This is a genomic window from Flavobacterium luteum, from assembly GCF_008806775.1.
GTDB lineage: Bacteria > Bacteroidota > Bacteroidia > Flavobacteriales > Flavobacteriaceae > Flavobacterium > Flavobacterium luteum.
In genome coordinates this window covers 57,672-115,342 of the sequence record NZ_WAEM01000003.1, presented here as the reverse complement: position 1 = coordinate 115,342, position 57,671 = coordinate 57,672, and the positions used below count along the sequence as shown (strand labels likewise).

Sequence of the window (57,671 nt, the reverse complement as noted above, 5' to 3'; positions counted from 1 at the left end):
ATTTTCAAAAGATGAGGTTTTCAAAGCAACCCAAAATTATTTGATTACTGGTACAAACATTTGTTGGTTTAACTCAACTGTATTTTGGCAAATAAATGACAAAGAAAAAATACACGCTGGTAAAATAATGCAATACGATAGGTTTACAGGTAAAAGAGTAAAAGAACCTTACAATCACATTAACTGGTTACATAAAGCCATTAAAGAGCCTGATTTTATTCTTAATCAATGTTTGTTTGGATTGCACCGAGTTAATGAAGACTATCAAAAAACGATTGCAATAGTTGAAAGCGAAAAAACCGCAATAGTTATGAGTATTATATTACCGCATTACATTTGGATTGCCACAGGGAGCAAAGGAAACTTTAAATTTGAGATGCTGAAACCTATCAAAAAAAGAAATATTGTTTCATTTCCTGACAAAGGCGAGTACAACAACTGGTTAAACAAAGCCACCGAGTTAAACGCAATAGGGTTTAAGATTTCAGTTAGTGAGATACTGGAGCAGACCGATTTTGAAAACGGTTTTGATTTAGCAGACTATTATTTGAGTTTATAAAAAAAACAATAGTTTGCAACAAACCGTAATTTTAATTCATTTGGATTTATTAGATTTGGTTATTATTAATTTAAAAATATTAGAGATGAAAAAATTACTAATAGTGTTTTGTCTTTTTAGTCTAATAGCAAATAGTCAAGTCAGTAGTTACAATAAAGGACTTACAAAAAACTCTATTGAATTAGGAGAGTGGTATTTGAATAAGGGTATAGAAACTTATTGTACAAAACAAAATCCAGTTGGTTATAAAGCAAGTTATGATGAATTAAAACAAATTTTGAGTTTTTATAATTTGGATATAACGGAAGCTGAAATTGATAAGTCATTAATTGACAAATCTGTTGAAAGTTTAAACGATTTTAAAAATATGAGTGACTCTTTATTAATTGAATGGTCACAAATTAAAATGGTTTGGAGGGCAACTAATGGGTATCAAGTTAATTGGGACTGTACAGATATATTAAATTTGATTACCATACGAAAAATTAAATAATGGTAATCATAGTATTACTATAATAAACAAAGGCGAACCAATAAAGGAACGCCTTTTTTTTGTTCAAATAGTATCACACAGGCAATGCGTAAAACCTCAACAAATATAACTATAATAAATAACTATTAAAATAATTTATTATATTTGTTTTATCTATAATAGACAAATTTAGACAAATGGCAACAGGCATAAAAACAGGAGGTCGAACCGCTGGAGCAGTAAACAAAACCACCGCTGAAATAAGAGAACACTATCAAAATTTAGTTTCAAATAATTTGGAGCAGTTAGACAATGACCTCAAAGGTTTAGAACCTTTACAACGATTAAAAATGATAATTGAATTATCAAAGTTTGTTGTTCCTACATTAAAGGCTACTGAATTAACCACCACAGGAACAGAAAACGGATTTAATCCTATTGTTATAAATTTAGGTAGTGGACTTTCGCCCGATGAGATAAAGAGAATAGATGCAGAACTTGAAGCAAAATATTAATGACTATTAAAATAAATAATCATATTGAATTGCTGGAGTTTATCAAAAGAGATGACATAAACAAACACGATGCGTTAACTATATTTGAAAAAGCATTAAAAGTGATTTGTATTGTTTTTACCGATGCTATAACAAAAGAAGTTTTAATCGAAAAAAGCGAAATGATAAAAGAACTCGAAAACATAATAGCAAACCCCGATTACGAACCTAAACCAATTATCTTTTTTGGCAAAAATCCACTTGACGAAATATAAAATTATTTTAAAATGATTAATACTTTATCGAAGTGCAAAAAGTGTAAATAATGCACCTGAAAAAACAAAGTTTTTTTTACTGCAATAGAGTAATAATAAGCATATTTTTAGTCAACAATACAAAAATCGTACAAATATTAAAATAATAAATCCTTAAACTACTGATTAACAGTACATTTAAGGATTTTCTATGTGGTCCCACTTGGAATCGAACCAAGCACCTACTGATTATGAGTCAGTTGCTCTAACCGAATGAGCTATAGGACCAATTATACTTCACTGATTTTTATTTTATATTGGTGTTCAGTGAATAAAGCTACAGCTTTATTTGAGGTTGCAATATTACTACTATTTTTATTTTTCTGCAACTATTTCTTGGCTGGATTTTTAGATTTCTAAATTATTTGATTATTAGATTCTCAAAATCATTGATTTTTATGGTTTTGGGATATTTTAGCCTACTTAAAATGAATTAAATAATCTCTTGACACAACTCTATCAAAACTCCATTTGTAGTTTTTGGGTGCAAGAAAGCAACTAATTTATTATCGGCTCCTTTTTTTGGAGTTTCATTAAGCACAACAAATCCCTCTTTTTTTAATCTTTCTATTTCTGAAAAAATATCTTCTACATCAAAAGCAATATGATGAATTCCTTCCCCTTTCTTTTCAATGAATTTAGCTATCGTACTTTCTGGATTTATTGCTTCTAACAATTCAATTTTATTAGGTCCGTTCCTGAAAAAAGAGGTTCTTACGCCTTCACTAGCCACTTCTTCTTGTTTATAAGCAGATACTCCAAAAAGTTTTTCGAAAAGCAAATTCGAAACTTCTAAATCTTTTACGGCAATTCCTATATGTTCTATTTTTTTCATCTTTTAACTAATTTGAAATAAATCTAATAAGGCATTTGTAAAAATACAAATTTTAAAGCTCTTTAAATTGAAAAGCGCATTAAATTAAGCTACAATAATATCCTAAATTCAAACTTTGGGCCTTTGTAGCATTGTGGCTATAAAAAAATTGTACTTTTGCAAGATGGAAACAAATAGACAGAAAAAAATAGGCGGAGTTATTCAAAAAGATTTAGTAGATATTCTGCAAGGTGAAGTGAGAAAAAACGGAATTTCAAATTTGATAATTTCAGTATCCAAAGTTAGTGTTACGACAGATTTATCGGTTGCAACAGTACATTTAAGTATATTTCCTCAAGAAAAAGCAAAAGAAACATTAGCTGCCATCAAGTCGAATGCTATTTTAATAAAACACGATTTATCGCAACGTGTTCGGTTGCAATTGCGAAAAGTGCCCAACTTAACTTTTTTTATTGACGACTCGTTAGACTATATCGAAAAAATCAATAACGCTTTGAGCAACAGAGAGAACCCTATAGAAAATCGTGAACTTTTAGAAAAACGAAAAAAAATCTAACTTGAATTTTTCGTTATACATCGCTAAGCGTTACATTTTTAGCAAAAGCAAGAATAATGCAATTAACATTATTAACAGAATTGCGTCTGCTGGAATTGTAATTGGTGCTATGGCGTTGTTTGTGGTTTTATCGGTTTTTAGTGGCTTGAAAGATTTTAGTTTATCCTTTAGCAATAATTTTGATCCAGATTTGAAAATTTTGGCTACCAAAGGCAAATCTTTTGTGATTTCTAAAGAACAAGAACTAAAAATATTGAAATTAGAAGGGATTGCCTCTCAAAGCAAAGTTATTGAAGAGCGTGTGCTATTTATGTTCAATGGCAAAGAAGAAGTTGCTGTTCTTAAAGGTGTTGATAGCGTTTACAGTCAAGTAAATGATGTAAAAAAAACACTTTTTAACGGGCAATGGCTCAAACCAGAAACCTATCAGGTCGTAGTTGGTTACGGGATTTCTGAAAAATTATCATTAGGATTATTCGATTTTAACAGCCAATTGGAAGTTTTTGTGCCTAAATCTGGAAAAGGCACGATAGAAAATCCTGCTGAAGCATTTAATAAATCGACTATCTTTCCAGTTGGGATTTATGCTATTAATGAGGATTTGGACTCTAAATATGTTTTTGCTGATATTGGTTTAGCACAAGAATTGTTAGAATACAAACCCAATCAAGTTTCAGGAATTGAACTCAAACTAAAACCTAATGCAGATGAGGCTACGTTAAAAACACAACTCGAAGCCATTTTTAATAATAAAGTCTTTGTAAAAAACAGAGCGCAACTTAATGATAGTTTGTATAAAATGCTCAATACCGAGAATGCTGCGGTATATTTAATTTTTACACTCGTTATTATTTTAACCTTATTTACACTTGCTGGTGCTATAATCATGATGATTCTAGACAAAAAAGAAAATCTAAAAACACTATACAATCTTGGAACAGAAGTGAAAGATTTACAGAAAATTTTCTTGCTTCAGGGAACACTTTTAACGACTTTTGGAGGACTAATTGGACTTTTCATAGGAGTTATCATTGTGGTAATTCAACAACAGTATCAATTGATAATGATAACCCCAACACTTGCCTATCCTGTAATTTTTAATCTTCAGAATGTAGTTGTGGTTTTAGCAACTATTTTCAGTTTAGGCCTTATTGCTTCTTGGATTGCAAGTAGTAGAGTAAGCAAGAAATTGTTGGATTAAGATTAAAACTGAAACAAATAAATTTATAAAAGAATAACCAAAGTTTACTATAAAACGAAAACAAAAAAGCAACTATTATAAAAATTAGCTTTGCATTTGTTTTTTTATCAATGACTTTTTCTTAAAAAGTGCATGCGTCTAAAAATAGTAGGGTTTGACTTTTGGACTCTTCTTTTACTTAGTAATTTACGCTACCTCATACCCAATATAAGTCTCTTCTATCTCATTCAAAACAGCGAATAATTCTTCTGGATGATCCAGTGTAACCAATTGTTGTTTAAACGGTTTAAAAGAATGAATGCCTTTGAAATAATTGGTATAATGCGGTCGTGTTTCTACAATCCCCAATCGTTCTCCTTTCCATTGCATGGCCCAAGTAAGATGATTGCGTACTGCCTCTACTCTATTTACAACAGTTGGTTTCGGCAAATGTTCTCCTGTTTTGAAAAAATGTTTAATTTCATCAAAAATCCAAGGATAACCAATGGCAGCGCGACCTATCATTATGCCATCTATGCCGTATTTATTTTTATATTCTAATGCTTTTTCGGGAGAATCGATATCGCCATTTCCAAAAATGGGCATTGTGATTCTAGGGTTGTTTTTTACCCTAGCAATATGTGACCAATCAGAATGACCTTTATACATTTGTGCACGAGTTCTGGCGTGTATACTCAATGCTGCTACTCCAATATCCTGCAAACGCTCTGCAACCTCATCAATATTGATAGAATTATCATCCCAGCCCAAACGCGTTTTTACTGTAACTGGCAAATGCGTACTATCGATAACGGCTTGGGTTAACCGTATCATTAAATCGACATCTTTCAAAACTCCAGCGCCTGCGCCTTTACAAACGACTTTCTTGACAGGACAGCCAAAATTAATATCGATTATATCCGGATTTACTGTAGAAACAATTTTAGAGGAAAGTGACATTGCTTCTTCATCTCCTCCAAAAATCTGAATTCCAACTGGTCTTTCGTAATCGAAAATATCCAATTTCATTCGGCTTTTTATCGCGTCACGAATTAATCCTTCAGAAGAAATAAATTCGGAATACATTAAATCGGCTCCGTGTTGTTTGCACAATCTACGAAATGGCGGATCACTCACGTCTTCCATAGGTGCAAGAAGTAACGGAAAATCAGGAAGTTCTATGTTGCCAATTTTTATCAATGTTAATTTTTTTGCAAAGATAGAAAATTAGAGTGCGAAATTTAAACTAATAAGAAATTAAGCGTATTAAGTGTTAGATTTTCTTAATTCCTTAATGGTTTAAAAAGAACCACTTTCAAAAGTTTTAGCTTATATTTGCGGATTAAATGCGGAAGCATTTCGAAAAAAATGATAGATTAGGAACATGAAAAACATACGAAATTTTTGCATTATTGCACACATTGATCACGGTAAAAGTACGCTTGCTGACCGATTATTGGGTGCGACTCAAACCGTTACGGCACGTGAAGAAAAAGCGCAATTGCTTGATAATATGGATTTGGAGCGCGAACGTGGCATAACCATAAAAAGCCACGCCATTCAAATGGTGTATAAATATAAAGGAGAAGATTATATACTGAATTTGATTGACACTCCTGGACATGTGGATTTTTCGTACGAAGTTTCTCGTTCTATTGCCGCATGCGAAGGCGCACTTTTGATTGTGGATGCAGCACAAAGCATTCAAGCACAGACAATTTCTAATTTGTATTTGGCTTTAGAAAATGATTTAGAAATTATTCCAGTTTTAAATAAAGTCGATTTACCGAGTGCCAATCCAGAGGAAGTTAGTGATGATATTGTTGATTTATTGGGTTGCAAATTAGAAGAAATTATTCATGCTTCTGGTAAAACGGGTTTTGGCGTCGAAAATATTTTAGCAGCCATTATTGAAAGAATTCCTCCCCCAAAAGGCAATGTTGACGAACCTTTACAAGCCTTAATTTTTGACTCCCATTACAATCCGTTTCGTGGCATTGAAGTTATTTTTCGTGTAAAAAATGGGCAGATTAAGAAAGGGCAAAAGATAAAATTCATGGCGACTGGCAATGAATATTTTGCGGACGAAATTGGCACTTTGAAACTGAACCAAGTTCCCAAACAAGTCATTTCTGCAGGTGATGTTGGGTATTTGATTTCTGGTATTAAAGAAGCTAAAGAGGTAAAAGTGGGTGATACACTAACCGATGCTAAAAATCCAACTACCAATATGATTACCGGTTTTGAAGATGTAAAACCTATGGTTTTTGCTGGAATTTACCCTGTAGATACTGAAGATTATGAGGAGTTAAGAAACTCGATGGAAAAACTACAGTTGAACGATGCTTCATTAGTGTTTTTACCAGAAAGTTCGGCCGCATTAGGTTTTGGTTTCCGATGCGGCTTTTTAGGAATGTTGCATATGGAAATCATTCAGGAACGATTGGAGCGCGAGTTCAATATGACTGTGATTACTACGGTTCCTAACGTTTCGTATTTGGCATACACCAAGAAAGACCCTATGGTTGGAATGATAGTAAACAACCCATCCGATTTACCAGAACCGTCACGATTAGATCATGTTGAAGAACCATATATAAAAGCAACTATCATTACAAAATCAGATTTTGTGGGCAATGTAATGAGTTTATGTATCGAAAAACGTGGCTTAATCACGAACCAAACCTATTTGACTACGGAGCGTGTAGAGTTGACTTTTGATATGCCACTAGCCGAAATTGTGTTTGATTTTTATGATCGCTTAAAAACAGTTTCAAAAGGATATGCTTCATTTGATTATTCGCCAATAGGAATGCGAACTTCTAACTTGGTTAAAGTTGATATTTTATTAAATGCTACCATCGTAGATGCTCTATCTTCATTAATTCACGCGGATAACGCTTACCATATTGGTAAAAAAATGTGCGAAAAACTGAAAGAATTAATTCCGCGTCAGCAATTTGATATTCCGATTCAAGCGGCTATTGGAGTTAAAGTAATTTCTCGTGAAACTATAAAAGCCTTACGAAAAGACGTTACCGCCAAATGTTATGGTGGTGATATTTCTAGAAAAAGAAAATTACTCGAAAAACAGAAAAAAGGAAAAAAACGTATGCGCCAAGTAGGAAATGTAGAAATTCCTCAAGAAGCATTTATGGCGGTTTTGAAATTGAATGATTAGATTTTAGATTTTTAGATAAAAGAGGAGCCCGATAATGAAAGTTATTGGGTTTCTTGTTATTTCTTCCCTAACCACTCAAACAACCGCTTCGCATCTTCCGCTTTAAACAATTGTGTTCCTTCATTCATGGTTGCTGCCGACCCGCAGGCAACACCCCATTGTACGACTTCTTTTAAACTTTTGTTTTGTGATAATGCCCAAGTCATAGCGCCGACCATGCTATCGCCAGCGCCTACGGTACTTCTCTTAACTACATTAGGAGCAGCCACAAATTCGGTTTGATCTTTTGTAACTAAAACAGCACCTTGTGGTCCTAAAGAAACGACAACAATTTCCGCACTTCCTTTTTCAATTAATTTTTTTGCAGCAGCTTCTACTTCTTCCATTTCTAGTTTTTCGACACCAATAAGTTTGGCTAATTCTCCAACATTAGGTTTTACTAAATAAACACCTGTTTCTAGTGCTTTTTGTAAAGCTTCTCCTGAAGTATCTACTATTATTTTTGTTTCAAATGACTTTACCGTATCAATAATCATTTTATAAAAATCGGTTGACAATCCTTCGTTTAGACTGCCACTTAAAACTAAATATTTAGGTTTTAAATCCATAATGGTTTTAAAAACTGTTTCTTTTTCTGCATCGGAAATTGAATCTCCCGAAAACCCAAAACGATATTGCGCATTAGTATTATCATCAACAGCCACAAAGCTTTCTCTAGTCCAGTTTTGGGTTGCTATGGTTTTATATTCAATAGATTCCTTTTCAATTAATTTTTCAAGCATTTCGCCTGTAGCACCTCCAGAGGTAAAAACACATAATGATTCACCTCCCAAACGTGAAATTGCTTTGGAAACATTAATTCCGCCCCCACCAGCATCATATCGTGGCGATTCGCATCGAATTTTTTGTTCAGGAACCAATCCTTTAAAGTGAGTACTTTTATCAAGTGCTGGATTAACAGTCAATGTTACGATGTCGAATGATTTCATTTAAAATGTGTTTTTTGAGTTACTAAAAATACTAAAAAATTTGTTGACCAGAGTATCAATAATTTAAACTTTGAAGCTTAAATTTCTTTGTACCTTTGCCACTCTAAATGTTACAAAAAAAAATTAATAAAAAACGAACGAAGATCGCTTCGTCTCACGCAATGACTATGATTGAAGATAAATCCCCACAACGCACCAGCATAGCACAACTAGGAGAATTTGGACTTATAGACCATTTAACTTCCAACTTTACTATTAGCCAGCCTTCCACTGTAAAAGGAATAGGAGATGATGCAGCTGTTTTAGATTTCAAAGATAAAAAAGTAGTGATTTCTACTGATTTATTGATTGAAGGTGTGCATTTTGATTTGGCTTATATGCCTTTGAAACACTTAGGATATAAAGCCGTGGTTGTTAATATTTCGGACATTTGTGCCATGAATGCAAAGGCAACGCAAATTACGGTTTCTATAGCAGTTTCCAATCGTTTTCCTTTAGAAGCTTTAGACGAATTGTTTGCAGGAATTTCGCTTGCTGCTAATGAATATAAAGTAGATGTTATAGGTGGCGACACAACTTCGTCTCAAAAAGGATTAATTATTAGCATTACTGCTATTGGTGAAGCCGATGAAAACGAAATCGTATATCGAAATGGTGCAAAACAAACTGATTTATTAGTAGTATCAGGTGATATTGGTTCAGCTTATATGGGATTACAAGTTTTAGAACGGGAGAAACAAGTTTTTCAGGTAAACCCGAATTCTCAACCTGATTTAGATGCTTATACTTATATCATAGAGCGCCAACTAAAACCAGAAGCCCGAAAAGACGTTCGCACTTTACTGCATGCTTTAGAAATAAAACCAACATCAATGATTGATATTTCTGACGGATTATCATCAGAAATTATGCATTTGTGTAAACAATCGGGTGTGGGTTGTAACTTATATGAAGACAAATTACCTCTAGATCCGCAATTAATAAATGTTTGTGAAGAATTTAATATTGATTCTACAACTGTTGCTATTAATGGTGGCGAAGATTATGAATTGCTTTTTACAATTGCCATTGACGATTTTGATAAAATAAAAGGGAATCCGAATTTTACGATTATTGGTCACATGACAAAAGAAAGCGAAGGAATTCATTTAATTACTCGAGCTGATACTAAAATTCCTTTGAAAGCTCGAGGTTGGAACGCTATCAGCGAATAATAACACTAAAAAAGCGACTAAATATAGTCGCTTTTTTTGTTTCTATTTGGTTAAAGATGACTTAATAAATTATATCAATCCTTTATTTTTTGATTCTCTGACAAGATCTAAATCTGTTCCTTCAACAATTTCTAACATTTCTTTAAGACTCAATTTTCTTTTTTCAATTGCGCTTAACGATAATGGAACATATTGAGGAATATCTTTGGTTTTAGTTCCTTTCGATAAATGGAATAAAATTTGTTTGTCAAAAGAATCTATTTCTAAATTATCGAATTGCATTTGACTCACTATTTGAACTACTGTTTGGCTGTAATAATTTTCGTCTTTCAATATTTTGTCAAAAGCCAAAAGCAATTCATCAAAAGTTAAATCGTTTTTAATCACCAATCCATTTGGATTAATGTTTTTGATAATTTGATTAATTTTCAATAGCTCAGTATGCATTGTTAACAGAATAATTTTACATTCTGGCATTTCGTTTTTAATTAGAAACGCTAAATCTTCGCCAGAAAAAATTCCTTTTTCCTCATAAACAGGCATGCTCAAATCAAAAAAAGCGACACCATATGAACCAATTCCTTGTTCCATTATGGCTTCATATCCTGTTTTACAATCTTTTGCTTGTGTAATTACAAATTCATAAATTCCTTTAGAATTGTATGCTTTAATCGCATTTTTATAGGCTTCTATAATAAAAGGGTGGTCGTCTACTATAAGAATATTTATCTTAATTGCCATATTTTTAAATTGTTACTTTATTCTTAATCATTGGAACTGAAATCGAAATTGTTGCTCCTTTTCCTTTTTTAGATAGTACTTCAAAAATGCCTTCACATTCTTTTGCTCGTGCTTCCATGTTTTGCAAACCTATGCCTTTTTTTCTTCCAATTGTATCAAATCCTATTCCATCATCAACAATTTTCAATACGATATTGTCAATATCTTTTTTAAATGTTACTTTAATATTTTTAGCTTGAGCATATTTATTTACATTTTGAAGCGATTCCTGAACGATTCTATATAAATTTATTTTTGTAGTATTGTCTATCAATTCCCATTTAATTGAATCATCTAGTGAAAATTTAATATTAGGTTGATAGGAAGTCTTTTGTTCTTCAATTAAATTGTTTACAATGGCTACAAAATTATTAACTAAAACGCTTTTTTCTCTACTCAAATCATGTGATATTTCTCTAATATCCTGCTCAATGTTTTTGAGCTCATTCAAATAATTAAATCTGGATTTAATAGATTCTTCATCAGTAAACGAATTCAAACTATCTAGTGTTAACCTAGCTCCAAACATTCTTCCTAGAACTCCGTCATGCAATTCCTGTGCAATTCTCTTTTTTTCCTTAACACGATTTTCTTCTATAGTAGCTTGTTGCGAAATCATTAAGTTGTATATTTCTTCATTTACTTTTTGTTGTTGTTGTTTCAATAAAAGTTCACGATTTTTCGCTCTTTGGGTTCTAATGACAAATAATAACAATCCTACAGCAAATGTGCCTATAAAAAAGTATAATAAAGTTCTGTTTTTTTCTTCAAGTTTGTCATTTTGACCAATGATTTCATCGGTTTCATAAGCAATTCTAGCAAAACGTTCTTTTGTTTTTCGCTCTTCTTGCTGAATACTATCGTTAATTTTGATGTACTCTTTAGAATATTTCGAAGAATTTTTATGTTCAACAATAGATAATTGTTTTAAAGAGGCTAAAATATCCGAAGGTAATTTTATTTTTCTTGAGTTATCTAGCGCTTCTTTCGCATACAATTGTGCTTTTATAGAATCTTTTTTAGCAGCATATAATTCTGATAAATGAATTTTTGTCCAGTTACGACCTGATTCATCGATGTTAAGACTGTCTCTAATTTTTAAAGATTTATAAAATAAATCTGGTAATTGGCTAAAATCTCTTAATTTAAACTTTGAGTAAGCCAAATTATCTAATAGCATGGCATAAAGACTAGGGTTGTCAATACTGAGTGACTTGCTTTGTAGTGCAAGATTAAAATTTTTAATTGCTTCTTTATGCTTGTCTAAATTTTGATAGACATATCCAATGTTATTTAATGAATTAGCATCTAAATGATACTTGTTATTTAAATTATTATCTCTTAAGTAATTAAGCGCCTTGTTATGGTATTCTAAAGATTTTTCGTAATTTTTTAACTGATTTGAATTAATCCCAACTATATTGTATGCATCATAAATTTTAAACCTATTTTTGGAAAGATTTAAAAACTTCAAAGCTTTTAGTGCTGACGATTGGCTCCCATAAAAATCGTCCTCATACATCTGAATAAAAGCTTTATCTATATAAATTTCACCTAAACTTAAGGTGTCTTTAAGATATGAGGCGAATTTTTCAGCCTTTAAATAATAATAGTATGAACTATCATTTTGATACATGTCGATATGATACTTCCCTAAATTTTTATAGGCTCTTTCAATATTAAGACTGTCTTTTGCATCAACAGCATTTTTTAGCAGTAACAGTGAAGTGTTTCTAAATTTTAGATTGTCTTTTAATTTGTCAAAATTAATACCAACATTAAACAAGTCTTCTCTGTTTAAAACAGTATTTGATTCTTTCGAAATAATACTATATGCATTATTATTATATTTTAATTTTTCTTTTGTACTTAATTTTTCCTCATCTATTAAAGAAAAATAAATAGAAATACTATCCGAAGATTTTTCGGATTTATTATTTTTATTGCTTTTTGAACAACTCAAAAAAAACAAAAGAACACAACTAAATAATAAATGTTTTTTTTTCAACGATTTTTAATTGAATTTTTCAAAAATAACAAAAAAAGGCTATCATATTAATGATAGCCCTAAAATAAATAAAAATTTTATTTTAATATTTTACTTGTTTCTCGGTGCACCTTGATTACCTATTGCTGAATAATTTCTTGGTGCCCCTTGATTACCTATTTCGAAAGCATTTCTTGGTGCGCCTTGGTTTCCAATTTCATAAGCATTTCTTGGCGCTCCTTGATTACCTATTTCAAATGCATTTCTTGGTGCACCTTGGTTTCCAATTTCAGGAGAAGTAAATGATGTTAAGATCATCATTAAAGAGAATAAACCGATTGTTAAGATTGACTTTTTCATAATTTGAGACTTTATAAGTTAATATGTTTTTACGTAATTAGTGTATAAATCTTTCTGATTCACGATGTAAAACTACACAGGAAGTCTTTGTTAAGCACCGTGTTTTCAGGTGTTTTTGGTAGAATGCATCCGTTTGATAGTGGATGAATATCAAATCTATGTGGATGGTTTTTTTAAATTTCTAAATAATTGCCATTTGTGATGCTATTAATAATAGAATCGACATTTTCTTTATAGGATTTAGAAAATGGAAGCTTGGTTGTCGTGTTCTTAATATAACAAACGGCATTGCCAGTATGTATTCTAGAAACATAATCAATGTTTACAATATAGCTATTGTGTATACGAACAAAAGGAGAGGAAAGCACGCCTTCAAAATGTTTTAAGGTTTTAAAAGCAGTAATCATTTCGCCATTATACAAATGAATGTCTGTCGAATTGTTGTCTGCCTGGAGGTAACAAATGTCTTTGGCTTCTATAAAACGGTAATCCCCATATGATTTAACACAAATAATTAATGGCTTGTTTTCTTTACGAAATTGTTCAAAATTAGGAATTGAAGGTGACTCTTGTGTAACAATAGATAACGATTCGTCGGGTTTGTTTTCAATCTCTGAATTCTGATCAACTCTTTCGATTAAAGCTTTTTCTTCTTCATTATCAAGATTATTGATAACAGCTTCAACAACTGGATTTTCTATATTTTCTGTTTGTACAATTGGAAATTCAGACTCCGTGCGAACCGCTGATGAACTAAAAATTTGAGGAGAATCTATAATCGTTTTTTCAAACTTTAAAATGGTTTTCCTTACTTCATTTTTTGCTATAGGCTTAATTAAATAGTCTAAAACCTCATATTTAATAGCCTCGAATGCTTGTGAAGTTGAACTTGTTGTTACAATAATTTTAGGAATAACCTTTAAATAACGATGCAATTCATCAATTAATCTCAAGGACAAATTACTTGTTGTGTCTGTAGGATTTATTTCTAGAAAAACAATGGTAGGATTATGCTCTAAGATTAAATTAATCCCATCGTCATAATTTGAAGCAGACGCAACAAAATGCAGATTCTGAAAACCCGCAACCGCAGCGCGGGTTTTCAGAATACTGTCATGATCATCGTCTAAAATGATGTATGAATGCTTCATTAATTGCTTTTCCTAAATAATGTCTGGCAAAGCACAAAGCGGTAAAGTATTTATAAATGTAGGTTTGGGGTTTCTGATTTAACAATTAAAGTGAAACAAATCAGGAAAACATATAAATCAGATGGCTAATTTACAGCATTTGTTAATTGCTGAAAATTATTGTTAATAGAATTGCATCGATTGTTAATAATATAATATGAACGGCAAAAAAATTCGTTAAACTGCATTTTCTATTGATTAGAAGATAAGTTTTGTTGAAGGAATTTAATTATTATATATTTTAATACACAATTTTTATTATTTTTGTGTACATATATTAAATAACAATTTTCAGAATGATTAATGCCGATTTTAAAAGTATTTCAGAAATTATATATGCATTCCCCAATGAGAAAGTGTGCCTAAATCATTTAGAAACATTAAAATGGAATGGTATTGTTGTTAGCCCATTTGATGAAAATTCAAAAGTATATGTTTGTAAAAAAAACCGATACCGCTGCAGAACTACAGGCAAATACTTTAATGCAAAAAATGATACTATTTTTTACAATTCTAAAATTGAATTACAAAAATGGTTCATTGCAATTTGGCTCATCTCTGTTAAGAAAAAATCAATTTCCTCAATAGAACTAGGAAAAACCTTAGCTATTACTCAAAAATCAGCTTGGTATATGATTAAAAAAATAAAAGAGTCTCTTGAATTAGATCGTCCAAACAAAAAAATAAAAAACGTTGAACAAATCACTAAAAAAGAAAAGTTATTAAAAATTAATGCTTTTGAAGTCGTTGTCGAAGAAAAAAAACTTGCATTAACAGGATGGCTACAACAATTAAAAAAATAATCATTTTATGTTGTCAATAGAATTTGGTTCTAGAAGTAAGCCTTTAAAAATTACAAATATTCATTTGTATTGTTATATCCTAGAAAACAAACAAAAAGTTATTACAAGAGACTCTGTCCAAAAAGTCTTAGGATATGAAGGGAAATCTGAAAACTGGCTCCTCGAATTATTAACTACAATAAACCAGTTTACTCCAATACATTCTGAGTTGTTATTTGAGCTTAAAACTCCTTTATCTGCAAGAATGATAGTTAGTGACAGCGAAAAAGTGGTTTATGACTTGTTAGAAGCTCCAATTTTAGTACAATCATGCTTAGCAATTTTAAAAGCAAAAGAAGAAGGGTTTTTAAATGTAAATCAATTAAAATTTGCAAAATCAGCATCCATAGTACTAGAGAAAATTCAAAATACCACTATAGAAAATTTAATTGATGAAGCGACGGGATTAATTCGGCATAGAGAAAAATCAATTGAAAAAGTAATTCAAACTTTTTTAAACCAGCAAAATGACAATGCCTATAATTGGATACGAACAATTTCAATAGATTTTATAGAAAGAATTCTCGATTTGCATCATTTAGATTGGAAAACCATATTTCACAACCCTTATTCATTAGCTGAAATCATAAATGAAATCATTTTTTCAAGAATTAGTATCGAAATTTTAGACGATTTAAGAAAATTAAACCCTAAACGTGTTTATAAAAGAAAAAACAATAAAAAACAAGATAACGAACATATTGAACTAAAAAAATACATTATTGTATTAGAATCGCTTCTAATGGCGTCTGAAAACAACTGGAGTATTTTTTTACAATTATTAAATAAGGCATTTCCTGTACAAAAAAATAGAATTACACTAAATTTTAATATAGAAAAAGTCACAACAAAAAATATATTATCTGTTTTTAATGAGACATTAATAAAAAGTAGCACTATAAAGAGTTTTGGTAACAATAAAAAAACACAAAACTGAAGAGCCAATTAATCTTTTATTCTTAAATTTGAAATAAAAATGAAGAAAACATTCCTATTTTATATTTTGATTCTAAACTGTTTCTGTTATGGACAAGATACTGCAAACAAGAAATCGCTTTTAAATAGAAAAAACGAAGTAAAAATTGGAGGCATTAAACTGTTAGCCGGGCCAATATTTGAAGGTACTTATGAATATATTTATTCAAAGGATTTTACGTTTGGAGGCTCTGCATTATTAAATCTAAATACTGGCAATGATTATTCAGAAGATTTTTCATTAACCCCGTTTGCTCGTTTCTATTTTCAAGAATCGAAAGAATATGGTGCATATGGATTTTTTGTAGAAGGTTTTGCAAAATATTTTTCGGGAAAATATGGTGCAATTTATATTTATGAAGAAGAAAATAAGAAAAAATTTAGTGCCGCTGCTTTAGGTTTGTCTTTAGGGAAGAAATGGGTAAATAATTCGGGTTTTGTCTTTGAAATACTTGTAGGTTTAGGACGAACACTTGGGAGTTCTAATAATGCTCCAGATGCAGTTTTTAGAGGCGATTTAAATATTGGATACCGATTTTAAATAAATGCTCCCAATTGTTGAGGAAGCATTTATTTAACATATCGTTTCAGATTTAAACTTTAGCCTTCATCAACCAATTTTTCATAGAAACTTCATTTTCTATAATCGATTTCAAATCAGCTGTTGCAACTCGATCTTGTTTCATTGTGTCTCTATGGCGAATTGTTACTGTACTGTCTTCTAAAGTTTGATGATCGACTGTAATACAAAACGGTGTACCCAATGCGTCTTGTCTTCTGTAACGTCTACCTACTGCATCTTTTTCGTCATAAGTTACGTTAAAATCCCATTTAAGATCTTCAATAATGGTTTTGGCAACTTCTGGCAAACCATCTTTTTTAACCAAAGGTAAAACAGCAGCTTTTGTTGGTGCTAAAACACTAGGCAATTTTAAAACCGTTCTGGATGATCCATCTTCCAACGTTTCTTCTTTTAATGAATTAGAAAAAACAGCTAAAAACATTCTATCCAATCCTACAGAAGTTTCAACTACATAAGGCGTATAGTTTGCATTCGTCTCTGTATCAAAATATTGCATTTTTTTACCTGAAAATTGTTCATGTGCTTTTAAATCAAAGTCCGTTCTAGAGTGAATTCCTTCTAATTCTTTGAAACCAAAAGGAAAATTAAACTCGATATCGGCAGCAGCATTAGCATAATGTGCTAATTTTTCGTGATCGTGAAAACGGTAATTTTCTTTTCCCAATCCTAACGATAAATGCCAGTTTAAACGGGTGCTTTTCCAGTATTCGTACCATTTCATTTCTTCTCCAGGCTTTACAAAAAATTGCATTTCCATTTGTTCAAACTCACGCATACGGAAAATAAATTGTCTTGCAACAATCTCATTTCTAAAGGCTTTACCAGTTTGAGCGATTCCGAAAGGAATTTTCATACGTCCCGATTTTTGAACGTTTAAGAAATTTACAAAAATTCCTTGAGCTGTTTCAGGTCGTAAATACAAATCCATTGCTGAATCGGCAGAGGCTCCTAATTTTGTTCCGAACATCAAATTAAATTGACGCACTTCAGTCCAATTTTTAGAACCTGTTTCAGGATCCGTAATTTCTAATTCTTCAATTAAGGCTTTTACATCACCAAGGTTTTCATCACCAAGTGATTTAGCCATACGAGCTAGAATTTCATTCTTTTTAGATAAGTATTCAACTACGCGAACATTTGTAGAGACGAATTCTTCTCTATTGAAAGCATCCCCAAAACGAACACTCGCTTTTTCGATTTCCTTTTCGGCTTTTTGATTCAATTTCTCTGCATAATCTTCAATCAAGACGTCGGCTCTGTATCTTTTTTTAGAATCTTTGTTATCGATTAATGGATCGTTAAAAGCGTCAACGTGACCCGAAGCCTTCCAAGTAGTCGGATGCATCAAAATTGCAGCATCTAAGCCAACAATATTTTCATGCATCTGAACCATGGCTTTCCACCAATATTCTCTTATATTTTTCTTTAACTCTACTCCGTTTTGTGCATAATCATAAACAGCACTCAAACCATCGTAAATTTCGCTTGACGGAAATATATATCCGTACTCCTTTGCATGCGAAACTACATTCTTAAATAAATCTTCTTGTTTTGCCATAGTGGTGCAAAAATATAAAAAGTGTGATTAAATTAACATTGTAAAGACTGATTTTCTTATTTTTATCCATAAAAAAGTAATGCAACTATTAAAAAACTTGATAAATGTGCTTTTTCCAAAGGTTTGCGCAGGTTGCAATGCCTTTTTATTATCCAATGAAAATGTCATTTGTACGGTTTGCCGGCATGAAATTCCGCTGACAAATCATTATTTGAATCCCGAAAACGAAGCTTTTAAGAAATTTTACGGTAAAGTTGCTATTGAATTTGCTTCAACATTGGTTTATTATCATAAAAAAGGAATCGTTCAGGAAATGATTCACAGTCTTAAATATCGTGGTCATGAAGAAATTGGAACTGTTTTAGGACAATGGCATGCGGAAGATTTAAAAAAAATACCCATTACTAGTACATTCGACACAATTATTCCTGTGCCACTTCACAAAAAAAGGTTTAGAGAGAGAGGTTACAATCAAGTAACTCGCTTTGGGCAAGCTTTATCAGAAAATTTAAAAATCGATTATAATCCAACTATCTTAAAAAGAACTGTGTATTCAAAAACGCAAGTAAAAAAGAATTTATTGAACCGTACTGAAATAATTGATAGTATATTTGAAGCAGATTTTACCGAGAAAGAACATAACAAACACTTTCTATTAATTGATGATGTTATTACTACTGGATCGACTCTTGAAGCTTGTAGTAGAGCTTTGTTAAAAATTCCTGGTTCGAAAATTAGTATTGTATGTATGGCTATGTCACATTCTTAAATTAGTGTAAATAACTACTAATTATATATTAAAATGCTGATTTTTAAACTTTTAGCATAAAAAAATAAAGTATAATTTATTTAACTTAAAAAAATTATTTTAAAATAAAACCTTTAAATTGATTACCAAAACATTTCATTTCCATAAAATATAATTGTTATTTTGTGACCTAAAATATTTGATTCATTATGTTGAAAAACAAATTTAAATATATTCTAATTCTATTGCTCGTTTTCATAATTAGTTGTGCAAAAAGAGGCTCGATAGACGGTGGTTTAAAAGACACAATTGCGCCTATATTGAAAATGAGTTTCCCGAAAAATTACTCTACCGCATTTAAAGGAAAGACTATTAGACTTAGTTTTGATGAATATGTGGTGGTTAAAGATGTCAATAAACAATTAATCATTTCACCACCTGTTGAAAAAGCTCCGCAAATTTCTCCGCAATCAGCCAGTAAGTCGATTACGGTTACATTTAATGATTCGTTGCAAGCTAATACTACCTACAGTCTTAATTTTGGTAAAAGCATTGAGGATTACAACGAAGGCAATCCGTATCAACAATTTAAATACGTTTTCTCGACAGGCACTTATATTGATTCATTGTCACTCAGCGGCTCAATAAAGGATTCTTACGAAAAGAAAACAGATTCGTTTGTTTCGGTAATGCTTTACGAAATGAATTCTAAATACACCGATTCTACTGTTTATAAAGAAAACCCAAGATATATAACCAATACGCTTGATAGTGCTTCAACTTTTAAACTTGAGAATTTAAAAGCTGGAAAATACCTTTTGGTTGCTTTGAAAGACGAAAACAACAACAATAAATACAATTCAAAAACTGAAAAGATTGCTTTTAGAAAAGAAATAATTACACTACCTAATGATACTTTATTTGAATTGGCTTTGTTTAAAGAACAACCAGCATTTAAAGCTTATAAACCTACTCAGGCTTCAGGGAATAGAATTCTTATGGGCTATGAAGGGAATGCAAAAGATATAAAAGTAGTGTTGAAAAATAAAGAGGAAATTATCCCAACCATTATCACAAAATTTCAAGAAAAAGATTCCATACAAATTTGGTGTAAAAACATTAAAGCAGATTCTTTAAACATCACTATAAATAAAGATAAATACTTAAAGGATTTTGTGTTTAAAATCAAAAATCAAAAAAATGACACCTTAGTTATAAGCCCAAGACAAAATAATACCCTTTCTTTAAAAGAAAATTTTAAAATTAAAAGCTCGATTCCTTTAGTAAAATTTGACATTACTAAAATGAAATTGCTAAATAAAGACTCAACAGCAATTGCTTTTAAAACTAAGTATGATGAATGGAATCAAGAATTAGAATTCGATTTTAAGAAAGAACCATTAGAAAAGTATAAAATAATGCTTCTTCCTGGTGCATTAATCGATATGTTAGACCAAGAAAATGATACATTAACAGTAAATTTTGAAACTAAAAACGTTTCCGATTATGGAAACCTTCGATTAAAATTAGAAAACGTAAAGCAATTTCCTATCATAATTGAACTTACGAATGCAAAAGGCGAAATTATAGCATCAGAATATTCAGAATCCAGCACAAACATTGAATTTAACTTAATTGACCCTAACTTATTTACTCTTCGTGTTATTTACGATGAAAATAAAAATAAAGTAAGGGATGCAGGTAATTTTTTAGAAAAAAAACAATCAGAGGAAGTTATTTATTTTCCAAAAGAAATAGATGTTAGAGCCAATTGGGATGTAGAACAAACCTTTAATCTGAAACAGTAAAAAAATCCTTATCGTGTAAAAATCCAAATTTATTTCTAAATACAAGTAAATTTTTTTTGTGTAATGTTGTAATATATGCATCCTCATTTTCCTGAATATCAATAAGATGATTTCCTGAAAAATCAATTATTTGCGAATGTCCGTTGTATTCCAAATTATTAGTATCACTGCCAATTCTATTCATACCTATTGTATAAGACATATTTTCTATTGCACGTGCTTTTAATAATGCATCCCAAGCGTTAATTCTTGTTTTTGGCCAATTGGCAACATAAACTAATAAATCATAATTTTCTACGTTTCTTGAAAAAACAGGAAATCGCAAATCATAACAGATTAAAGGACAAATTTTCCAACCTAAATAATCGATAATTAATTTTTTTTTGCCTGGAGAATATACTTTTTCTTCTCCGGCTAAAGTAAACAAATGCCGTTTATCATAAAATTGAATTTCTCCAGATGGAAAAACAAAAAGCAACCGATTATAGAAATTATTGTTTTCGGTTATAATTACACTTCCTGTAATTGCAGCTACCTTAGTTTTTGCCAAATTCTGAAGCCAAATTACCGTCTCTCCATGCATTTTTTCAGCAACTTTATAAGGATTCATAGTAAAACCCGTTGTAAACATTTCAGGAAGAACAATCAAATCTACTTGTTCAGTAATAGCATTGATTTTTTTTTCAAAATAGTTTCGATTGGCAGTTGGGTTTTCCCAAACTAATGGAGATTGGATTAATGCTACTTTCATTTTTTGTGAAATAATATCAAATTTACACAAAATAGAATTAGCCACAACAGCGTATCATATTTATCGGGGAAAACCCTTAGTTTCAAAAATCAATAAATACCCTGATAATTAAATAATTATGTGTGAGTAACTTGCGATAATAATCATTTAAAAACTGAAAAACTCCATTTATTATGAAGAAATTTACACTACTACTTTTATTTATGAGTGCTTTTACACAAGCACAACGGTTTGATTGGGTTTCTACTGCAGGATATTCCGCCGTTGCCAACAGTATTCAAGGAGCAATTGCCATTGCACGAGATTCACAAGGAAATATATACACTTTGAATAGTGCTAATGAGCAACAAATCTGTCAAGGTATAACTGCAGACGCAATTGGAAGTTCAACTTTCTTATATAAATTCAATGCTGCTGGAGTGCGGCAATACACCAAAGTTATAGGATTTAGTTTTGCTCCTTTGAATATCCAAATAGGAGAAAATGATAATTTGTATGTCTTAGGTTCGTTACTGGGAACCAATTCTTTAATAATTGGAACGGAAACATTTGTGGGAGTTCAAGACCGCAATTATATTATCAAGTTTGATCCGACTGGCGCATTGATGTGGAAAAATTTTAACAATGGTCCACTTTCGCAATCGCCGCTATTGCAATTTGCCAACAATCATGTTTATTTTCAATCGGGTAATTTGTCTGTAGGCAAAATGAATACTGATGGTCAAGTTGTAGCGAATTTGACAGCAACTTCATTTGCTTCTGCGACATCTGCGAACTCAATTTTCTTTAAAGGTTCAGGAGTTTTATCTAATGGCGATTTGGTTTTTTCAGCGGAGTCAAGAGGAACCCTTACTTATGGCACGACAACATTAACGCAAATTGGCAACCCCTTTCTTGTAAGTGCGGTTTTAACAATTAGAGCAACTGAAAATTTGAATTTTGTGTGGGCAAATTACACTGATGGGTTACGCTCACCAGACCAAACACATATTCCAACGGCAGTAGGCAATGACAACGGGATTTATATTGGAGTTCAGGTAATAAATCCATTAACAGTTGGTTTGGATATGGTTACAAATTCTGATAGCACCAGTGGCCTAGGAACAGGCGGTATCTTAAAAATGGACGCTAACGGAAATAAAATTTGGTTAAAATCGACAACGGGTAGCGCGCATCCTTGGACTATGTTGAACAATCCTGATGGTAGTGGCATTTTATGTGCTGGTCAAATTTTTGGGTTTTCAGCTTTGTCTTTTGGCAGTACAACTGTAAACCCTATAAACGGAAATTCTTTTATCACTAAAATAGATTACAATGGTGTTTTTCAAAATTCGTTTGCTTTTGGGAGTGGACCTGGATCTTTTGCAAAATCATTAACAACAAACAATCAAGGGGTATTTTATGTGGGTGGAAGAACGTCTAGTGCTACTCCTGCAACATTTGCCTGCATTATTCCTGACGCCCGAGCGGGATTATATTTAGGAAGATTTACTGAACAGCCAGATACAAGAGCTCCAAAACCATCTATAACCGTTAGCGGAAATACATTAACAGCAATACCAGATTTTTCTGGAACCAAACAATGGTTTTTGAATGGAAATGCAATTTCTGATGCCAATTCTCAAACTTTAACTATTCCTCAAAATGGAAATTATACCGTGACGTATGTTTTGCCTGATTATACAGCTTGTGTTTCAACTTCGCCCATAACCACAATTTCTAATTTGGGAACTGCTGATTTCGAAAGTTTAAACAATGCCATTAAAGTATTCCCCAACCCAACAAAAGGAATTGTAACAATTTCATCAGATAAAAATACTATTATTGATAAAATTGAAATAGTAGATATTTTAGGAAAAACAGTTTCAATAAAAACTAAAAACACTTCTCAAATCGATATTAGCGAATTTTCTAATGGAATTTATATTTTTAAAATATTTGCTGGAGAAGCCATTTTTCAGAAAAAGATAATAAAACAATAAATTATGGTTTTTGAATGATTGTTATCTACTCTTTTTTATACCTAAAGAGTAGAAGCAATCTATTAATTTCGTTATTTTACTCACAACAAAATAGTTGCAATGTATAAACCTTATTTTTATATAATTATTTTTCTGCTTTCTTTCGAAGCGATAGCTCAAAAGGCTACCATCGCTATTCAAAAATTAATGGATCAATCTTATTCTTTAGAGCAAAATCAACCCGAAAAATCATTACAATTATATCAAAAAACGTATCAATTAAGCTTGAAAACTAATTATAAAGAAGGCGCTTATAAATCCTTGCTTTATAGTGGAATTGTTTATAGTGATAATGGAAAATACGATTCAGCAATTCATTATTATAACCAAACAATCCGCTATTGTAGTAAAGAAAAAATTTCGATTGGAATTGCAAAAGGGTATGCCAATATCGCTAATGCTTATCAATTTAAGGGAGATTATTCTAAAGCAGCAAAGTATTATTTAGGCTCTATTAAACTATTTGAAAAAACCAAGGACAGCGCAATAATTAGTCAAAGTTATCAGAATCTTTCAGCCCTTTATGACAATATCAATAATGGAAAGTTAGAATTGTTATACCTAAAAAAAGCAATTCATTATTCAGATAAAACAAAAAAAGAACAACTTGGCTTACTCTATGGAGATGTTGGCCTAACACTTTTGAACCAAAATAAAACTAAAGAAGCTTTTGTTTATTTTAAGAAAACCGAAAACTTGAGCAAAATGGATAAAAGTGAACGCTTATTATTTTTTACGAAAAGAAATTTTGGCGAATATTACAAAAAAACTAAAAATTATTTAAAAGCAATTTCTTACTATGAAGCTGCCCTAGCATTGTCAGAAAGCCAAAAAGATGCTTTCCAGAAAGCAGATTTGCATAACACTTTAAGCGAATTATATTTAGAAATTAAAAACTTTAATAAATCTCTTTATTACAGCTTTTTTACTTTAGAATTAGCCAAAGAAATCAACGCAAAAGAGTTTTTATTTCGTTCTCAAAAAAGAATTTCAACTATTTACAACGAAATGGGTCAATCTGAAAAAGCCTATAAATATTTGCTTTTAAGTTCTAATTTAAAAGATATCCTTTTGAATGAAAATCAAACGAAACAAATGTCTTTACTTCAAACCCGATTCGAAACCGAAAAAAAAGACAAATCCATTGCTGAACAACAAATCGTACTCAAAAAACAAGAACTCGATTTAATCAAAAGTCAAAAAGAAAAACAGATGTATTTTATTGCCAGTGTTTTTTTAATTCTGTTTTCGTTTGGAGTTTGGTATTTCTTTAGACAAAGACAAAAAATCAAGAATAAAGAAATAATTGCATTGCAACAACAACAAGAAATAGCCAAATTAGAAGCCTTGATTGACGGTGAAGAAAAGGAACGACGTCGAATTGCTCAAGAACTTCACGATGGTTTAAATGGAGATTTATCGGCAATAAAATACAGATTGTCAACTTTAGAAGATGCTGGATTAAGCAAAATAGATGCCGAAAATCTAACCAAAGTCATAAATATGATTGACGAATCATGTGCCCAAGTACGAAGCATTTCGCATAATTTAATGCCTTCTTCTATCTTAGAATATGGATTAATCGAAACAATTCGAGAATATTGTATCAAAATAAACACTTCGGATACATTCAAAATTGATTTTCAATTTTTTGGTAATTATTTTGCGCTTTCAAAGAAAACGGAAACGGTTATTTACAGAATCATTCAAGAATTGGTTACCAACATTTTAAAACATTCAAAAGCAACTGAAGCACTGATTCAATTCAATTACAGAGAAGACGAGCTATTTATAACCGTTGAAGATAATGGAATCGGCTTTGACAAAAATGCTGTTTCAACTGGAATTGGTTGTAAAAATATTAAAACCAGAATTGATTTTCTCAACGCACAATTAGATGTCGAAAGTTCTTCTGCTGGTACTTCTTACACTATTTCTATTGATTTAAATAAAGCAAAATGATTCAAATAGCCATTACAGACGACCACACCATTGTTATTGAAGGCATTAAAACAATGCTCAAATCGAACAAGGAAATTGAAGTTTTACAATCTTTTGAAAACCTGAAAGATACTTTTGAAAATTTAAATTCAGCTGTCAAAGTACTACTGTTAGATATCAATTTGCCCGACGGAAATGGCATAAATGCTTGCAAAGAACTTTTAGAAAAACATCCAGATTTAAAAATAATTGCCTTAACTAATTTTGAAGATACTATTTTCATTAAGCAAATTTTAAAAAACGGCGCTATGAGTTATTTATTGAAAAACACGGATAAAAAAGAATTAACCGAAGCCATAAAATCAGTTATAGAAGGCAATAGATACCTTCCAAAAAAGATAAGTGATATTTTGCTCAATGATTCTATCGGCATCCAAAACTCCAATTATTTTATTCCAAAACTTACCGTTCGTGAAAAAGAAATTTTAAATCTAATTATCCAAGAGTTTACCACCGAAGAAATAGCAGTAAAACTATTTGTAAGCACAAAAACAGTAGAATCACATCGTAGCAATTTGATACAAAAATTAGGTGTAAAAAATAGCGCAGGATTAGTAAGAGTGGCTTTTGAAAAAGGATTGATATAAAAAAAACGCATCCAAATCAATGGATGCGTTTATGTTATAAATAAGGATTCTATTTATATTATCCTTTCAAACTTGCAGATAAATATTCTCTGTTCATACGAGCAATGGTTTCTAAAGAAATTCCTTTAGGACATTCGACTTCGCAAGCTCCAGTATTAGTGCAGTTCCCGAAACCTTCTGCATCCATTTGAGCCACCATGTTCAATACACGATCGGTTGCTTCTACTTTTCCCTGTGGTAATAATGCATATTGGGAAACTTTTGCAGCTACGAATAACATAGCTGATGAGTTTTTACAAGTAGCTACACAAGCACCACACCCAATACAAGTAGCTGCATCAAAAGCTCTATCCGCATCGTGTTTTGGAATGGGAATCGTATTGGCATCTACTGGATTTCCTGATGTATTTATAGAAACAAAACCGCCTGCTTGCTGAATTCTATCAAAAGAACTTCTATCGACCACAAGATCCTTTATAATAGGAAATGCTTTTGCTCTAAAAGGTTCTATATATATTTCATCACCATCTTTGAACATACGCATATGCAACTGACAAGTTGGTATTCCTCTGTCTGGACCGTGTGCTTCTCCGTTGATAAATAATGAACAAGAACCACAAATTCCTTCGCGGCAATCGTGGTCAAAAGCAACTGTATCTTCGCCTTTTTGAATTAAATCTTCATTTAGAATGTCTAACATTTCTAGAAAAGACATATCACTTTCGATACCATCAACAAAATAGTCAACAATTTTACCCGAAGATTTGGCATTAGGCTGACGCCATATTTTTAATTTAAGTTTCATTTTAAGACTGTATTAAGTATTATGAATTAAGTATTAAGACTTATTCAACGTTCTATTTATAACTACGGGTAGCTAATTTAATATTTTCGTAAATCAACGGCTCTTTGTGTAAAACGGCATCACTTGGTTTTCCTTTGTATTCCCAAGCGGCAACGTAAGCAAAATTTTCATCGTCACGTTGTGCTTCACCATCTTCGGTTTGGTATTCTTCACGAAAATGTCCTCCACAAGATTCGTTACGGTGTAATGCATCTTTAGCAAACAATTCTCCAAGTTCAAGAAAATCGGCTACACGTCCAGCTTTTGCTAATTCTGGATTAAAACTATCTGCTGTTCCAGGAACTCTCACTTCTTTATAAAATTCCTCACGTAACGCTGCAATTTCTTCAATAGCATCAGTCAATCCCTTTGCATTTCGAGCCATCCCAACATTATTCCACATTATTTTACCCAATTTCTTATGAAAATAATCGACAGATTTTGTTCCTTTATTGTTAATAAATTGCTCTATTTGAGCTTTTACTTTTTTCTCGGCTTCTACAAATTCAGGTAAATCGGTAGAAATTGGTCCTGTTTTAATTTCTGGGGCTAAATAATCCCCAATCGTATATGGTAATACAAAATAACCATCCGCTAAACCTTGCATCAATGCCGAAGCTCCCAATCTGTTTGCTCCGTGATCAGAAAAATTCGATTCTCCAATAGAGAAACAACCTGGAATTGTGGTTTGTAAGTTATAATCAACCCACGTTCCACCCATTGTGTAATGTACTGCTGGATAAATCATCATTGGAGAAGTGTATGGATCTTCGTCGACAATTTTTTCATACATTTGGAATAAGTTACCATATTTACTGGCAACAACTGCTCTTCCTAGTTTTATAATCAAAGCTTTATCATTGGCATCTAAGCCTTTAACAAACGCTTGTTCTTTTCCGTAACGCTGAATAGCATCTGCAAAATCCAAGTACACTGCTTCGCCTGTTTTATTTACACCAAAACCAGCATCGCAACGCTCTTTTGCAGCTCTCGACGAAATATCTCGAGGAGCAAGATTTCCAAATGACGGATATCTTCTTTCTAAATAATAATCTCTTTCTTCTTCTGATAAATCGGTTGGTTTTTTCTTTCCTTCACGAATTGCTTTTGCATCTTCGAGTTTTGCAGGAACCCAAATACGACCATCATTACGCAACGATTCGGACATCAATGTCAATTTCGATTGGTGATCTCCAGAAACTGGAATGCAAGTGGGGTGAATTTGTGTGTAACAAGGATTGGCAAAAAATGCTCCTTTTTTATGTATTTTCCAAGCTGCAGTAGCATTACTTCCCATTGCATAAGTCGAAAGGAAGAAAACATTTCCATAACCACCAGAAGCAATAACAACAGCGTGAGCAGAATGTCTTTCTATTTCTCCAGAAACTAAATCACGAGCAATAATCCCTCTTGCTTTTCCGCCAACCACAACTAAATCTAGCATTTCGTGACGTGCAAACGATTTTATTTTACCTCGACCTATTTGACGGTTCATAGCAGAATAAGCTCCTAATAACAATTGTTGTCCTGTTTGACCTTTGGCATAAAATGTTCTGGCTACCAATGTTCCTCCAAAAGAACGATTGTCTAACAATCCTCCATATTCACGAGCTAAAGGAACGCCTTGCATCACGCATTGGTCAATAATATTAGTCGAAACTTCAGCCAAACGGTGAACATTTGCTTCGCGAGAACGATAATCGCCTCCTTTTATAGTATCATAAAATAATCTAAAGGTGGAATCTCCGTCGCCTTGATAATTTTTGGCTGCGTTGATTCCTCCTTGTGCCGCAATAGAGTGCGCACGACGTGGAGAATCTTGAAAGCAAAACGTTTTTACGTTATATCCCAATTCTGCCAAAGTTGCAGCGGCAGAACTTCCGGCAAGTCCAGTTCCAACTACGATAATGTCAATATTACGTTTATTTGCTGGATTTACTAAATTAATATGATCTTTATAATTTGTCCATTTGTCCGAAATTGGACCACTTGGAATTTTTGAATCTAATGCCATTATAATTGAATATTAAATTTGATTAAAATGATGAAATAATGCAATGAAAATAAAACCAAAAGGAACTATAATTGCGAATGAATATCCCAATTTGTGAAGCGCTTTGGCGTATTTATTATCAAATCCTACTGACTGAAAAGAAGAATTAAAACCATGCCACAAGTGCAATGCCAATAATACAAATGCAACACAATACAATCCTGTGCGAACCGGACTTTCAAATTTGTGAACCAATTCAGGAAAATATCTAGTTTCTTCAATTGCATTTACATCTACATATTTATAAATCATTTCTTGAAACCAGAAATCATACATGTGTAAACCTAAAAATGCCAAAACTACCAATCCGGAAATAATCATATTTCTTGATGCCCATGAAGCATTTGCTGCTCCGTTGTAATTAGTGTATTTAATTGGTCTTGCGCTTCTGTTTTTAAGTTCCAAAACGAAACCCATAACAAAGTGAAAAATAACTCCTGCAACTAAAACAGGTTGCATTACAAACTGAATAACTGGATTATATCCCATAAAATGAGACATGAAGTTAAAAGTATCTGCACTAAAAACAGAAATTAAATTAATAAAAAAATGTAGGGATAAAAATGAAATTAAAAAAAGTCCCGAAAGCGCCATAGCTACTTTTTTAGCTATTGAAGACTTCAGTAATGAGTTATTTGCCATAATGATTGAAGGTTATGTTTAAAAGTGTCACAAAAATAAATTAAAAAGTATTGCACTACAACCTTTTCGCTATTATTTATAACTATTTTAAAGTGTTCTAAATAAAAAAGTTTTAAGTCATTAAAAAACAATCATTAAGCATATTTGTAGCTTAATTTTTATTAAACAAAATTTAAAAAAAACACAATATAGCCTTTATTGATTTTACTAAAATTCAATCAATTACAAATATATATTTGTTGAATAAACAATGTTTATCCTAAATTGATTCAAATTTCACAAAAATGACAAACTCTTTTATTTTCGATATCTAAAATAATTGCATTTCAACTTTGGAGTTTTACCTTTAACGACTAAAAAGTTTTAAGAAAAATGAAAATAGGAATTGATGCTATCACATTTGATGTAGCCAAAATACATTTACCAATAAAAACATTAGCAAACGCCAGAAATATTGAACCCGAAAAACTCGAAAAAGGATTAGGATTACTAAAAATGACTTTGCCTGATTCGCATCAAGACACGGTGGTTTTTGGAGCTAATGCATTGACTAAATTAATTCTCGACAACAAGATTCCATTAGAAGAAATATCAAGAATATATGTTGGAACCGAAAGCGCCATAGATAACTCTAAACCAATTAGTTCTTTTTTAATTGCATTAATGGAACAAAAATTTGGCGAGAATTCACTATCAGAATGTGATGTGGTGGATTTTACTTTTGCCTGTATTGGAGGAGTAGATGCATTACAAAATTGTATCGATTTTATTACTTTAAATCCAACCAAAAAAGCAATCGTAGTAACCACAGATTTTGCCAAATATGACTTAAACTCTACAGGAGAATATACGCAAGGGGCTGGAGCCTTGGCGATGTTAATTACTTCAAAACCAAGAATAATAGCTTTTGAAAATCATTGGGCAACAAGTACCAAAGGTGTTTTTGACTTTTTTAAACCTTATCGAAAAGTTTCGAAAAAAGAAATTACAGGAAATGACACTAACGAACCTTGGCTGGACAATTTAGAAAGCGAGATTGAAATCCACAAAGACCAACCCGTTTTTGATGGACAATATTCTAATCAATGTTACATGGATAGAACGCGAGAAGCATACTTTACGTTCAAAAAAATAAAAAATACTTCTGAAACAGTTTACGAAACTTGGGAGAGTATTGTAATGCATTTGCCGTATGCTTTTCAAGGCCGTAGAATGTTATCTGAAATTTATGCTGTTGATGCAGAAAACTCAATCATTTCTAGAAATGAAACCGCTGAGGAATATCAAAATAAATTAAAAGAAATCAGCAAATCAGAAGCATACAAAAATTTTGTGATTGAAAAATTACAGCCTGCCGAAATTGCTTCCTCTTTAATTGGAAATTTATACACGGGTTCTATTTTCATGGGATTATTATCGACTTTGGCTCATTTTTATGACACTAAAAAAGAAATTACTTCAACTAAATTTGGTTTTTTAGCCTACGGGAGCGGATCTAAATCGAAAGTGTTTGAAGGAACAATTCAATCGGAATGGAAATCGGCATTTGCAAATATAAATCTTTTCGAAACTTTAGAAAAAAGCTTTGAAATTGATTTTGATACCTACGAAAAACTTCATAAAAAAGAACAAAAACAAAGTATTCGAAAACCTAAAAGCGAATGGATTTTAGAACGAATAGAAAATCAAATTCCAAATCTAATTGGTGCGCGTTATTACAAATGGATTGATTAGATTTGTATTCTAATTTATTCGTTAGTATGAAATATCATCAAATTGACCGACATTTATTCATAAAAAATCGCGCCAAATTTACGGTTCAAATGAAGCCGAAAAGTATAGCCGTTTTTAATTCCAACGATATTTATCCCGTGTCTGCTGACAGCACTTTGCCGTTTGCTCAACATCGGGATATTTTTTATTTATCTGGCATAGATCAGGAAGAAAGTATTTTGTTGCTTTTCCCCGATGCCCCATATGAAAATCAACGCGAAATACTTTTCCTAAAAGAAACCAGCGAACATATTGCTATTTGGGAAGGTGAAAAACTAACGAAAGAACGCGCATTCGAAGTTTCGGGAATCAAAACTGTATATTGGTTACAAGATTTCGAGAAAATACTCAACGAATTGATGAGCTATTCCGAAATTATGTACATCAACACCAACGAACATTATCGTGCTTCCGTAAATACTGAAACGCGTGAATCCCGATTTATTAAATGGTGGAAAGACAAATACCCAGCCCATCAGGTGGCAAAAAGCAACCCGATTTTGCAACGTCTTCGTTCTGTTAAAGAAAGTGAAGAATTAGATTTGATTCAAAATGCATGCAACATTACTGAAAAAGGATTTCGCAGACTGCTTTCTTTTGTAAAACCGAATGTAATGGAATACGAAATCGAAGCCGAACTCATTCACGAATTCATTCGCAATCGTTCCAAAGGATTTGCCTACACACCCATTATTGCTTCAGGAAACAATGCTAATGTGTTGCATTATATCGAAAACAACCAACAATGCAAAGCGGGCGACCTAATTTTGCTAGACGTTGCTGCCGAATATGCTAATTATTCCAGCGATTTAACCCGTACAATTCCTGTTTCTGGCCGCTATAACAAAAGACAAAAAGAGGTATATAATGCTGTTCTGCGTGTTAAAAACGAAGCAACTAAAATGCTTACATCTGGAACGTTCTGGAAACAATACCATACGGAAGTGGGCAAAATCATGACTTCTGAATTACTTGGTTTGGGATTAATAGATAAAGCTGATGTGCAAAATGAAAACCCAGATTGGCCAGCCTACAAAAAATATTTCATGCACGGCATCTCGCATCATATGGGATTAGACACACATGATTACGGATTACTACACGAACCCATGCAAGCCGATATGGTTTTTACCGTCGAGCCCGGAATCTATATTCCTGCTGAAGGTTTTGGCATTCGACTAGAAGATAACGTTGTCGTTCAAGCTAGTGGAGCACCTTATAATTTAATGCGAAATATCCCGATTGAAGTTGAGGAAATTGAGAGTTTGATGAACCATTAGAAATCTCTTTTCAAATGAATCAACTCTTTTACAAAAACTCTAAAGTTTCCTATTCCGATACTGGAAAGGGAACCGCTATTGTCTTACTTCACGGTTTCCTAGAAAACCAGACCATGTGGCAGGATTTTATTCCTGAATTCAGCAAAAAATACCGCGTGATTACCATCGATTTATTAGGTCATGGCAAGACAGAATGCTTGGGTTACATTCATTCTATGGAGGATAATGCCGATATGGTTCACGAAGTTTTGCATGAGTTAAAAATACGAAAAGCGGTTTTAGCAGGTCATTCTATGGGTGGCTATGTGGCACTGGCTTTCGCCGAATTGTATCCTGATGCTGTAAAAGGATTGGTTTTACTGAACTCCACTTCTAGAGCTGATAGTGAGGAACGCAAACACAATCGCGACCGAGCTATAAAAGCTGTAAAAAAAGACTACACTTCTTTTGTTCGTCTTTCTGTTGCTAATTTGTTTAGCGAAGACAATAGAGAACGACTTATAGATGAAATAGAAAAAGTAAAAATTGAAGCTTTACAAACTCCTTTACAAGGAATTATAGCATCGCTTGAAGGAATGAAAATAAGGAAAGACCGAGAAGTACTGCTACACTTTGGTCCCTATCCTAAGGTGCTCATATTAGGGGAAAAAGATCCTGTTTTAAATTATGACGAAAATTTAGATCAAATAGAAAACACTCAAGTTCAATTAGTCACTTTTCCAGACGGACACATGAGTCATATTGAAAATCGTCAAGAATTATTACGCGTTTTATTAGGGGTTTTTAAGAAAATTTAAATTATTTTCTCGTTAAAAGGAATACTTACATCTAGAATTTCGGTTAGTAATTTTGCCAATTGTTCTAGATAATCATTCAAAATAGACGATTCTATGACGGAAGTACCTTCTTTGTCCTCTTTAAAAGTAAAAGGTAAAAAACCAGCTTTTAGGTTTTTGAAAGAGATAATACCGACCTCAATAGGTTTGCCGTTGGCTTTTTCTTCAAACATATAAGCATAAGCCAAAACTTGTATGATTTTATCGTTTTTAATGTCATCAGCGAGTCCTTTCCAAGATTTAAGAGTTACGTTGGTTTTCTCAACTTTTCCTGTCTTATAATCAATAATTCGAATGATGCCATTTCGTTCTTCAATACGATCTACATTTCCTTTTATCAAAACTGGAAATGGCAAAGTAGGATGCTGCAAATTGCGCTCAAATGTTTGTTCAAGTGCAATGATTTTAATGGCATCACCTTTCTTGATGCTTTCTAATTCTACTTTCAAGAAATTAGAAATATTCCGTTTTGCCACTTCAAAAGCCAATAAATTACGCCCTTTTTTAATTTCTCCTTCTTTGTAAACCAACTTAAACTGATTTAAAACTTCGGAATCTATTTTCTTAAAGCAATTGAGAATATCTGTTTCCGAAATGAATGTATTGATAAAAGGTTCATATAAAACGCGTAACGCTTCGTGAATAATAGTTCCCAGCGTATTCAAAGCAATATTTTCTTCTACTTCCTCTACTTCTCGAATGCGTAAAATTTTCTGAAAATAAAACTGAATCGGATTTCGGATATAACTTGTCAATGCCGAAGGAGAAAATCCTTGTTCTGCAATTTCTTTTAATCGCAACATTACGCTTTCCGATTTTGGAATAACCATAGGTTGGTATGCTGTTTCGGGTAAAATAGCATTGTAAATCTCATGAGTTAATTTATGATTGGCTTGCTTTTCAACTTCCAATTGAGTAATAAAACGGCTCTTTTCGCCGCCATCTAATCCATCACTTTCAGTATTGTAAAGCAAATAAATGTTTTTAGCACGTTGAAGCAAATGATAGAAATGATACGTATAAATAGCATCTTTCTCTTTGTAAGTCGGCAATCCTAATTCTCTCTTCACATCATACGGAATAAACGAATTCATCGATTTGCCAGCAGGAAATTTCCCTTCATTCATAGAGGTTACAATTACGGTTTCGAAATCTAAAACTCTACTTTCTAAAACCCCCATGATTTGTAAACCATTTAGTGGCTCTCCTTCAAAAGAAACCTCAGCTAGGTCAATTACTTGTTTGTAAATCGCATATAACGTATCTATTTGGTCAATATGTTTGTGTTGCGAATAATAATTAATGAGTTTATTAATGATTTTAAAAATAGCAAAAACAAAAGCTTTTGTAATTTTTTCTTCTTCATTATCATTACTTAAATTCGATTTTATTGTTAACAATAAACTAGAAATCGTTTCGAGAATAGCAATAGACCCTTTCTCCCATTTTTGAAACAATAAATCAAACAAGCCGTTTTGTGTTTCATGAAGTTCTACTACTTTTTTATGCGTAATAAATGTATAATTGTTTTGATTGATAATTTTTACTAATTCATTTGTTTTAGCATACGGTTCTACCAATGGATGTGTCAATATATCCAATACATCTTTATAATAAAACACATAACTCGAAGCGTTTCTTGCTAATGCGTTAGTGTGCATTTTGAATAATTTTGCAATCAAAATCTGTGCTGGATTGTTCTTGCTAGAATATCCCATAGTTATATTTAAAGCTCCTACAGTTGCAGGTAAAGCGTATAAAAGTGGAACTAATAAATTTTCTTCTGCAAGTACAATTGCTACTTTATCTAAAGTGGTATTAGTGCCTAAATTTATGGATTCAGAGGTGATTTTTTCAATAATACTACCTGTAATTTTGGCTTGACCAATTGTTTTAGGTGTACCTATGATTTGTATGTTCTTGGATTTTGAAAAATCATCAACAATCCATTCAAAGGGATTTGATTTATAGTGTTTCCAACTTTCTTTGAATCGACGTAGAAATAAACCCGCATCATGATAAGTATCTTTTAAGAAGGTTTGATCTGCGTCCCAATAAATTGAAGCTTGATTGTTAGCAATTAAATGCTGAATAATTTTTTCCTCGGCGGCATTCAAAGCATTAAAACCTGCAAAAACATATTTTTTTGAAGTTACTGTATTAGAAAAAACACTCAAATTGTTAACCGCCTCTCGATAAATAAGTCCTTGGTAGCCAATTCCTTTTTTTAATAAGTGGTTATAAAGCGATTGGTAATAGTTAGGCAGTAATTTCCAAAAATCGATATAATTTTCAAGTAACTGTGTTTTGTTTTCGACTTCGATTCCCCATTTCTTAATATCTTCAATGTCTTTTAAGTACGATAAAACATGATTTGCATCTAATAAATAACGATCTATTTCATTAAAATCTTGCAATAGCGTTTTAGCCCAATTTGCAAAAAGCTCAAAGGATTGTTGCTGTGCGGTTTTAGTAATATTCAAATAGACTTCATAGAATTCAAATAACAATTCTATAGAATCAATAGTTCTAATCCTAGCAATATCTTGAATAAAATCCTCAACACTTATAATTTCAGGAGAAAATATATTGTTTGAGACTTGCTTTTTTAATGCTTCAATAAGGAATATTTTTGCTCGCTTATTAGGTAAAACAACTATAGTATTTGTTAATTGATTTGAAGAATCATCTGTTAAAGCAGTTGCAATTTTGTCTAGAAAAGAAGAAGAATTTGTCATTTTATAAATATAAAAAAAGCGCCTCAATAAATCGAGGCGCTTTCAATAAATATTTTAAAGAAAAATTATTTTACTAATTTCACTTCTACTCTCCTGTTATCAGCTTTACCTTTAGCAGTTTTATTAGAACTAACAGGCTTGGTTTCACCAAAACCTGCAGATGTCAATCTACTAGCAGAAATTCCGTTCTCAATTAAATAATTTTTAACTGCCGCAGCTCTTTTTTCTGACAATATTTGATTAGTAGCATCTTTACCATCGCTATCAGTATGTCCTTCAATACTAAATTTTGAAGAAGGATATTGTTTCAAGATAGCTGTAATAGATTGTAATACCGCGAAAGTTTCTTGTTTGAAAGTATCTTTACCGCTATTGAATAATATAGTTTTAGCATATGCATTCAATTGACTTACTTGCTCTTCAGAAATTTCAGGACAACCGTTGTTTGCTACAGTTCCTTTAACGTCAATACATTTATCATCTTTGTCTAATACGCCATCTTTATCGGTATCTGGCCATGGGCAACCACCATTAGCAATAGGACCTACAACTTGAGGACATTTATCAGATTTATCAGCAACACCATCCCCATCAGCATCTGGACACCCTTTTAAAGCCTTTGGACCTGCAACTTCTGGACAAGCATCATCTTTATCAGCGATTCCGTCTGCATCAGTATCAGGACAACCTTCAAATTCAGCTAAACCTGCAATTTCAGGACAAGAGTCACTAGCATCTACTATTCCGTCTCCGTCTGTATCAGGACATCCTTTAAATTGTTTTAAACCTGCAACTTCTGGACAAGCATCGTCTTTGTCATAAACACCATCTCCATCAGTATCTTTTCCTCCAAATTTAAATTTTAAACCCGCAAAATGTTGCATGTGTGTTGGTACGTTATCTGGAGCGCCTCTAAATGCTGAATCTTCGAATGAATATTTGTAAGTAGATTGCAGTGTTAAACCAACCATATCAGAAAACCAAAGTGTTAACCCTAAACCTCCATTTACAGTTCCGTAACTAGCATCACCTAACCAAGTATAACCACCCCCAACATGTGCAGAAGGATCAAACCATTTAGATTTTATAGCTTGCATGAAGCTGTAGTTTATAATACCGTCAGCAGCATAGTAACTTAAATCTCCAGGATTTGATACTGGGTAATCTCCTGGAATTGTTGGACGAGGGCTAACGAATTTTGTAATTTTGTTGATAGACCCAGTTACTCCGAAAGAGAAATTTCCGCCTACGTTTTTAGAAACGTTTAAATAAGAAACAGAAGGAAGAATGTTCCAATTGTCTTTTACATTAAAATATTGAGAAAATTGATCCCCAATTTTAGATGCTGCACTAACTCTAGTGTCTACTGCATTTGCTCCAAAAGATATAGCCCAAGGGTTGTTGCTATCTTGAGCCTGAGAGCTCAATCCTATAAACAATACCACAACAGCAAATAATTTGTTAAGATGTTTCATACTTAATTTTTGTTTAGTTTAAACTATTTTTATATAGCAAAAGTAACACGTAATTTCTTAATAACAAAAAAATATGTTAAATAATAATGCTGAAAAATCAATAAAAGACTAAAAACTGTGAATTATATAACTTTTAGTGCTTTTCCTACTTCAATAAATGCCAAAATAGCTTTATCTAAATGATTCTTAGTATGAGCTGCTGAAAGTTGAACTCTTATTCTTGCTTTATCTTTAGGCACAACAGGGAAAAAGAATCCAATTACGTAAATCCCCTTTTTTAAAAGCTCGTTCGCCATAGTTTGAGCCAATTTTGCGTCATAAAGCATTACGGGAACAATTGCAGAATCGCCATGAACAATATCAAATCCGGCTTTTAGCATTCCTTGCTTAAAGTAATTCGTATTCCATTCTAACTGATCTCTTAATTTAGTATCTTTTTCTAATAATTCGAAAACTTTAATTGATGCTCCAACTATTGCAGGTGCTAATGAATTAGAAAATAAATAAGGTCGTGATCGTTGGCGTAACAATTCTATGATTTCTTTTTTAGCTGTTGTATAACCTCCCATCGCTCCTCCAAGTGCTTTTCCTAAAGTTCCTGTTATAATATCGACTCTTCCTATAACACCTTTGGCTTCTAGAGTTCCTTTTCCAGTTGCTCCAATAAACCCCGCAGCGTGACATTCGTCTACCATAACCATTGAATCATATTTATCGGCCAAATCACAAATTTTATCTAATGGAGCTACAACACCATCCATTGAGAAAACTCCATCAGTAACAATAATTTTAAATCTAGAACCAGCTTCTGTTGCTTTTATCAATTGATGCTCTAAATCTTCCATATTGCAATTTTCGTAACGATATCTCGCCGCTTTACACAAACGAACCCCGTCAATTATAGAAGCATGATTTAAACTATCGGAAATTATTGCGTCTTTTTCGTTAAATAAGGGTTCGAAAACTCCTCCATTTGCATCAAACGCAGCAGCATATAAGATTGTATCTTCGGTGCCATAAAAATCAGATATTTTTTTTTCCAATTTTTTATGAATGTCTTGAGTTCCGCAAATAAATCGTACTGATGACATCCCGAAACCATGAGAATCTAAAGCGTCTTTTGCTGCCTGAATAACCTCGGGATGGGAGGATAATCCTAAATAATTATTAGCGCAAAAATTCAACACTTTTTCTCCTGATGCTATTGTAATTTCGGCTCCTTGAGGCGAAGTTATAATTCTCTCTCTTTTAAAAACTCCGTTTTCTTCAATAGCTTGCAACTCTGCTTGAAGAAATTCTTTAATTTTTCCGTACATTGTTAATGAATTTTTTGAGTGTTATTGAATTTAAAAAGCTTATTTTTAAATAATAAAGTAAATAAAAACATAGGTTTAAAAGTTTACTACTTCAATTTGTTCTCCTATATAAACTAAAGCTTTCTTTATAACTTTGTAACCCATTTTTTCTATTGCGTTTTGGTAATTATTTAATTGCAATTGATATTTTGTATCATGCTTACCCGTTTTATAGTCTATTAGAAAAACTTCGTTATCTTTATTTAATACTATTCGGTCAGGTTTAATTGTAGGCCCTTCTTTTTGAATAATTGTTTGTTCATTCATTACTATATTCCCTTCTGAAAAACAATCAAAAAGTTCTGAATGATGTACAATATCTTGAATTGTTTTAAACACCAATTCATTTTGATTAACGGTTATATTTCCATTTTCTATTGATTTTTTGATTGCCAAATCGATATCGAATTTGGTTTTTACTAATGCTAATATTTCATGAATTATATTTCCATATTCAATTGCATCTTGCTGATGAGTGCCCCACATTAATGCTTCTCTTTGGGCAATTTTAATATTTTTGGCATTAAGAACCTCAGCTACCAATGGAATTGTTTTAGAAGTTTCGACATGCTGCTCATTTTTTGACAATCGAATTGGGTTTCCGAATTCGTATTCTAATTTATTTTCTTTAAACTGGTTCTTGTTGATTAAATAATTAATAAAAAAGGCACACATATTATTTTTTGGTACTTCTCCATTTCGGGACAAATTCATACTTGAAATAACATATAATTGTTCTTCCGCACGGGTTAAAGCGACATATAGAACATTAATATTGTCCAGTAATTCTTCCTGTTTCTTCTGATTGTATACTTCAAGCGCTTCTACCCCAAAACCCTCAACCGCTCTACTGTTATCAATTAAGACTTTTTCAAAGCCAAAATCGGCTTCGTTTTTAGTGTTAATCCATAATTTTTGTTTCGGATCTTTAGTATAATCATTTTCGGCAAAAGGAATAATTACCACAGGAAATTCTAACCCTTTAGATTTGTGTATGGTCATAATTCGAACCGCATTAGTTCCTTCTGGTGAAGGAATGCTGAATTTTTCCGAATTCTTATCCCAGTAATTCAAAAAATCTGAAATTCCTGATTGATTACGAATGTCCCGTTCAAGAACTATATCTAAAAAATACTGCACATAAGCATTACTTTTTGTATGATTCAGAAATTTAGAAATGATAATTTCTACCGCTTCGTATAATGACTTTTTACGAATGTTTTGAAAAGACACATTAATAGAGAACTTTTCGAACCAGTTTTCAAATTCAATTTCCTTAATTAACGCCATTCCTTGAGCAATAAAATCATGTACTGGCAATTGATTTTGACTGTTTTGAGCCAAATATTCTAAGAAATACGCTTTGGCTTCGAGATCTAAAGTATTTCTTAGATATTTTAGTACCTGAATAATGAATCGAACTTCGGTTGCATTTTGAATCATCAAGGTTTCTGAAGATAAAAGCGGGATTTTTTGTTCTGTTAAATAATTGGCAATGGCAATTCCTTGACTTCTTTTTCTGGAAAGTATAACAATGTCTTTATATTCAAAACCTTGTTTTAACACTTTTAGAATCGTATTTAATGTTGCTGTAACATACAAATCGGTTTTTTCTAAAACTTCTTCATTTTCACGCTCTTCTTGCTCTTGTATTTCTGGCAGAAAAGAAATATTTACATAACCACCCGTTTTACTATTTGGTTTTTGATGACTATGGTTTTTATATAAATCTTTATAATCTTGATTCTCAAACTCATCGGATAAAAGTTGAAAGAAATCGTTATTAAAGTCAATGATTTTTGAATAACTTCGATAATTTTTATCTAAATGTTGTAGTACTTTTTCGGGATTATTAAACGGATTTTCATTTTTACTCAAAGCTATAAATTGTTCTGCTTTTCCACCGCGCCACCTGTAAATAGATTGCTTTGGGTCGCCAACAATCATTAAAGTTCCTTTTTCACCATCTATTTCGCTTGAAGTTGCGTTGTCGATAAGTGGAATTAAGTTTTGCCATTGCATTTCAGAAGTATCCTGAAACTCATCAATAAAAAAATGACGGTACCGTTCGCCTAATCTTTCATAAATAAAAGGAGCTGGTTGGTTTTGAATTTCATTGTGAATTAAAGCATTAAACTCAGAAATAGACAATATGTTTTGCTCTTTTTGAATTTTGGTTAATTCGTTACTCACGGTATTTAAAAGCGTGAGGGGAGTTATATTTTTAAGAAACGCTTTGTAAAAGTCTCTCTTTTCAAAAGTAATATAAATTTGATTTAGAATTTGTAAAAATTCAGGAATACAATTTTCTATAACAATAAAATCTTTTGCGGTTTTATTGACTGAAATATCTTCAAACTCCCGAAACATTTTGTTTTTAGGATTGAATTTTCCGGCTACAATACTTTGTAAGTGATTGGGAAATGTTCCCCTAGAAAATGATTTTAAATCTATCCCTTTTTTTTCTATTAAAGATAAAACATCGTTTGCTAACACTACGCATTCCGATACTAAAACAAGACAGTTTTTTTCTAACTTATTTTTAATGGTAATAAAATCTTGAATGGATTTATCCTGTAATTGTAATATTTCATTTCTATTGTTTTCATTTAAAACCAATCTTCCAGTTTCTAAAATTTCTCTAGAAATATCCCAACTTTTATCGTCGTCGGTCTTCTCCATCGTAAAATCGATAAGCAGTTTTGTTAAAACCTCATCTTCTCCAGCTTGAGCAATTATGGCGTCGACAGCTTCATTCAAAAGGTTTTCTGTGTCTAGAGTGACTTCAAAAGTCACGGGCAAGTTCAAATCATGAGCAAAAGCACGAATTACTTTATGTGTAAATTTATCAATAGTAGAGATGTCAAATGCGGCATAATTATGAATAATATGCTTAATGATTTTTTGGGCTTTCTCTTTTATTTGTACAACTGAAAGGTTTGTTTCTAGAACTAGATCATGAATCAAATCTAATGCTTTTTGGTTTGGATCTTCTTTAACAAATTCAGATAAACTGCCTACAATTCTGCTTTTCATTTCAAAAACTGCCTTATTGGTAAAGGTTATGGCAAGAATGTTTCTATAAGCATCATTCTGCTTTGCTGTAAGAATTATTTTAAGATATTCCTTCACCAATGCATACGTTTTGCCTGATCCTGCCGATGCATCATATATAGAAAAAGAAGGTCTTTGCATAATTTTGTATATTAAAAGGTTTTGCCTTTTTTAACGATATTAAAACGATATGAATCGCTATTATATGATTAAAATGTTTTTATAAAATTATAACAAGTTAATATTTAAATTCCAAAGTTAATTGTTTAAATTTGATTTTTATTTTAATTATTAAAACTAACTTATTATGGCTTTTGAATTACCAAAATTACCTTATGCCTATGACGCATTAGAACCTTATATTGATGCTCGAACGATGGAGATTCATTACACAAAACATCATAATGCTTACATTACTAATCTTAATGCTGCAATTGCAGGAACAGATATGGAAGGTAAGACTATCGAAAATATTTTAATTAATCTTGATAAAAAAAACACAGCCGTTCGTAACAATGGTGGTGGTTTTTATAATCACAATTTGTATTGGACAGTAATGACTCCTAACGGAGGTGGTCTTCCTACTGGAGATTTACTTGCAGCTATAGAAAGTGCTTTTGATAGCTTTGAAGAATTTAAAGCTAAATTTTCAAAAACAGGTATAACTCAATTTGGTTCAGGATGGGCTTGGCTTTGTGTACACAAAGGAGGTAAGCTTGATATTTGTGGCACCCCAAATCAAGACAATCCATTGATGCCAGAAGTAGGTTGTGGTGGAACTCCAATTCTCGGAATGGATGTTTGGGAGCATGCTTATTATTTACATTATCAGAATAGAAGACCTGATTACATAGAAGCTTTTTTTAATGTAATTAATTGGACTGAAGTATCAAGAAGATATGCCTTAGAAAAATAAATTCATTTTTCATATTTTTCTAAATAGTCATATATACTTATCAAAAAGGGATTGGGCGTTTTGCAAATTGCAAAATACCCAATCCCTTAACTTTTTACATAAAATTTAATGCCACTTCTAATTTAAAAAAACTGACTTCCCTAAAAATAAAAAGGGCGAAATTGCTTTCACCCTTTTTGCCCCAAATCTACCATAAACTTAAACCTACTAAATAAATGGTAGCTCAAATGTAATAACAATAATATAATTTTTAGTATTTTTTTAAAAAATAAATTGGAAATGGATTGAAATAAGTGTGGAATTTAAATGTTTACTGGTTTTTTAAACCTTTTTCAACTTTAAAATTAATAGTTTTGGTTTAAAGACTAGAAAGTTTTCAGGGCAGCCTTCTTTTTTCTGTAGTAAAAATATTTTTTAAAAAGCTAAGATTTAAAGTTTTAACTATTTAAGTTATCAAAAAAAGGTGAAATTTCTTTCACCTTTTTTGCCCCAAATCTACCATAAACTTAACCTACTTACGCAATGGTTTACCAAATATATACTGACAATTTTAACTAAACAAATAAATTAGATGAAGTACATCGAAACCCGATAAAGTGATGAAATTCAAAATTTTATAAAATAAAAAAGGTGAAATTTCTTTCACCCTTTTTGCCCCAAATCTACCATAAACTTAACCTACTTATGCTATGGTTTATCAAATGTATACTGACAATATTAACTTAACAAATAAATTAGATGAAATACACCGAAACTCGATAAAGTGATGAAATTCAAAATTTTATAAAATAAAAAAGGTGAAATTTCTTTCACCCTTTTTGCCCCAAATCTACCATAAACTTAACCTACTTATGCTATGGTTTACCAAATGTATACTGACAATATTAACTTAACAAATAAATTAGATGAAATACACCGAAACTCGATAAAATGCTTAAATCTCGATATTTAGTAGGCTCTTGTGTCTTTTCCTTCATAAAAATTCATAAAAGCACGATTTACAACACGATTTCCTCCTGGAGTTGGATAATCGCCAGTAAAGTACCAATCTCCTAGATTTTTAGGACATGAAATATGTAAATTCTCCACAGTTTGAAAAATAATTTTTACTTCAGCCTTTATTTCAGGAGAACTTAACAAAGTTGCAATTTTATCCGAAACTTCTTGTGGATGGAATGGCGCATAAATTTCCGTAACATAATTTATAACTGCAGTGTCCTTCATGTCTTCTTGCGCTTTGCATTTCAGATACACTTCATCAACAATATGGTATAAATTTCTTTCTTTTAATAACTCTAAAGCCGCCCTAAATGCAATTAAGCCTTCTAGTTTTGCCATGTCTATTCCATAACAATCTGGGTAGCGAATTTGTGGCGCTGATGATACAATCACGATGGTTTTAGGCTTTAGCCTGTCCATCATTTTTATAATACTCATTTTAAGCGTTGTGCCTCTTACAATGCTATCATCGATAATAACTAAATTATCTGTTGGTTTTATAATTCCGTATGTTACATCATATACGTGAGCTACAAGATCATCTCGACTACTATCTTCTGTAATAAACGTTCTTAACTTAGCGTCCTTAATTGCTACTTTTTCAGTTCTAATTTTTACTGCGAGAATTTCTTCCAGTTTTTCCTTAGTTAACGTTTTTCTATTATCAAGAATAAATTTGTTTTTTCGTTGATTTAAAAAATCTTGTGCAGCTTCGACCATCCCGTAAAAAGATGTTTCTGCCGTATTGGGGATATAAGAAAACACTGTATTATCAGTATCATTATCTATAGCTTCTAAAACAGCGGCAAGAATTAATTTTCCTAAGTTTTTTCGTTCTTGATAAATTTCAGCATCGCTTCCTCTTGAAAAATAAATTCTTTCAAACGAACAGGCTTTTTTAATCGTTGGTACTAAAATATTTTCTTCGGTGACTTTTCCGTTTTTTTTAATGATTAATGCATTTCCAGGTTGCAATTCCTGAACTTTCTCAAAATCTACATTAAAAACGGTTTGTATCACTGGTCTTTCAGAAGCAACAACTACAATTTCATCATCTTGATAAAAATAAGTTGGACGAATTCCTGCAGGATCTCTAAAAACAAAAGCATCACCATGACCTAAAAGTCCAGCCATTGCATATCCTCCGTCTAAATTTTTTGAAGCCTTTTTAAGAATTTTTGCAATATCTAATTTCTCGGCAATAATCGGAGAAGCTTCTCTTTTTGTAAATCCATTATTTTTACATTCTAAATACAAATCAGTCACTTCGTCATCAAGAAAATGGCCAATTTTTTCCATCACTGTTACAGTATCTGCCATTTCTTTAGGATGCTGGCCAATTTCAATTAAACTATTAAAAAGTTCTTTTACATTGGTCATATTGAAATTTCCGGCTAAAATCAGGTTTCTATGCATCCAATTGTTCTGACGCAAAAAAGGGTGGACACTTTCAATACTGTTTTTTCCAAAAGTTCCATACCGTACATGACCTAGGAATAACTCACCTATGTAAGGAATGTTTGCTTTTTGAAGTGCTACATTATCTGCAAATTCAGGATGTAAAGCCATCTCTTCGTTAATCCTATCATTGATTTGGGCAAAAACATCTTGAATAGCTTGAGAGTCGTTAGAACGAACTCGGCTAATGTATCGTTCCCCGGGATTAACATCTAATTTTATAGAGGCTAATCCAGCACCATCCTGTCCTCGGTTATGCTGTTTCTCCATGAGGAGATACATTTTTTGTATTCCATAAAAGGCGGAACCATATTTTTCTTTGTAAAATTCTAATGGTTTTTTTAATCGTAAAAGGGCAATCCCACATTCATGTTTAATTGCATCGCTCATTGTAGTTGTTGTTGTGTTGTTAGTAGTTGTGTAAAAAAAATGCCCCGAAAATCGAGGCATAAATTTATGATAATTCTATTTCAAATTGTGTTAAGGCTTTAAATTGTTTCAATCGTTGGCTCACGTCTTCTTTATTCAGTTCCAACATTCTTTCGGTGCCAAATTTCTCAACACAGAAAGAAGCTAAATTAGAACCTTGAATAATAGCCGTTTTCATGGTCTCAAATGAAACATCTCCTTGTTGAGTAATGAATCCTGCAAAGCCTCCTGCGAAAGTATCTCCTGCTCCTGTTGGATCAAAAACATCAGCCAATGGTAATGCTGGAGCAAAGAAAATATGTTCGTCATGGAAAATTAATGCTCCGTGTTCTCCTTTTTTAATCACAACATATTTTGGTCCCAATGTATGAATCTTAGCCGCAGCTTTTACTAGTGAATACTCTCCTGATAATTGACGAGCTTCTTCATCGTTTATTGTAATTACATCAACATTTTTAATTACATCCAATAATTCTGGTAATGCACAATCCATCCAGAAATTCATTGTATCTAATACAACTAATTTTGGTTTTTTCGTCATTTGATTCAAAACTCCAGTTTGCACAATTGGGTGTAAGTTTCCAAGCATTACCACATCTGCATCTTTAAAACTTTCAGGAACAATAGGGTTAAAATCGGCCAATACGTTTAACTCTGTAGCCAAAGTGTCTCTCGAGTTCATATCGTTATGGTAACGACCGCTCCAGAAAAAGGTTTTTCCTCCTTTTACTACTTCAAGTCCAGAAATATCTATGTTTCTTGATGTTAACAAATCTAAATATTCTTGTGGGAAATCATCGCCAACCACTGAAACAATAGCGGATTGCAAATTGAAATGAGAAGCTGATAGTCCTATAAAAGTTCCGGCTCCACCTAAAATTTTATCTGTTTTCCCGAAAGGGGTTTCTATAGCGTCGAAAGCAACGGTTCCAACAATCAATAATTTATTCATTTGATGAGTTTCGAATTAAGGGGCAAAGATAGTTTATAAGTTACAAAGTTGCAAAGGTTGTGAATTGCAAAGTTTTCACAAAAGTTTATCCTCCACTTTTTCATAAAACTCATCTACTGAGAGATTGTTTTGAAAAGAAGCCATAACGGCTAATTCATCACAACGCTCGTTTTGCGGATGATTGTTGTGCCCTTTAATCCACTTAAAGTCGACGTTGTGTTTTCTGTAAATAACTAAGAACCTTTTCCATAAATCAGGATTTTTTTTTCCTGCAAAACCTTTTTTCTCCCAGCCAAAAACCCATTTTTTTTCAACTGAATCGACAACGTATTTAGAATCAGAAATAACCAAAACAGCCGTTTTAAGGTTCTTTAATTTTTCTAAACCAACTATTACCGCCAATAATTCCATTCTATTATTAGTAGTATGCCTAAATCCTTCATAAAATTCTTTTCGATAGGATTTTCCTACCCATTCCAGAACTACACCATAACCACCGTTTCCGGGATTTCCTTTGGCAGCTCCATCTGTATAGATATGTACTTCGTGTTCCAAAATGTAAAGTTAGAAGTTAGAAGTTAGAAGTTTCTCGATAACTTTAGGAAAATACCTTTGCTCTAATTCATGAATTTTTATTGCAATATCATCTGCTGTTGAGCAATCTTGAATAGAAACTTTTTTCTGAAAAATTATTTTACCTTCATCATAATGCTCATTCACATAATGAATAGTTATTCCAGTTTCTTTCTCTTTATTTTCTAATACCGATCTATGAACATTCAATCCATACATTCCTTTTCCGCCGTAATTTGGTAATAAAGCGGGGTGAATGTTTATTATTTTATTTGAAAACGATTGAATTATATTATCTGGAAATTGTAATAAAAAACCAGCAAGCACAATTAAATCAGGTTGAAAATCATTCAGTTTTTGTAAGATTAATTCTGTTTTTAAATCCTCTTTAGAAAAAACAACGGTAGGAACATGATGATTTTTAGCCCTATCTAATACTTTGGCTTTAGGATTATTACAGAAAACTGCAACTACATTTGCCTGACTGCTGTTTTTGAAATGCAGTATTATGTTTTCGGCATTAGTGCCCGATCCAGAAGCAAATAGAACAATTTTTTTCATTTATCACTAAATTAGTTATGTACAAAAAAAAGAATAATAAATAGATTTAAGATGTGTTTGTTAATTTTTTTTTTTAAATTCGTAACTATATTTATTAACTAAACCGTTGTTTTAAGATAAAGTTTTTTATTTTTGCCAACAAATTAAATTTAAAATTAAAGATTATGTCAGACATTGCATCAAGAGTTAAAGCGATTATCGTAGACAAATTAGGCGTTGACGAGAACGAAGTTGTAACAGAAGCAAGCTTCACAAATGATTTAGGAGCAGATTCATTAGACACTGTTGAGCTTATCATGGAGTTCGAAAAAGAATTTGATATTCAAATTCCAGACGACCAAGCAGAAAACATCGCTACTGTTGGTCAAGCTATTTCTTACATCGAAGAAGCTAAAAAATAATAAATTCACACCCGTATACTTATAAGTTTACGGGTGTTTTTTATTTTTACATTTTTAAATCTCTGATTGTATTTCAATCTATAGTATAATTTATTGTAATACCTATGTCTTTTTATGATTTATACATAGAAGAAAGCATAGGTATTATTTTTTAAATTCATAATTTAAAAACAAAACGTATGGAATTAAGACGAGTTGTTGTTACAGGTTTAGGTGCGCTTACTCCTATTGGGAATAACATTCAGGAATATTGGAACGGATTAATAAATGGCGTTAGCGGAGCAGCTCCAATTACCTATTTTGACACCACCCATTTCAAAACTAAATTTGCTTGCGAATTAAAAAATTTCAATGTAGAAGATTTTTTAGATCGTAAGGAAGCTCGGAAAATGGATAGATATGCACAATATGCCATGGTTTCTGCCGAAGAAGCTGTTAACGATGCAAAATTTGATTTCGAAAATTTAGATAAAGACCGTGTTGGAGTAATTTGGGGTTCTGGTATTGGTGGATTAGAAACTTTTCAACAAGAAGTTACTGAATTTACTCTAGGTAATGGTGTTCCTAAATTCAATCCTTTCTTTATTCCGAAAATGATAGCCGACATTGCTGGTGGTCATATTTCTATAAAATATGGTTTTAGAGGACCAAACTTTACAACCGTTTCAGCATGCGCTTCATCAACAAATGCAATGATTGATGCATTCAATTATATTCGTTTGGGTCATGCCGATGTTATTGTAACTGGCGGATCTGAAGCTGCAGTAACTATTGCAGGGATGGGTGGTTTTAATGCCATGCATGCTTTATCAACTAGAAATGACGACCCGAAAACAGCTTCAAGACCAATGGATGCTGAACGTGATGGCTTTATTTTAGGAGAGGGTGCTGGTGCATTAATTCTTGAAGAATATCATCATGCTATTGCACGTGGTGCTAACATATACTGTGAAATTGGAGGTGGTGGAATGTCTGCAGATGCGCATCACATTACAGCTCCTCATCCAGAAGGATTAGGTGCTAAAAATGTGATGATAAATTGTCTAAGAGATGCTGGATTAAAACCTGAAGATGTAGATGGTGTTAATATGCACGGTACTTCAACTCCATTAGGCGATTTGGCGGAAAGTAAAGCTATTTTACATGTTTTTGGGGATCATGCCTATACAATGAACTTGAATTCAACAAAATCAATGACGGGGCATTTGCTAGGCGCTGCGGGAGCTATAGAAACTATTTCTTGTATACTTTCTATAAAATACGGTATTATTCCTCCTACAATTAATCATTTTACAGATGATGTAAATATTGATCCTAAATTAAATTTTACTTTTAATAAAGCACAAAAAAGAGATGTAAAAGTTTTAATGAGTAATACTTTTGGTTTCGGTGGGCACAATGCTTGTGTTCTAGTTAAAAAATTAGATTTATAAAATTTTGAAACGTATCATACAAAAATTATTTAAAAATTCCCGTTCTCTTGAAGACGGGATTTTTTTTAATGAAATTGAAAATATTATAGGTTTTAAGCCTTTACAATTAGAAAATTATAAAAAAGCATTTACACATCGTTCCTTGAATAAATTGGATGAAAAAGGAAATGCCATTAGCTATGAACGTTTGGAGTTTTTAGGAGACGCCATGCTAAGTTCAGTAATTGCAGCGCATCTTTTTAATAAAGTCCCAACAGGTGATGAAGGCTACTTAACTAAAATGCGTTCTAAAATTGTTAGCAGGGAACATTTGAATGAATTAGGACGAGATCTAAAATTAATTCGATTTGTGGAAAGCAAAGTTCCTGTCAATCATTTTGGTGAAAATATTCACGGGAATATTTTTGAGGCTTTAGTAGGTGCCATATACTTAGACCAAGGCTATTCCTATTGTGAGAAATTTATTCAAAAAAGGGTTATAGTGCCCTATGTAGATATTGCTAGACTAGAAGGCAAAGTGATTAGTTACAAGAGTTTACTTATTGAGTGGTGTCAAAAAGAAAAAAAATCGTTTCATTATGATGTTTTTGAAGACAACGGCATTAGTGGGGAAAGGTTATATGGTGTAAAATTAAGTATTGATAGCAAAGTTATCGCAAAATCTAGGGCCTCTTCCAAAAAGAAGGCAGAAGAAATTGCATCAAGAAGAGCCTATTTTGCATTTCAAGAAAAAATTGACATGAAATAATCTTAAATCAATAAAACTATATCGTTTTCGTTGCTAAGTTCTTTTTTTTGTTGTTTATTCTTATTTAAATTATACTACATTTACGGGATATTTTTTAATAAAAATGGCTGTACTCAAGTTACATCTTGATGAGTTTGATGAAATAGATTATGAACTAATCGCCATACATTCCGTTTTGGAAGATTATCGATTAGCCTATTTTCTCAATCAGAAATTGCCCATTGTTTTAAGTAAAAGCAATGAAGATATTAGTGTAACAGTTAAAGAAGGGGAAACTTTTTTTTTGAAATTTATTTATGATGATTTAAAAAATGACATTCATTGGAGTTTAATACCGAATAGAAACGAAATTGTTATAAAAAAGAAAAGTATAGGGCAAAATTTATTTTTGAATACCGATGTAGAAATTGCCACAAAAGTATATTTGCTTCCTGAACTAAAAAGAGTAGATTATTTTTTGAAAATAAAAAACAACAAAGGTGTTTTTGATCTAGAACAAATAATTAAAACAATCAATACAATTGATAGAATTGCGACAGTATATGCTGTAATTCCTGAGAAAATAAAATCAAAAAACAATTTAATTTTTTAAAACAAATGTCGACAAACAAAAAAACGAAAATTGTAGCCACACTTGGCCCTGCGTGCAGTACCCGAGAAATCATTAAAAAAATGATAGATGCTGGTGTAAATGTTTTTAGAGTAAACTTTTCGCATGCTGATTACGAGGATGTAAAAGCGAAAATTAAAATAATTAGAGGTCTTAATGAAGAATTTGGTTATACAACTGCAATTTTGGGTGACTTACAAGGGCCAAAACTTCGTGTAGGAGTTATGGAAGATGGTGTTGTAGTAAATGACGGTGATTTAATCAATTTTACTACTGCTGAAGACATCATTGGAACAGCAAAAAAAGTCTTCATGAAATATAAAAACTTTCCTAACGATGTAAATCCTGGCGAAAGAATATTATTAGATGATGGAAAACTTATTTTTGAAATAGTCGAAACCGATAAAAAAACCGAAGTTATTGCCAAGGTAATTCAGGGTGGGGAATTAAAATCTAAAAAAGGGGTTAACCTTCCTAATACAAAAATATCATTACCCGCAATGACTGAAAAAGATATTGCAGATGCCATTTTTGCGATAGAACAAAATGTAGATTGGATAGCGCTTTCGTTTGTAAAAACACCCCGAGATTTGCAAGACCTACAAGAATTAATTGCAAAGCATTCCGAATATAAAATTCCAATTGTTGCAAAAATAGAAATGCCAGAAGCATTAGAAAACATTGATAGAATTGTAGCCTATTGTGACGCATTAATGGTTGCTCGTGGAGACTTAGGCGTTGAACTTCCTGCTCACGAAGTACCTTTAGTACAAAAAGAATTGATAAGACGTGCAAAAACTGCTCGTATTCCTGTAATTGTTGCCACTCAAATGATGGAGACTATGATTACAAGTTTAACTCCAACAAGAGCAGAAGTAAATGACGTTGCAAACTCTGTAATGGATGGAGCTGATGCGGTTATGCTTTCTGGAGAAACTGCAACTGGTAATTATCCGGTTCAGGTTATTGAAAAAATGACTCAAATTATCGAAGCAGTTGAAGATTCTCCGCTTATACAAGTGCCACAAAACACACCACAAGTAAGAACCAATAGATTTATTACCAAAACTATTTGCCATCATGCTGCAACTATGGCTAATGTGATAAAAGCTAAAGCAATTTGTACTTTAACTAATAGTGGTTATACGGCTTTTCAAATTTCGGCTTGGAGACCATCCGCTCATATTTTAGTATTTACCTCTAATAAAAGAATTTTAACACAACTTAATTTACTGTGGGGAGTAAAATCATTTTATTACGCAAAAAATGTTAGTACTGATGATACTGTTACTGACGTAAATGAAATTGCAAGACAAAAAGGATTCGTAAAAAAAGGCGATTTTCTTATTAATTTAGCAGCAATGCCAATTACTGATAAAGGAATGGTAAATACATTAAGAGTATCTGAAATAGAATAATTTCTAAAAACCAATATATAATCAATCCGATCTGTATAAAGGTCGGATTTTTTTTTTCGCTTTAGGATTCAAAAAAAATTATCAAAACCTCCTACTCTTAAAAATATATTTTACTTTTGACCTATAAATACTAAATGATATGAATTCAAAAAATCCATTTTTAAATAATAAAATTTTTAGTTCTACGGCTTTATCTAAAAAAGAGGAAGTTCATACTGCTACTATAATAGACTACAATACAGAGATGACATTGTCAGGCACTATAAATAAAAGTTTTATTTTATTTCTATTACTAAGCGCTTCTGCAATGGTGATTTGGTGGTTAACCTTTAACGGAATGAACCCATTAGTCCCAGCAATTTCAGGAGCTATTATAGGTTTTGTTTTGGTTTTAATATCAGTATTTAAACCGCAATATTCTGGTTATTTGGCACCCGCTTATGCCTTGTTCGAAGGTTTGTTTATAGGAGGAATATCAGCCATTTTTGAAATCAAATATCCTGGAATTGTAATAGAAGCTGTGGCTGCTACATTAGTTACTTTCGTAGTTTGTTTGCTTCTATACAAATATAAAATTGTACAAGTTACTGAACAGTTCAAATCGGTTGTTGTGGCTGCGACATTAGCCATAGCTACTTATTATTTAATATCGTGGTTGTTTTCAATGTTTACTAGCTTTGTACCTGTACATCATGGAAGTTCCTTAATGAGTATTGGAATTAGTGTTTTTGTTATAGTCATTGCTGCCTTAAACTTATTTTTAGATTTTGATGAAATAGAAAATGGTGTGCATAGAAAACTTCCAAAATATATGGAATGGTTTGGAGCAATGGGATTAATGATTACTTTAGTATGGTTGTATATAGAATTTTTACGATTATTATCTAAACTCTACAGTAGAGATTAATATAGAAGTCGTTAATACTACTAAAAATGAAAAACACTTTGATCTATTTTCAAAGGGTTTTTCATTTATTAAGAATTTTACTTTACGCAGCTTTCTCGAAAGCAATAAAGTTGCAGAGTTCACCTTTACTATCAAAAATTGGAAAACCTTTTATTTTGCAATTATATGTTTCTCCGTTTTTTTTATAATTGACTACTGTTTTTTCAAATGGAATTTGTTGTTGTACCGCTTCTCTAATTTCGTTTGAAGTTTGTAAACACGTTTCTTTTCCGTGAAACATTTTAGGACTTTTTCCTAAAACATCTTCTTCATAATATCCATTCATTTTAGATAAATTTGAAGAAGCAAAAACTATTGACAACTTGTAATCAGTTACAATAATAACTTCCTCTTTTAAAATGGATGATAAATCCCAATCATCTTTTTGCCATTTTCGGTTTAAAGCGATGGTTTTTATTTTATTTATATCTAAAAAACTAGACGTTATATAGTCTAATAAAATATGATTAAACTCCCATGAAACAAGTGGAACTGTCTTTATAGTAAGACTTCCATGATAGTTAGCAATTGCTTCGTCATATTGTTTTAATGAGGACATGATTAGATATTTTTTTGCAAATATAATCGTAAATAATAATTTTACATTAAATATACAGTAATTAACACTTGTTCAACGAAGTAGATTGATTTTAAAAATCAAATTTTAATTGTACAACTACTTGTTTTTTTATTTCTGTATTTAAATTATTGAGCGAAATTCCCAGTAACCGAACCGAGTTTTTCATGCGCTCTTGATACAATAACTCATTTGCTGTTTCAAACAACAACGCTTTATCTGAAATGAAGTAAGGCAATGTTTTACTTCTGGTTTGTTGAGAAAAATCGCTATATTTTATTTTTAATGTAACTGTTTTTCCTGCAATCTTGTGTTTTTTTAATCGCTTTTCCAACTGCTCTGCAATGATACGAAGCGGTTCTTCCATAAAAATTTCAGAAGACAAATTTTCATTAAATGTATGCTCAGCAGCAACCGATTTTGTAATTCTATCTGATTTTACTGCACTATTATGTATTCCTCTAACCACATTAAAGTAAAAATTACCAGATTTAGCACCAAAATGGGTTTCTAAAAACTCAAGCGATTTGCTTTTAAGATCCAGTCCTGTAAAAATGCCCAATTGATACATTCTTTCAGTAGTAACTTTACCAACTCCATAAAACTTTCGGATAGGCAATTCTTCTAAAAACGAAAAAACATCTTCTGGATTAACTGTTTTTTGACCATTTGGTTTATTATAATCGCTTGCTACTTTGGCTATGAATTTATTAATTGAAATTCCAGCAGAGGCAGTCAAGCCAATCTCATTAAAAATTCTTTGCCTTATTTCTTTTGCAATAAGTGTTGCGCTTGGATTTCCTTTCTTGTTTTCGGTTACATCAAGATAGGCCTCGTCTAATGAAAGTGGTTCTACGAGATCGGTATAGTCGTAAAATATATTTCTGATTTTATTTGAAATTTCTTTATAACGCTCAAATCTTGGCTTTACAAAAATTAATTCTGGGCAATATTTCTTAGCTAAAACACCGCTTAAAGCACTTCGAACCCCAAACTTTCGTGCTTCATAACTGGCTGCCGAAACCACTCCCCTAATTTCGTTTCCGCCTACGGCTAGTGGTTTTCCTCTTAATTCAGGATTGTCCATTTGTTCAACAGATGCATAAAAAGCATCCATATCAATATGAATAATTTTTCGGCTTTGTTGTAATTCTTGCATAGTACAAATTTAGAAACAGATTCTGAAAATAATTTGGATTACATCAAATAAAAATAATTATAATATCTTTGATAATAATACTTTACTAAATTACTTATGATCGAAATAGAACGAAAATTTCTAGTCACTTCTGAAGATTTTAAAAAACAGGCTTTTGCTAAGCATGAAATTGCACAAGGATATTTAAACTCTAATCCCGATAGAACGGTTCGAATTCGCATTAAAGGGGAAAGCGGATTTCTAACTATCAAGGGCAAAAATAATGCCTCTGGAGTCACTCGCTTTGAATGGGAAACAGAAATTGCATTAATGGAAGCAAAACCATTGCTAGCCCTCTGCGAAAAGGGAATAATACTTAAAACGCGTTATGAAATACGTGTTGGAAAACATGTTTTTGAAGTAGATGTTTTTCATAGTGATAACGATGGTTTGATTATTGCCGAAATAGAATTGTCGTCAGAAGAAGAACTTTTCGAAAAGCCAAATTGGTTGGGTAAAGAAGTTACAAACGATAATAGATTTTACAATTCATACATAAGCCAAAAACCTTTTAAAGAATGGTGAAAACTAATTGACCATCTCTATTTTTACTTTAAAAGCGCCACTGCTTTTGTTTGATGCTATTTCCATAAAAGCTTTTTTTGTCAAATCTATTTCCCTACCTCTTGAAAAAGGGCCTCTATCTGTAACTTCAACAATTATTGATTTTCCGTTAGCTTCATTGGTAATTTTTAGCTTTGTTCCAAAAGGTAGTTTTCTATGAGCGGCTGTATATTTTGTGTTATCAAATTTTTTACCGCTAGCAGTTCTTCGTCCATTAAATTTATCCGCATAATAAGAGGCCACAACATTGTTTTTAAAAGGTTTAAAAACTCCTTTTACAACAATCATTGAATCGTTAAAAACAATTTCTGGCTGTAAAGTTGCTTTATCTTTTTTAATAGAGTCTTTTTGAACAACTGTTTTAGCTTTTTCTTTTGTTACGATTTGACTGCTTACCAAACCAATTATAGCTATCGATAAAAATATTGTTATTGCTTTTTTCATTTGAACCTTTATTAGTTACACTCTGGTTGGTAAAAACAGAATATTGGAAAAAAAAAGTCCTTTCCAGGACTCACTATTTCTATTTTTGAAACCATAACGACCACGGAATTCTACTCAAAATAAGTACTAATCCTATGCCATAAAAAACAACTATAGCCTTAAATTTAGCAGAAGATTCTATAGCTTTTTTATGTTTAGACCACCCTATTGTAATTAATACAATTGCTATGATATTTATTAATGGATGTTCCAAAGAAGTTAATCTTAAGGCGCTGTCACTCATTTGTCCTAACGATGCTTTACCTCGTGGCGAAATAAAATATAAAATCAATCCAACCAATAATTGAATATGAACGCTTATTAAAGCAAATAACGCAATTTTTTTGTCTATGGAAGTGAACTCTTTTTTAGACGACAATCCAATTAAAGTATTTGCAATAACTATAACTAAAAGCAATAGTGCTAAATAAGCCCAGCCAGAGTGAAATTTTTGAATGACAGTGTACATAATTTTATTTTTTGGTAATCAAATATAAGAAAAAAAGCATAAAAAAACCTCAAAACATTTTGAGGTTTTATAAAAAAATTAACAAGATTCTATTTATTCTTCAAAAAATGAGATAATAAAAAGGTTGTGGAGCTGTCGTGATTATTAATTTTCTCAGCATTAATTTCATTTAAAATAGAGGTAGCCAACTGTTTTCCTAACTCTACTCCCCATTGATCGTAGCTAAAAATATTCCAAATAATACCTTGTACAAAAATCTTGTGTTCATATAAAGCTATTAATGACCCTAAGTTTTCTGGAGTTAATTGCTGTATAAGTAGTGTATTAGTAGGTTTGTTCCCTGAAAACACTTTGAAAGGCAATAAAAAAGCTGCTTTTTCTGGAGAAACTCCTTGCTTATCAAATTCGGCTTGAACTTGAGCAGCAGTTTTACCATTCAATAAGGCTTCTGTTTGAGCAAAAAAGTTTGACATTAATTTATCATGATGATCTTTATCCCCGTTTAACGGTTTTACAAATCCTATAAAATCTGTTGGAATTAATTTAGTTCCTTGGTGAATCAATTGAAAAAAGGCATGCTGAGAATTAGTACCAGGCTCTCCCCAGATAATAGTACCTGTTTGATAATTTACTGGCTTCCCATCACGACCCACACTTTTACCATTACTTTCCATTATTCCTTGTTGCAAGTAAGGTGCTAACTTTTGTAAATATTGAGTATAAGGTATGATAGCTTCGCTTTCTGCTCCAAAAAAATTATTGTACCAAATGCTTAATAGTGCTAATACAACTGGAATGTTATTATCAAACGATTCATTTTTAAAATGGTCGTCCATTTGATTGGCTCCCTTTAATAATTTATCAAAATTATCAAAACCTACTGCTAAACTAATAGACAACC

52 protein-coding genes and 1 tRNA gene (2 of these 53 cut by a window edge) are annotated in these 57,671 nt (G+C 31.9%); 27 read left to right on the top strand and 26 right to left on the bottom strand.

Annotated elements, in window-relative coordinates:
* The 4 genes from F6464_RS07735 to F6464_RS07720 form a co-directional block, all read left to right on the top strand.
* A protein-coding gene (locus F6464_RS07735) for a DUF6371 domain-containing protein (RefSeq protein ID WP_151107239.1) crosses the window boundary here: on the top strand, positions 1–559 show its 3' portion. Its footprint begins 521 nt before the window's first position; 559 of the gene's 1,080 nt are visible here — the last part of the coding sequence; the start codon falls outside the window, past its left edge; it ends in the stop codon at positions 557–559.
* 85 nt (positions 560–644) lie between these two features.
* Positions 645–1,052: a hypothetical protein gene (locus tag F6464_RS07730; RefSeq protein ID WP_151107238.1), complete on the top strand. Its 408-nt coding sequence runs from the start codon at positions 645–647 to the stop codon at positions 1,050–1,052.
* A gap of 176 nt (positions 1,053–1,228) precedes the next feature.
* Positions 1,229–1,546 (top strand): hypothetical protein, encoded by a 318-nt coding sequence (locus F6464_RS07725; protein ID WP_151107237.1) that lies wholly within the window; start codon positions 1,229–1,231, stop codon positions 1,544–1,546.
* Positions 1,546–1,800, top strand: a complete 255-nt coding sequence (locus F6464_RS07720; protein WP_151107236.1) for a hypothetical protein — start codon at positions 1,546–1,548, stop codon at positions 1,798–1,800. The genes F6464_RS07725 and F6464_RS07720 overlap by 1 nt, the downstream gene beginning before the upstream one ends.
* Before the next feature lie 193 nt (positions 1,801–1,993).
* On the opposite strand, the gene F6464_RS07715 is transcribed toward F6464_RS07720, so the two are convergent.
* Positions 1,994–2,067 (bottom strand) — tRNA-Ile (locus F6464_RS07715).
* A 205-nt stretch (positions 2,068–2,272) separates the two neighbouring features.
* Positions 2,273–2,674 (bottom strand): methylmalonyl-CoA epimerase, encoded by a 402-nt coding sequence (mce, locus tag F6464_RS07710; RefSeq protein ID WP_151107235.1) that lies wholly within the window; start codon positions 2,672–2,674, stop codon positions 2,273–2,275.
* Positions 2,675–2,837: 163 nt separating this feature from the next.
* On the opposite strand from mce, the gene rbfA reads away from it, so the two are divergent.
* Together rbfA and F6464_RS07700 are read left to right on the top strand one after the other, a co-directional pair.
* Positions 2,838–3,230 (top strand): 30S ribosome-binding factor RbfA, encoded by a 393-nt coding sequence (gene rbfA / locus F6464_RS07705; RefSeq protein WP_151107234.1) that lies wholly within the window; start codon positions 2,838–2,840, stop codon positions 3,228–3,230.
* Position 3,231: 1 nt separating this feature from the next.
* Positions 3,232–4,431 carry an ABC transporter permease gene (locus F6464_RS07700; protein ID WP_151107233.1) on the top strand — a complete coding sequence of 400 codons (1,200 nt, stop codon included), beginning with the start codon at positions 3,232–3,234 and terminating at the stop codon, positions 4,429–4,431.
* A 186-nt stretch (positions 4,432–4,617) separates the two neighbouring features.
* Here the strand turns inward: F6464_RS07700 and dusB are convergent, their stop codons facing one another.
* Entirely contained in the window at positions 4,618–5,610 is a 993-nt protein-coding gene (gene dusB / locus F6464_RS07695; RefSeq protein ID WP_151107232.1) for a tRNA dihydrouridine synthase DusB, read from the bottom strand.
* Between the two features lie 184 nt (positions 5,611–5,794).
* Here dusB and lepA point away from each other — a divergent pair, with 184 nt between their 5' ends.
* Positions 5,795–7,591, top strand: coding sequence for a translation elongation factor 4 (lepA, locus tag F6464_RS07690; RefSeq protein WP_151107231.1), 1,797 nt, complete (start codon positions 5,795–5,797; stop codon positions 7,589–7,591).
* 56 nt (positions 7,592–7,647) lie between these two features.
* Here the strand turns inward: lepA and F6464_RS07685 are convergent, their stop codons facing one another.
* Positions 7,648–8,580 carry a 1-phosphofructokinase family hexose kinase gene (locus F6464_RS07685; protein ID WP_151107230.1) on the bottom strand — a complete coding sequence of 311 codons (933 nt, stop codon included), beginning with the start codon at positions 8,578–8,580 and terminating at the stop codon, positions 7,648–7,650.
* A 167-nt stretch (positions 8,581–8,747) separates the two neighbouring features.
* Here F6464_RS07685 and thiL point away from each other — a divergent pair, with 167 nt between their 5' ends.
* Positions 8,748–9,794 (top strand): thiamine-phosphate kinase, encoded by a 1,047-nt coding sequence (gene thiL, locus F6464_RS07680; RefSeq protein ID WP_151107229.1) that lies wholly within the window; start codon positions 8,748–8,750, stop codon positions 9,792–9,794.
* Positions 9,795–9,863: 69 nt separating this feature from the next.
* Here thiL and F6464_RS07675 read toward each other — a convergent pair whose 3' ends face one another.
* The 4 genes from F6464_RS07675 to F6464_RS07660 all read right to left on the bottom strand — a co-directional run bounded on the left by F6464_RS07675 (position 9,864) and on the right by F6464_RS07660 (position 14,072).
* Positions 9,864–10,535: a response regulator gene (locus F6464_RS07675; protein WP_151107228.1), complete on the bottom strand. Its 672-nt coding sequence runs from the start codon at positions 10,533–10,535 to the stop codon at positions 9,864–9,866.
* A 4-nt stretch (positions 10,536–10,539) separates the two neighbouring features.
* Positions 10,540–12,582 carry a tetratricopeptide repeat-containing sensor histidine kinase gene (locus tag F6464_RS07670; protein ID WP_151107227.1) on the bottom strand — a complete coding sequence of 681 codons (2,043 nt, stop codon included), beginning with the start codon at positions 12,580–12,582 and terminating at the stop codon, positions 10,540–10,542.
* Between the two features lie 90 nt (positions 12,583–12,672).
* On the bottom strand, positions 12,673–12,921 hold the full coding sequence (locus tag F6464_RS07665) for a hypothetical protein (RefSeq protein ID WP_151107226.1): 249 nt from the start codon (positions 12,919–12,921) through the stop codon (positions 12,673–12,675).
* A 173-nt stretch (positions 12,922–13,094) separates the two neighbouring features.
* The gene (locus F6464_RS07660; RefSeq protein ID WP_151107225.1) at positions 13,095–14,072 is read right to left on the bottom strand and encodes a LytR/AlgR family response regulator transcription factor; all 978 of its coding nucleotides are present in this window, start codon (positions 14,070–14,072) and stop codon (positions 13,095–13,097) included.
* A gap of 335 nt (positions 14,073–14,407) precedes the next feature.
* On the opposite strand from F6464_RS07660, the gene F6464_RS07655 reads away from it, so the two are divergent.
* From F6464_RS07655 to F6464_RS07645, 3 genes are read left to right on the top strand one after another with little or no spacing between them, the layout of a single operon-like run.
* On the top strand, positions 14,408–14,914 hold the full coding sequence (locus tag F6464_RS07655) for a hypothetical protein (protein WP_151107224.1): 507 nt from the start codon (positions 14,408–14,410) through the stop codon (positions 14,912–14,914).
* A 7-nt stretch (positions 14,915–14,921) separates the two neighbouring features.
* Entirely contained in the window at positions 14,922–15,890 is a 969-nt protein-coding gene (locus F6464_RS07650) for a P63C domain-containing protein (protein WP_151107223.1), read from the top strand.
* A gap of 39 nt (positions 15,891–15,929) precedes the next feature.
* Complete coding sequence (locus tag F6464_RS07645) at positions 15,930–16,469, top strand: hypothetical protein (RefSeq protein ID WP_151107222.1); 540 nt, start codon at positions 15,930–15,932, stop codon at positions 16,467–16,469.
* A gap of 52 nt (positions 16,470–16,521) precedes the next feature.
* Here the strand turns inward: F6464_RS07645 and F6464_RS07640 are convergent, their stop codons facing one another.
* Positions 16,522–18,069 (bottom strand): glycine--tRNA ligase, encoded by a 1,548-nt coding sequence (locus tag F6464_RS07640; protein ID WP_151107221.1) that lies wholly within the window; start codon positions 18,067–18,069, stop codon positions 16,522–16,524.
* A 79-nt stretch (positions 18,070–18,148) separates the two neighbouring features.
* On the opposite strand from F6464_RS07640, the gene F6464_RS07635 reads away from it, so the two are divergent.
* Positions 18,149–18,838 (top strand): ComF family protein, encoded by a 690-nt coding sequence (locus F6464_RS07635; RefSeq protein ID WP_151107220.1) that lies wholly within the window; start codon positions 18,149–18,151, stop codon positions 18,836–18,838.
* Positions 18,839–19,026: 188 nt separating this feature from the next.
* Entirely contained in the window at positions 19,027–20,625 is a 1,599-nt protein-coding gene (locus F6464_RS07630; protein ID WP_151107219.1) for an Ig-like domain-containing protein, read from the top strand.
* Here the strand turns inward: F6464_RS07630 and F6464_RS07625 are convergent.
* Positions 20,609–21,376 carry an amidohydrolase gene (locus tag F6464_RS07625; RefSeq protein ID WP_151107218.1) on the bottom strand — a complete coding sequence of 256 codons (768 nt, stop codon included), beginning with the start codon at positions 21,374–21,376 and terminating at the stop codon, positions 20,609–20,611. The genes F6464_RS07630 and F6464_RS07625 overlap by 17 nt on opposite strands.
* Positions 21,377–21,549: 173 nt before the next feature.
* Between F6464_RS07625 and F6464_RS07620 the strand changes: the two genes are divergently transcribed.
* From F6464_RS07620 to F6464_RS14490, 3 genes are all read left to right on the top strand, one after another.
* On the top strand, positions 21,550–23,358 hold the full coding sequence (locus tag F6464_RS07620; protein ID WP_151107217.1) for a T9SS type A sorting domain-containing protein: 1,809 nt from the start codon (positions 21,550–21,552) through the stop codon (positions 23,356–23,358).
* A 99-nt stretch (positions 23,359–23,457) separates the two neighbouring features.
* Complete coding sequence (locus F6464_RS07615; protein WP_151107216.1) at positions 23,458–25,359, top strand: tetratricopeptide repeat-containing sensor histidine kinase; 1,902 nt, start codon at positions 23,458–23,460, stop codon at positions 25,357–25,359.
* The gene (locus tag F6464_RS14490; protein ID WP_191963338.1) at positions 25,356–25,985 is read left to right on the top strand and encodes a response regulator; all 630 of its coding nucleotides are present in this window, start codon (positions 25,356–25,358) and stop codon (positions 25,983–25,985) included. Before F6464_RS07615 ends, F6464_RS14490 begins: the two co-directional genes overlap by 4 nt.
* A gap of 58 nt (positions 25,986–26,043) precedes the next feature.
* Here the strand turns inward: F6464_RS14490 and F6464_RS07605 are convergent, their stop codons facing one another.
* Genes F6464_RS07605 through F6464_RS07595 form a run of 3 tightly spaced genes read right to left on the bottom strand, consistent with a single transcriptional unit; the run spans position 26,044 to position 29,524 of the window.
* Positions 26,044–26,790: a succinate dehydrogenase/fumarate reductase iron-sulfur subunit gene (locus F6464_RS07605; protein WP_151107215.1), complete on the bottom strand. Its 747-nt coding sequence runs from the start codon at positions 26,788–26,790 to the stop codon at positions 26,044–26,046.
* A gap of 52 nt (positions 26,791–26,842) precedes the next feature.
* Positions 26,843–28,843 (bottom strand): fumarate reductase/succinate dehydrogenase flavoprotein subunit, encoded by a 2,001-nt coding sequence (locus F6464_RS07600; RefSeq protein ID WP_151107214.1) that lies wholly within the window; start codon positions 28,841–28,843, stop codon positions 26,843–26,845.
* Positions 28,844–28,855: 12 nt separating this feature from the next.
* On the bottom strand, positions 28,856–29,524 hold the full coding sequence (locus F6464_RS07595; RefSeq protein WP_151107213.1) for a succinate dehydrogenase cytochrome b subunit: 669 nt from the start codon (positions 29,522–29,524) through the stop codon (positions 28,856–28,858).
* A 372-nt stretch (positions 29,525–29,896) separates the two neighbouring features.
* On the opposite strand from F6464_RS07595, the gene F6464_RS07590 reads away from it, so the two are divergent.
* Genes F6464_RS07590 through F6464_RS07580 form a run of 3 tightly spaced genes read left to right on the top strand, consistent with a single transcriptional unit; the run spans position 29,897 to position 33,374 of the window.
* The gene (locus F6464_RS07590) at positions 29,897–31,258 is read left to right on the top strand and encodes a hydroxymethylglutaryl-CoA synthase family protein (RefSeq protein WP_151107212.1); all 1,362 of its coding nucleotides are present in this window, start codon (positions 29,897–29,899) and stop codon (positions 31,256–31,258) included.
* Positions 31,259–31,284: 26 nt separating this feature from the next.
* Entirely contained in the window at positions 31,285–32,577 is a 1,293-nt protein-coding gene (locus F6464_RS07585; protein WP_151107211.1) for an aminopeptidase P family protein, read from the top strand.
* 14 nt (positions 32,578–32,591) lie between these two features.
* Entirely contained in the window at positions 32,592–33,374 is a 783-nt protein-coding gene (locus F6464_RS07580; RefSeq protein ID WP_151107210.1) for an alpha/beta fold hydrolase, read from the top strand.
* Here the strand turns inward: F6464_RS07580 and F6464_RS07575 are convergent.
* The 4 genes from F6464_RS07575 to F6464_RS07560 form a co-directional block, all read right to left on the bottom strand.
* The gene (locus F6464_RS07575) at positions 33,371–36,151 is read right to left on the bottom strand and encodes a PD-(D/E)XK nuclease family protein (protein WP_151107209.1); all 2,781 of its coding nucleotides are present in this window, start codon (positions 36,149–36,151) and stop codon (positions 33,371–33,373) included. The genes F6464_RS07580 and F6464_RS07575 overlap by 4 nt on opposite strands.
* Positions 36,152–36,216: 65 nt before the next feature.
* Positions 36,217–37,626, bottom strand: a complete 1,410-nt coding sequence (locus tag F6464_RS07570) for an OmpA family protein (RefSeq protein WP_151107208.1) — start codon at positions 37,624–37,626, stop codon at positions 36,217–36,219.
* A 122-nt stretch (positions 37,627–37,748) separates the two neighbouring features.
* Positions 37,749–38,942 carry a glycine C-acetyltransferase gene (gene kbl / locus F6464_RS07565; RefSeq protein ID WP_151107207.1) on the bottom strand — a complete coding sequence of 398 codons (1,194 nt, stop codon included), beginning with the start codon at positions 38,940–38,942 and terminating at the stop codon, positions 37,749–37,751.
* Positions 38,943–39,017: 75 nt separating this feature from the next.
* A complete protein-coding gene (locus F6464_RS07560; RefSeq protein WP_151107206.1) occupies positions 39,018–42,176 on the bottom strand; it encodes a UvrD-helicase domain-containing protein in 3,159 nt (1,052 codons plus the stop codon).
* A gap of 166 nt (positions 42,177–42,342) precedes the next feature.
* On the opposite strand from F6464_RS07560, the gene F6464_RS07555 reads away from it, so the two are divergent.
* Entirely contained in the window at positions 42,343–42,951 is a 609-nt protein-coding gene (locus F6464_RS07555; RefSeq protein WP_151107205.1) for a superoxide dismutase, read from the top strand.
* A 948-nt stretch (positions 42,952–43,899) separates the two neighbouring features.
* Here F6464_RS07555 and F6464_RS07550 read toward each other — a convergent pair.
* From F6464_RS07550 to purN, 4 genes are all read right to left on the bottom strand, one after another.
* Positions 43,900–45,798: an amidophosphoribosyltransferase gene (locus F6464_RS07550; RefSeq protein ID WP_151107204.1), complete on the bottom strand. Its 1,899-nt coding sequence runs from the start codon at positions 45,796–45,798 to the stop codon at positions 43,900–43,902.
* A 64-nt stretch (positions 45,799–45,862) separates the two neighbouring features.
* A complete protein-coding gene (locus F6464_RS07545; protein WP_151107203.1) occupies positions 45,863–46,789 on the bottom strand; it encodes a PfkB family carbohydrate kinase in 927 nt (308 codons plus the stop codon).
* Between the two features lie 75 nt (positions 46,790–46,864).
* Entirely contained in the window at positions 46,865–47,344 is a 480-nt protein-coding gene (gene rnhA, locus F6464_RS07540; RefSeq protein WP_151107202.1) for a ribonuclease HI, read from the bottom strand.
* A gap of 9 nt (positions 47,345–47,353) precedes the next feature.
* Complete coding sequence (purN, locus tag F6464_RS07535; protein WP_151107201.1) at positions 47,354–47,923, bottom strand: phosphoribosylglycinamide formyltransferase; 570 nt, start codon at positions 47,921–47,923, stop codon at positions 47,354–47,356.
* A gap of 164 nt (positions 47,924–48,087) precedes the next feature.
* On the opposite strand from purN, the gene F6464_RS07530 reads away from it, so the two are divergent.
* The 6 genes from F6464_RS07530 to F6464_RS07505 all read left to right on the top strand — a co-directional run bounded on the left by F6464_RS07530 (position 48,088) and on the right by F6464_RS07505 (position 53,440).
* Positions 48,088–48,324 carry an acyl carrier protein gene (locus F6464_RS07530; protein WP_007137004.1) on the top strand — a complete coding sequence of 79 codons (237 nt, stop codon included), beginning with the start codon at positions 48,088–48,090 and terminating at the stop codon, positions 48,322–48,324.
* A 179-nt stretch (positions 48,325–48,503) separates the two neighbouring features.
* On the top strand, positions 48,504–49,757 hold the full coding sequence (fabF, locus tag F6464_RS07525) for a beta-ketoacyl-ACP synthase II (protein ID WP_151107200.1): 1,254 nt from the start codon (positions 48,504–48,506) through the stop codon (positions 49,755–49,757).
* Positions 49,758–49,761: 4 nt separating this feature from the next.
* Complete coding sequence (gene rnc / locus F6464_RS07520) at positions 49,762–50,505, top strand: ribonuclease III (RefSeq protein WP_191963337.1); 744 nt, start codon at positions 49,762–49,764, stop codon at positions 50,503–50,505.
* Between the two features lie 103 nt (positions 50,506–50,608).
* On the top strand, positions 50,609–51,097 hold the full coding sequence (locus F6464_RS07515; protein WP_151107199.1) for an IPExxxVDY family protein: 489 nt from the start codon (positions 50,609–50,611) through the stop codon (positions 51,095–51,097).
* Between the two features lie 5 nt (positions 51,098–51,102).
* Positions 51,103–52,533: a pyruvate kinase gene (pyk, locus tag F6464_RS07510; protein WP_151107198.1), complete on the top strand. Its 1,431-nt coding sequence runs from the start codon at positions 51,103–51,105 to the stop codon at positions 52,531–52,533.
* 139 nt (positions 52,534–52,672) lie between these two features.
* Complete coding sequence (locus F6464_RS07505; RefSeq protein WP_151107197.1) at positions 52,673–53,440, top strand: Bax inhibitor-1/YccA family protein; 768 nt, start codon at positions 52,673–52,675, stop codon at positions 53,438–53,440.
* 82 nt (positions 53,441–53,522) lie between these two features.
* On the opposite strand, the gene F6464_RS07500 is transcribed toward F6464_RS07505, so the two are convergent.
* Positions 53,523–54,038, bottom strand: coding sequence for a PAS domain-containing protein (locus tag F6464_RS07500; protein WP_151107196.1), 516 nt, complete (start codon positions 54,036–54,038; stop codon positions 53,523–53,525).
* 91 nt (positions 54,039–54,129) lie between these two features.
* Positions 54,130–55,215 carry a DNA polymerase IV gene (dinB, locus tag F6464_RS07495; protein WP_151107195.1) on the bottom strand — a complete coding sequence of 362 codons (1,086 nt, stop codon included), beginning with the start codon at positions 55,213–55,215 and terminating at the stop codon, positions 54,130–54,132.
* Positions 55,216–55,311: 96 nt separating this feature from the next.
* On the opposite strand from dinB, the gene F6464_RS07490 reads away from it, so the two are divergent.
* Positions 55,312–55,779: a CYTH domain-containing protein gene (locus F6464_RS07490; protein ID WP_151107194.1), complete on the top strand. Its 468-nt coding sequence runs from the start codon at positions 55,312–55,314 to the stop codon at positions 55,777–55,779.
* A 3-nt stretch (positions 55,780–55,782) separates the two neighbouring features.
* Here F6464_RS07490 and F6464_RS07485 read toward each other — a convergent pair whose 3' ends face one another.
* The 3 genes from F6464_RS07485 to pgi form a co-directional block, all read right to left on the bottom strand.
* Positions 55,783–56,262, bottom strand: coding sequence for a septal ring lytic transglycosylase RlpA family protein (locus F6464_RS07485; protein ID WP_151107193.1), 480 nt, complete (start codon positions 56,260–56,262; stop codon positions 55,783–55,785).
* Between the two features lie 79 nt (positions 56,263–56,341).
* Positions 56,342–56,770 carry a hypothetical protein gene (locus F6464_RS07480; RefSeq protein ID WP_151107192.1) on the bottom strand — a complete coding sequence of 143 codons (429 nt, stop codon included), beginning with the start codon at positions 56,768–56,770 and terminating at the stop codon, positions 56,342–56,344.
* An 89-nt stretch (positions 56,771–56,859) separates the two neighbouring features.
* Positions 56,860–57,671: the final stretch of a glucose-6-phosphate isomerase gene (pgi, locus tag F6464_RS07475; protein ID WP_151107191.1), read on the bottom strand. 832 nt of this gene lie beyond the right edge of the window; only the last 812 of its 1,644 coding nucleotides appear in the window; the start codon falls outside the window, past its right edge; it ends in the stop codon at positions 56,860–56,862.

Bases quoted from the DNA above. Each gene is read 5' to 3' on its own strand.
- F6464_RS07730 (WP_151107238.1), top strand. From the start codon at position 645: ATGAAAAAATTACTAATAGTGTTTTGTCTTTTTAGTCTAATAGCAAAT.
- F6464_RS07725 (WP_151107237.1), top strand. From the start codon at position 1,229: ATGGCAACAGGCATAAAAACAGGAGGTCGAACCGCTGGAGCAGTAAAC.
- F6464_RS07720 (WP_151107236.1), top strand. From the start codon at position 1,546: ATGACTATTAAAATAAATAATCATATTGAATTGCTGGAGTTTATCAAA.
- mce (WP_151107235.1), bottom strand. From the start codon at position 2,674: ATGAAAAAAATAGAACATATAGGAATTGCCGTAAAAGATTTAGAAGTT.
- rbfA (WP_151107234.1), top strand. From the start codon at position 2,838: ATGGAAACAAATAGACAGAAAAAAATAGGCGGAGTTATTCAAAAAGAT.
- lepA (WP_151107231.1), top strand. From the start codon at position 5,795: ATGAAAAACATACGAAATTTTTGCATTATTGCACACATTGATCACGGT.
- F6464_RS07685 (WP_151107230.1), bottom strand. From the start codon at position 8,580: ATGAAATCATTCGACATCGTAACATTGACTGTTAATCCAGCACTTGAT.
- thiL (WP_151107229.1), top strand. From the start codon at position 8,748: ATGATTGAAGATAAATCCCCACAACGCACCAGCATAGCACAACTAGGA.
- F6464_RS07675 (WP_151107228.1), bottom strand. From the start codon at position 10,535: ATGGCAATTAAGATAAATATTCTTATAGTAGACGACCACCCTTTTATT.
- F6464_RS07665 (WP_151107226.1), bottom strand. From the start codon at position 12,921: ATGAAAAAGTCAATCTTAACAATCGGTTTATTCTCTTTAATGATGATC.
- F6464_RS07660 (WP_151107225.1), bottom strand. From the start codon at position 14,072: ATGAAGCATTCATACATCATTTTAGACGATGATCATGACAGTATTCTG.
- F6464_RS07655 (WP_151107224.1), top strand. From the start codon at position 14,408: ATGATTAATGCCGATTTTAAAAGTATTTCAGAAATTATATATGCATTC.
- F6464_RS07650 (WP_151107223.1), top strand. From the start codon at position 14,922: ATGTTGTCAATAGAATTTGGTTCTAGAAGTAAGCCTTTAAAAATTACA.
- F6464_RS07645 (WP_151107222.1), top strand. From the start codon at position 15,930: ATGAAGAAAACATTCCTATTTTATATTTTGATTCTAAACTGTTTCTGT.
- F6464_RS07640 (WP_151107221.1), bottom strand. From the start codon at position 18,069: ATGGCAAAACAAGAAGATTTATTTAAGAATGTAGTTTCGCATGCAAAG.
- F6464_RS07635 (WP_151107220.1), top strand. From the start codon at position 18,149: ATGCAACTATTAAAAAACTTGATAAATGTGCTTTTTCCAAAGGTTTGC.
- F6464_RS07630 (WP_151107219.1), top strand. From the start codon at position 19,027: ATGTTGAAAAACAAATTTAAATATATTCTAATTCTATTGCTCGTTTTC.
- F6464_RS07625 (WP_151107218.1), bottom strand. From the start codon at position 21,376: ATGAAAGTAGCATTAATCCAATCTCCATTAGTTTGGGAAAACCCAACT.
- F6464_RS07620 (WP_151107217.1), top strand. From the start codon at position 21,550: ATGAAGAAATTTACACTACTACTTTTATTTATGAGTGCTTTTACACAA.
- F6464_RS07615 (WP_151107216.1), top strand. From the start codon at position 23,458: ATGTATAAACCTTATTTTTATATAATTATTTTTCTGCTTTCTTTCGAA.
- F6464_RS14490 (WP_191963338.1), top strand. From the start codon at position 25,356: ATGATTCAAATAGCCATTACAGACGACCACACCATTGTTATTGAAGGC.
- F6464_RS07605 (WP_151107215.1), bottom strand. From the start codon at position 26,790: ATGAAACTTAAATTAAAAATATGGCGTCAGCCTAATGCCAAATCTTCG.
- F6464_RS07600 (WP_151107214.1), bottom strand. From the start codon at position 28,843: ATGGCATTAGATTCAAAAATTCCAAGTGGTCCAATTTCGGACAAATGG.
- F6464_RS07595 (WP_151107213.1), bottom strand. From the start codon at position 29,524: ATGGCAAATAACTCATTACTGAAGTCTTCAATAGCTAAAAAAGTAGCT.
- F6464_RS07590 (WP_151107212.1), top strand. From the start codon at position 29,897: ATGAAAATAGGAATTGATGCTATCACATTTGATGTAGCCAAAATACAT.
- F6464_RS07585 (WP_151107211.1), top strand. From the start codon at position 31,285: ATGAAATATCATCAAATTGACCGACATTTATTCATAAAAAATCGCGCC.
- F6464_RS07580 (WP_151107210.1), top strand. From the start codon at position 32,592: ATGAATCAACTCTTTTACAAAAACTCTAAAGTTTCCTATTCCGATACT.
- F6464_RS07575 (WP_151107209.1), bottom strand. From the start codon at position 36,151: ATGACAAATTCTTCTTCTTTTCTAGACAAAATTGCAACTGCTTTAACA.
- F6464_RS07570 (WP_151107208.1), bottom strand. From the start codon at position 37,626: ATGAAACATCTTAACAAATTATTTGCTGTTGTGGTATTGTTTATAGGA.
- kbl (WP_151107207.1), bottom strand. From the start codon at position 38,942: ATGTACGGAAAAATTAAAGAATTTCTTCAAGCAGAGTTGCAAGCTATT.
- F6464_RS07560 (WP_151107206.1), bottom strand. From the start codon at position 42,176: ATGCAAAGACCTTCTTTTTCTATATATGATGCATCGGCAGGATCAGGC.
- F6464_RS07555 (WP_151107205.1), top strand. From the start codon at position 42,343: ATGGCTTTTGAATTACCAAAATTACCTTATGCCTATGACGCATTAGAA.
- F6464_RS07550 (WP_151107204.1), bottom strand. From the start codon at position 45,798: ATGAGCGATGCAATTAAACATGAATGTGGGATTGCCCTTTTACGATTA.
- F6464_RS07545 (WP_151107203.1), bottom strand. From the start codon at position 46,789: ATGAATAAATTATTGATTGTTGGAACCGTTGCTTTCGACGCTATAGAA.
- purN (WP_151107201.1), bottom strand. From the start codon at position 47,923: ATGAAAAAAATTGTTCTATTTGCTTCTGGATCGGGCACTAATGCCGAA.
- F6464_RS07530 (WP_007137004.1), top strand. From the start codon at position 48,088: ATGTCAGACATTGCATCAAGAGTTAAAGCGATTATCGTAGACAAATTA.
- fabF (WP_151107200.1), top strand. From the start codon at position 48,504: ATGGAATTAAGACGAGTTGTTGTTACAGGTTTAGGTGCGCTTACTCCT.
- F6464_RS07515 (WP_151107199.1), top strand. From the start codon at position 50,609: ATGGCTGTACTCAAGTTACATCTTGATGAGTTTGATGAAATAGATTAT.
- pyk (WP_151107198.1), top strand. From the start codon at position 51,103: ATGTCGACAAACAAAAAAACGAAAATTGTAGCCACACTTGGCCCTGCG.
- F6464_RS07505 (WP_151107197.1), top strand. From the start codon at position 52,673: ATGAATTCAAAAAATCCATTTTTAAATAATAAAATTTTTAGTTCTACG.
- F6464_RS07500 (WP_151107196.1), bottom strand. From the start codon at position 54,038: ATGTCCTCATTAAAACAATATGACGAAGCAATTGCTAACTATCATGGA.
- dinB (WP_151107195.1), bottom strand. From the start codon at position 55,215: ATGCAAGAATTACAACAAAGCCGAAAAATTATTCATATTGATATGGAT.
- F6464_RS07490 (WP_151107194.1), top strand. From the start codon at position 55,312: ATGATCGAAATAGAACGAAAATTTCTAGTCACTTCTGAAGATTTTAAA.
- F6464_RS07485 (WP_151107193.1), bottom strand. From the start codon at position 56,262: ATGAAAAAAGCAATAACAATATTTTTATCGATAGCTATAATTGGTTTG.
- F6464_RS07480 (WP_151107192.1), bottom strand. From the start codon at position 56,770: ATGTACACTGTCATTCAAAAATTTCACTCTGGCTGGGCTTATTTAGCA.